Source organism: Tardiphaga sp. vice154, assembly GCF_007018645.1.
In the GTDB taxonomy this organism is placed as follows: Bacteria; Pseudomonadota; Alphaproteobacteria; order Rhizobiales; family Xanthobacteraceae; genus Tardiphaga.
The window spans coordinates 872501-928819 of sequence record NZ_CP041399.1 but is presented as its reverse complement, the minus strand read 5'-3'; the positions used below and the strand labels follow the sequence as shown (position 1 = coordinate 928819).

Sequence of the window (56319 nt, the reverse complement as noted above, 5' to 3'; positions counted from 1 at the left end):
CCTGCGCAAAACGCGGCCCGACCGATCGGGCAGGTAATCGCATTGAACCCACCGAATTCCGACCCCATGCTCAATCAATTGTTGGCAGCCCTGCCGCGTGACCACTTCGCATTGCTGGCAACCCATTTGACGACGGTTACGTTATCCCAGAATCTGGTGCTGGCGGAGACCGGCGACGAAGTCGATCAGATCTATTTTCCTCATAACGGCATGCTGTCGCTGCTCGCGGTGATGCGCGACGGCAAGGCGATCGAGACCGCGACGGTCGGTCGTGAAGGCGTGGTCGGCGGGATGGCCGGCCTCGGACTCTACATCTCGTTGGTCCGGGTGATGGTCCAATTGCCGATGACCGCCAGCAAGATTTCCTCGACGCATTTCCGCAAGGCCGTGGCCGCCAGCGAGCCGCTGCGCAATCTGTGCATTCATTTCAATGAGGTGCTGCTGACCCAGGCGCGGATCACCGCCGCCTGCAACGCGCTGCATCCGGTCGAGGCGCGCTTCGCGCGGTGGCTGCTGCAGTCCGCCGAGCGCGCCGAAAGCGCAACCGTCGGCCTGACGCAGGAATTGATGGCGGAAATGCTCGGCGTGCGCCGCACCTCGGTGACCGAGGTCGCCGGCAAGCTGCAGGCCGCCGGCATCATCAGCTACTCGCGCGGCGTCATCAAGATCATCGACCGCGCCGCGCTCGAAAACGCCTCCTGCGAATGCTATGCGACGCTGATCGACCACACCCGCAAGATCTCCTCCTAGCCGGCGCTGCGCGGCACTGATTCACTGCGCAGATGTTCGTAGAGCTGCTGCGCCGGACGCGACAGCGCCTTGAAGCTGCGGACGCAGATCGCCATCCGCCGGCTTGCCCACGGATCCCTTATCCGCACCAGCCGGATCGGCATCGACCGCGCACAGCGCCTGGCCGCGACCTCCGGAATGATGGCAACCCCGACCCCCGCCGCTACCATCTGGCACATCGCATCGAAGTCGCGCAGTTGCGCCCGGAAGCGCAGCCGCGCGCCGAGCCGCGCGGCATACTTGCCGATATGGCTCTGCAGCGCCGTCGAGTTGGTCAGCCCGATAAAGTCCTGCTGGACCACCTCCTGGAAATCGATATGGCGTCGGCTGGCGAAGGCGCTGCGCGGCGGGACCACCAGCATGAAGCGGTCCTCGCAAAACGAAAACCGCTCGAGATGGTCCGGTAGCGTGTGGTCGGCGGCAAAGCCGATGTCGGCCGCGCCGCTGGCGATCGCCTGCGCGATGTCGGCGCTCTCGCGCTCCTCGACCGCCAGGCTGATGTTCGGATGCGCGCGCAAAAACGACGCCAGCGCCTTCGGCAGATGTTCGGAAAGTCCGACGGTATTGGCGAGCAGCGAGACGCTGGCTTTCAGGCCGCGCGCGTAACCGCCGAGATCGCTGCGCATCGTCTCGACATCCTGCAGCACGATGCGGGCGTGGCCGAGCAGCGCTTCGCCGGCCGCGGTCAGCACGATGCCGCGCCGGCCACGCGTCAGAAGCGCCACGCCGAGCGACGCTTCCAGCGCCTTGATCCGCGCACTCGCCGACGCCAGCGCCAGATGCGCACGGGCCGCGCCATGGGTGATGCTGTTCGCCTCCGCAATGGCGACGAACAATTGAAGATCGACCAGATCGAACCGCATCCGCGCCCTCTGCCTTCGTCGCCGCCGAAGGCTTGCTGCAGAACCTCCAGATTGTGCCGCCCGGAGCGATCGGTCAATGTACGGCCATGATCGATTCCCTGCTCATTTTGATCGCTGCCGTTTTTGCGCTGGCCGGCTTCGTCAAGGGCGTGATCGGCCTCGGACTGCCGACGGTGTCGATCGGCCTGCTGGCGGTGGCCATGACGCCGGTACAGGCGCTGGCCATCGTGATCGCGCCGGCCGTCGTCACCAATATCTGGCAGACCTTCGTCGGCCCCTATCTGCGCGACATCATCCGCCGGCTATGGCCGTTGATGCTCGGTACGGCGATCGCGATCTGGGCCGGCGCCGGATTGATGATCGGCCCCTATGCGCGCTACGGCCCGATCGTTCTCGGCCTGCTGCTGGTGATCTATGCCATTATCAGCCTGGTCAAATTCCAGTTCCGGGTGTCGCCCGCCAACGAGAAATGGGTAGGCGGAATCGTCGGCGTCATCACCGGCGTGATCTCTGCTGCGACCGGCATCCAGGTGATCCCGTCGATGCCGTTCCTGCAGTCGATCGGCATGGAGAAGGACGAACTGGTGCAGGCGCTCGGCCTGTACTTCACGGTGGCCACCGTGGCGCAGGCCTTCAACCTGACCAGCGCCGGGCTGCTCAACGCCTCCACCGCGCTGCCCGGCGTGGTCGCGATGGTCGCGGCGTTTGCCGGCATGTTCCTCGGCCAGGCGGTGCGCGACCGCATGCATCCGGCCGCCTTCCGCCGCTGGTTCCTGATCGCCATGCTCCTGCTCGGCGTCTACCTCACAGTCAACGGCACCTATGCCGTACTAAAGTAACGACAGTCATGCCTCAGACGCAGGCGGTCATGTTTTATCACCTCTCCCCACCGGGGAGAGGTCGGCTTCAAGCTTTAGCTTGAAGACGGGTGAGGGGGCTGCGCGCCCTCGACAAACCTGTGTCCCCTCACCCGGCGCTGCGCGCCGACCTCTCCCCGCTGGGGAGAGGTGGATTGAGAGGCCTGCGCTTGGTGTGTGGGTCAGCGTGCCTGCAGCATCGCGACGCGGACGCCGAGCCCGATGAACATCGCGCCGAGCGCGCGGTTGAGCCAGACGAGCGCGCGGCCGGACTGCCGGATCCGGCCGGCGGCCTTCGCCGCGAACGCCGCCACACCCAGCCCCCATAATGTGCCGGTGCCGATAAAGATCAGCCCGAGCACGACGAAGGCAAGCGCCTTGCCGGGCGCGGCGGCATCGACGAATTGCGGCAGGAAGGCGAGGAAGAACAACGCCACCTTCGGGTTCAGCGCATTGGTCAACGCGCCCTGCCAGAACACCTGGCGCAACGTTGTCGCACGCGGCACGGTCACGGTGGCCGGCGATGCCGCCTGCGTCAGCAGCATCTTGATGCCCGTATAGATCAGATAGGCCGCACCGATCCATTTAATCGCGGTGAAAGCCAGTGACGACGCCGCCAGCAGCGCCGACAGTCCGATCGCCGCGGCGAACACATGCACCAGGCATCCCGCACTGATGCCGAGTGCGGCCGCCGCACCGCCGCGCCAGCCGATCTGCGCGCTGCGCCCGACGATATAGGCCGTGTCCGGCCCCGGCGTGATGTTGAGCAACACGCCGGAAAGCACGAACAGCCAGAGCGAATGAATGCCGAGCATGGATGCTCCTTAAGTAAACGCCGCCGTACCCGGCACGAAGGCGTCGAATGCCGCCCAGAACTGGCCGCGAAAACGGTCCTGCTCCTGCAGGATTTCGTGATGGGCACCGGGAATCACCAGATGCGCGCCGCCGCGCAGATGATAGGCGAATTCCTCGATCGCCGCGGTCGACACGACCGTGTCGTTGCCGGCGGCCATCATCAGGATCGGCTGCCGAATCCTCGCCGGATAGTCCGGCGCGCGAAAGCCGTGCATCGCCGCAAAGGCGGTATCGGCCCAGGCCACCGTCGGCGACGCGATGCCGAGCGTCGGATCTTCCTGGTAGAGCGCGGCGTTGCGGGCGTAGCGCAGCGCATCCGAAGTGAGCTGGTTGCCGTTGAACGGCGCGGTGCCGACCAATGATGCGCCGCCGCCCGGCACATAATTGCCGCCCTGCCCGGTCAGCCGCATCACCCGCAGCAGCGCGCGCGCCGCGAAAGAGGTGCGGCTGCCCGGCAGATCGACCATCGGCGCCGACAGCACCATGCGGTCGAACCAGCGCTTGCCGGCATGCGCCACGCGCAGCATCACCGCGCCGCCCATCGAATGCGCCAGCGCGAAATAAGGCGGCGGGCAATCCGGCAGCACGATCTGCTGCACGAAGGCCTCGACGTCGATTTCGAACTCGCTGAAGCTGCGGACGTAACCTTTACGAAAATCGCGCAGCGCCCGCGCCGAATGGCCCTGGCCGCGCCAGTCGATCATCGCCACCGCGAAGCCGCGGTCGCGCAGGTCGCGCACCGTCTCGAAGTATTTTTCGATACATTCGCCGCGTCCCGAGAACACGCAGACCGTGCCGCGGCGACCGGACGTCGCCGGCCAGCGCGCGAACCGCAAATCGACGCCGTCCGGCGTCGTGATGGTGCCGGACACGACGCTGTCGGGGACGGGATTGGCCGGGATCGAGACGAGCGTCATGAGCGGGACCAGTGGTGAAATCGACAGAATTTCAAGGGGATGGAGGGAAACAAAAATTTTGGACGGACGATCTTGAAGACCGCCTTGACCCATCCATATCACCTTCGTGCAGGCCTGATCTAGGCTGCACGAAAGCAGGCCCGGCCCGATTTGGCGGGCGGGTTATTCAACAGTCGCTCAATGGAGGACTATCATGCGCACTTACGATCTCACCCCTTTCTATCGTTCCACCGTCGGCTTCGATCGGTTGTTCTCGCTGCTCGACCAGTCCGGTCGCGCCGCCGATACCAGCGCACCGGGCTATCCGCCCTATAATATCGAGCGCACCGGCGAGAACGATTACCGCATCAGCGTCGCGGTTTCCGGCTTTGCGCCGAACGAGCTCTCCATCGTCGCCAAGGAAAACACCCTGACGATCAAGGGCGAGAAGGCCGCCAACGAGAACGCCGCGCCGCAGGCCGAGGTACTCTACCGCGGCATCGCCGCCCGCGCCTTCGAGCGCGCCTTCCAGCTCGCCGATTTCGTGCAGGTCAAGAACGCCTCGCTCGAGAACGGCCTGCTCCACGTCGATCTCGTGCGCGAGATCCCGGAAGCCAAGAAGCCGCGCAGCATTCCGATCAGCACCACGAGCGCCGTCTCGGCCCCGCAGGTGGTGGATGGTTCGGCCAGCAAGGTCGCTGCGTAAGCGGATGGCTGTCGGCTGAAGTTGCGTAACATCGAAGCGCCCCGGGAAACCGGGGCGCTTTTTATTACCGTGAGCTCATCCGAAGCCCGGAGGCATTCTTCCCTCTCCCCTTGTGGGAGAGGGTGGCCGCGCGCCAGCGCGGTCGGGTGAGGGGTAGCCGCAAGCTCCGAACCCCGCAGCTCCCCCTCATCCGTCGCGGACTTCGTCCGCGCTTCCTTCTCCCACTACGGGAGAAGGAAGAAGCGCACGGCGAGGCTGGTTCTACTCGACGCCCTGCACTGGCGGCGCGGCCGGGGTGACCTCAGCGGCGGGCGGCGTAGCCGGCTTCGCCTCGGTCGCCGGTGCAGCAACCGTGGGAGCGGCCGGCGTCTCGGTCGCGGCCGGCGGTGTGGCCGTCATCGGGATCACCCGCAACTCATCCGGCTTGGGTGCCACGACCGCCTGCTGCTCGACAGGCGCGGCCGGCGCCGCAACCGGCGGCGTCACTGCGACCGGCACCGCCGGCGTAACCGGCTTGGCCGGCGTAGCCACGGCCTTGGCAGGCGACTTCTTCGGCAGCGGCACGGCAGCCGGCGTCCGGCTGGCGACCCGGGGGACCGCCTCGCGCGGCACGGCGCCTTCGCGAGATGGTACGCCCGGCTGCGGACGGCGATATTGCGGCAGTTCCGGCATCGCCGCCGCCGGTCCGTAGGTGACGACGGTCTCCTCGCCCATCCGGTCCCGCAGGCGATAGGCCGGCATGAAGCGCAGGATGCGGCCAGTACGGGCGTCGATCACCAGCCGGCCATCCTCGCCGTCCACATTGATCGCCGACAGCGTGTAGACCAGGCCGCGCTGCTGCGGCACGCCGAGCGGCTCAAATCCCGTCTCGCGCGCGATGGCAAAAATCTCCCGTGGCGGCAGCACCGACAGCGTGTAAGGCACCGGCGCATAGCGCGACGGGCCGTAACCGGGCGGCAGGTCCGGCGGCAGCGCCGCATAGGGACCGCCGACATCGGACACCGTGACCGCGGCACCCATGCCCAGCCGGTACGGCGCCGGCACCTGTGCCTCCGCGGCGGTGGTGACCAGCACGCCCGCGGTCGCCACCCATCCTATGAACAGTTTCATCGCAAGCTCCTTTGACGCCCCCGCGCCCGAACGCTGCCCTTCCCCTGGACGCGCCCGCTTCGCCGCCGGCGCCGATACCCCGGTGCCATGCGAACGAGCCGCAAGCTGTGCGTTGAAATGGGCCGCGATACGGCCGACCTCGGGCGGTCGGGGGACCCTACGCGGGCTGGAACAGGGCGCTGCCGGACAATTCGCCATCCGGAAACGAACGCAATTCCCGATACGGAACGTTGCAAGCCCTGACTCGCGCGCGCTTGTATGATAGAAAAAAATTTGGCAAGGTCAGAGTTATGACAGCATAGCTGTCGCAATTTGAGGCAATCCCGGCACAGGGATTGCAAAATATGCGGGCAGATTGACGGCGCCCAGGACGACAGTGCGCGAGGTGGCCGCCGGGGACGATGGGCACCACCGCCTGAATTCTTGAAATCGAGGCTCGCGGCGTGCGAGCGGTGGCCCCGCAGGGTTCGCGACGGGTTCCGCGACCGCCCAAGGTGCGCCGACGAGGATGTAGAGCCCCCTCGGGGGTACAAAGCCCTTCGGGGTTGAGAGGACGAAGATGAGCGGGTCAAAGCACGAGCGCCAGACGATCGAAACCGGCATGCTGTCGGCCGACGCATTGTCGAAAGACCCGGCTATCAAAACCGAGCAATATCCGCGCGAGCTGCATACCTGGCGGCCGGAGGCCGAGGGTTTGTACGATCCGTCGCAGGAAAAAGATGCCTGCGGCGTCGGCTTCATTGCCAATATCAAGGGCGTGAAGTCGCACCAGATCGTGGCCGACGCGATCAACATCCTGTGCAATCTGGAGCACCGCGGCGCCACCGGCGCCGACCCGCGGTTCGGCGACGGCGCCGGCATCCTCGTGCAGATCCCGCACAAGTTCTTCGCCCGCAAGGCGACCGAGCTCGGCTTCACGCTGCCCGAGCCCGGCAACTACGCGATCGGCGCGCTGTTCATGCCGCGCGACACGTCCTGGCGCCAGGTCATCAAGGGCATCATTGCCGACGAGATCCGGGCCGAGGGCCTGGTGCTGCTCGGCTGGCGCGTGGTGCCGACCGACAATTCCTCGCTCGGCGAGACCGTGAAGCCGACCGAACCCGCCAACATGCAGGTTTTCATCGGCCGCGGCGACGCGCCGATCAGCTCCGAAGACGACTTCGAACGCCGGCTCTACATCCTGCGCAAGTCGATCTCGCAGGCCATCTACCAGCGCCGCGACCGGAGGCTCGCAGGCTATTACGCCTGCTCGCTGTCGTGCCGCACCGTGATCTACAAGGGTATGTTCCTCGCCGACCAGCTCGGCAGCTATTATGCCGACCTGCACGAATATGATTTCGAGAGCGCGCTGGCGCTGGTGCATCAGCGCTTTTCGACCAACACCTTCCCGACTTGGTCGCTGGCGCATCCTTACCGCATGGTCGCGCATAATGGCGAGATCAACACGCTGCGCGGCAACACCAACTGGATGGCCGCGCGCCAGGCCTCGATCCACTCCAAGCTGTACGGCAAGGACATCAGCCGGCTGTGGCCGATCTCCTATGAGGGCCAGTCCGACACCGCCTGCTTCGACAACGGCCTCGAATTCCTGGTGCAGGGCGGCTACTCGCTGCCGCACGCCGTGATGATGATGATTCCGGAAGCCTGGGCCGGCAACCCCCTGATGGATGAGCAGCGCCGCGCGTTCTACGAATATCACGCCGCGATCATGGAGCCGTGGGACGGCCCGGCCGCGCTCGCTTTCACCGACGGCCGCCAGATCGGCGCCACGCTCGACCGCAATGGCCTGCGTCCGGCGCGCTATCTCGTGACCCGCGACGACCGCATCGTGATGGCGTCCGAAATGGGCGTGCTGAAGATTCCCGAAGAGGACATCATCACCAAATGGCGGCTGCAGCCCGGCAAGATGCTGCTGGTCGATCTCGAACAGGGCCGCCTGATCCCGGACGACGAGATCAAGGCCTCGCTGGCCGCCATGCATCCCTATGCCGCCTGGCTGAAGAGCACCCAGATCGTGCTGGAAGAACTGCCTGACGCCCCCGCCAAGGGCCAGCGCTCCAACCTGCCGCTGCTCGATCGGCAGCAGGCGTTCGGCTATACCCAGGAAGACGTGTCCATCCTGATGACGCCGATGGCGGCCCTGGGCGAGGAAGCCTCGGGCTCGATGGGCAATGACGCGCCGATCTCGGCTTTGTCCGACAAGCCGAAGCCGCTATTCACCTATTTCAAGCAGAACTTCGCGCAGGTCACCAACCCGCCGATCGATCCGATCCGCGAAGAGCTGGTGATGAGCCTGGTCTCGATCATCGGACCGCGGCCCAATTTGTTCGACCTCAAGGGCGGCACCGACGGCACCAAGCGCCTCGAAGTGCGGCAGCCGATCCTCACCGACCAGGATCTGGAAAAGATCCGTTCGATCTCCGACGTCGCCGAGTCGCACTTCGTCTCGTGCACGCTCGACACCACCTTCCATGCCGGCTTCGGCGCGGCAGGCCTCGAGCATGTGCTGGATGAACTCTGCGCGCGCGCCGAAGCCGCCGTCCGCGAAGGCGTCAACATCATCATCCTGTCCGACCGCATGGCCGGCTCGGACCGTATCCCGATCCCGTCGCTCTTGGCCTGCGCCGCCGTGCATCATCATTTGATCCGCACCGGCCTGCGCACCTCGGTCGGCCTCGTCGTCGAATCCGGCGAGCCGCGCGAAGTGCATCACTTCGCCTGTCTCGCCGGCTACGGCGCCGAAGCGATCAACCCCTATCTGGCCTTCGAATCCATCATCGGGATGAAGGACAAGTTGCCGACCCCGCTCGACGACTACGAGCTGGTGAAGCGTTACATCAAGTCGATCGGCAAGGGCCTGTTGAAGGTGATGTCGAAGATGGGCATCTCGACCTACCAGTCGTATTGCGGCGCGCAGATCTTCGACGCCGTCGGTCTCAAGGCCGAGTTCGTCGCCAAGTACTTCACCGGAACCCACACCCAGATCGAGGGCGTCGGCCTGCCGGAGATCGCGGAAGAGACCGTGCGCCGCCACACCGAGGCGTTCGGCGACATCCAGATCTACAAGACCGCGCTCGATGTCGGCGGCGAATATGCCTACCGCACCCGCGGCGAGGACCACGCCTGGACCGCGGAATCGGTCTCGACGCTGCAGCATGCCGTGCGCGGCAATTCGCTGGAGCGCTACCGCGCCTTTGCAAAAATCCTTAACGAACAGTCCGAGCGTCTGCTGACGCTGCGCGGCCTGTTCAAGCTGAAGACCGCCGAGGACGAAAAGCGCAAGCCGGTGCCGCTGGAGGAGGTCGAATCCGCCGCCGACATCGTCAAGCGGTTTGCCACCGGCGCGATGAGCTATGGCTCGATCTCGCGCGAGGCGCACACCACGCTGGCGATCGCCATGAACCGGATCGGCGGCAAGTCGAACACCGGCGAAGGCGGCGAGGAGTCGGATCGCTACAAGCCGATGGCCAATGGCGACTCGATGCGTTCGGCGATCAAGCAGGTCGCCTCCGGCCGGTTCGGCGTCACCACGGAATATCTCGTCAATTCCGACATGATGCAGATCAAGATGGCGCAGGGCGCCAAGCCCGGCGAAGGCGGCCAGTTGCCCGGCCACAAGGTCGACGCGACGATTGCGGCCGTGCGGCATTCCACGCCCGGCGTCGGCCTGATCTCGCCGCCGCCGCACCACGACATCTATTCGATCGAAGACATCGCGCAGCTGATCTATGACCTCAAGAACGTCAATCCGGAGGGCATGGTCTCGGTCAAACTGGTGTCGGAAATCGGCGTCGGCACGGTCGCGGCGGGCGTTGCCAAGGCGCGCGCCGACCACGTCACCATCGCCGGCTTCGAAGGCGGCACCGGCGCCTCGCCGCTGACCTCGATCAAGCACGCGGGCTCCCCATGGGAAATCGGCCTCGCCGAAACCCACCAGACCTTGGTGCGCGAACGGCTGCGCTCGCGCATCGTCGTGCAGGTCGATGGCGGCTTCCGTACCGGCCGCGACGTCGTGATCGGCGCACTGCTCGGCGCCGACGAGTTCGGCTTCGCCACCGCGCCGCTGATTGCGGCCGGCTGCATCATGATGCGCAAGTGCCATCTCAACACCTGCCCGGTCGGCGTCGCCACGCAGGACCCGGTGCTGCGCAAGCGCTTCACCGGACAGCCCGAACACGTCATCAACTACTTCTTCTTCGTCGCCGAGGAAGTCCGCGAGATCATGGCCACGCTGGGTTACCGCACCTTCAACGAGATGGTCGGCCAGACCCAGATGATCGACCAGTCGACGCTGGTGTCGCACTGGAAGGCCAAGGGTCTCGATTTCTCGAAGCTGTTCGTCAAGCAGAAGGCGCTGCCCGGCCAGACCATCTACCATTCGGAACTGCAGGATCATCACCTCGAACACGTGCTCGACCGTGAGCTGATCGCGCAAGCACAGCCGGCGCTCGACCGCGGCGCGCCGGTGAAGATCGACATCGAGATCAACAACACCAACCGTTCGGCCGGCGCGATGCTGTCCGGCCGGGTCGCGAAGATCTATGGCAATGCCGGCCTGCCCGACGACACCATCAAGGTGTCGCTGAAGGGCACCGCCGGCCAGGCCTTCGGCGCGTGGCTGGCGCGCGGCGTCACCTTCGATCTCGAAGGCGAAGGCAACGACTATGTCGGCAAGGGCCTGTCGGGCGGCAAGATCATCGTGCGGCCGCCGGCGCATTCCGGCATCGTGCCGGAAGAGTCGATCATCGTCGGCAATACCGTGATGTACGGCGCGATCGAGGGCGAGTGCTACTTCCGCGGCATCGCCGGCGAACGCTTTGCGGTGCGCAATTCCGGCGCGGTCGCGGTCGTCGAGGGCGCCGGCGACCATTGCTGCGAATACATGACCGGCGGCATCGTCGTGGTGCTGGGCAAGACCGGGCGCAACTTCGCGGCCGGCATGTCCGGCGGCGTCGCCTATGTGCTCGATGAGGATGGTGGCTTCGACAAGCACTGCAACATGTCGATGGTTGAACTGGAACCGGTGGTCGATGCCGAGATGCTCAAGTCCGGCGCGTTCCACCAGACCGGCGATCTCGACGCCAGCGGCCAGGTCGATGTGTTTGCCAATTTGCTCGGCGAGGACATCGAGCGGCTGCACGTGCTGATCTCGCGTCACGCGAAATATGCCGGCTCGGCCAAGGCCGCCATGATCCTCGCGGACTGGAAAACCTGGCTGCCGAAATTCCGCAAGGTGATGCCGATGGAATATCGCCGCGCCCTGAAGGAATTGCAGGCCGCAGCAAACGCCATCCCGAAACTCGCGATCGGGGCGTAACACGCAACAATAAACTCGCCGTCATTGCGAGGTGCGAAGCGACGCGGCAATCCAGAGGCCGCGAACTCCGCAAGAGCTGGATTGCTTCGTCGCAAGAGCTCCTCGCAATGACGAACAGCTAGAGACCGTTTGGGGCAGTAAGTCGTCATGGGCAAGATCACAGGTTTTCTCGAGATCGATCGTCACGATCGCAAGTACGCGCCAGTTTCCGAGCGCCTCAAGGGCTATGGCGAATTCGTCATTCCGCTGGACGAGAAGGAAACGAAGGACCAGGCTGCGCGCTGCATGAATTGCGGCATTCCGTATTGCCACGGCACCGGTTCGGTGCTGCCGGGCACGCCGGGCTGCCCGGTCAACAACCAGATCCCGGACTGGAACGACCTCGTCTACAACGGCAACTGGGAAGAGGCGTCGCGCAACCTGCACTCAACCAACAATTTCCCGGAGATCACTGGCCGGATCTGTCCGGCGCCGTGCGAGGCGTCGTGCACGCTCAACATCGACGACAACCCGGTGACCATCAAGACCATCGAATGCGCCATCGCCGACAAGGCGTGGGAGAACGGCTGGCTGAAGCCGGAGATCGCGCCGCATAAGACCGGCCGCACCATTGCCGTGGTCGGCTCCGGCCCCGCAGGCCTCGCCTGCGCGCAGCAGCTGGCGCGCGCCGGCCATGACGTCCACGTCTACGAGAAGTTTGCCAAGGCCGGCGGGTTGATGCGCTACGGCATTCCCGACTTCAAGATGGAAAAGCACGTCATCGACCGCCGCGTCGCGCAGATGGAAGCGGAGGGCGTCACCTTCCACTATAATTCTCCCGTGGGCGGCGACACGCCGGGCGCGATCGACCCCGCCGAGCTGGTGAAGAAATACGACGCCGTGGCCCTGACCGGTGGCTCAGAAGCCGGCCGCGATCTGCCGATCCCCGGCCGCGCCTTGCCGGGCGTCCATTTCGCGATGGACTTCCTGCCGCAGCAGAACCGCCGCGTCGGCGAAGAGCCGCTCGGCGAGCGCGCCGAGATCCTCGCCACCGGCAAGCATGTCGTGGTGATCGGCGGCGGCGACACCGGCTCGGACTGCATCGGCACCTCGTTCCGCCAGGGCGCGCTGTCGGTCACCCAGCTCGAGATCATGCCGGCGCCGCCGGAGCATGAGGACAAGGGCATGACCTGGCCGAACTGGCCGCTGAAGATGCGGACCTCGTCGAGCCAGGCCGAAGGAGCGCGCCGCGAATTCGCCGTGCTGACGCGGAGCTTCACCGGCCACGGCAAGGTGGAGAAGCTCAACTGCGTGCAGGTCGATGACAAGTTCAAGCCGATCCCGGGCTCCGAATTCGAACTCAAGGCCGATCTGGTGCTGCTGGCGATGGGCTTCGTGCATCCCATCCACGAGGGCATGGTGAAGTCGCTCGGCGTGGAGCTTGATCCGCGCGGCAACGTCCGTGCCGCGCTCACCGACTTCCAGACCTCGATGCCCAAGGTGTTCGCCGCCGGCGACATGCGCCGCGGCCAGTCGCTGGTGGTGTGGGCGATCCGCGAAGGCCGGCTGTGCGCGCGTGCGATCGATCAGGCGCTGATGGGAACCACGACGCTGCCGAGATAGAACTCGGTTTCTTCCTTCTCCCCTTGTGGGAGAAGGTGGCGCGGGCGCAGCCCGCGTCGGATGAGGGGGCTTTGGGCTGGGAGCTTGTGGCGCCCCCCTCACCCGTCTCGAACCGTTTCGCGGTTCGATCCACCCTCTCCCACAAGGGGAGAGGGGAACAGCGCCACGCATGTGGACAAATAAATCTCTGCTTCGCGCCATCACAGAAAAGCACGAATGCTTCGGCATCCTGATGCCGTAAACAGTCCTGCACTCCCCGCGCGAAGGCCCGCCTTGCTCATTTCTTTCGTCACCGGCACCGCCGGCCGCTTCGTCATGGGCGCCGCCATGACTCTCATCGCCGTTTCACCTGCTGCAGCGATGCCGCAGGCGGTCGCCATCAGCGCCGGCTCGTTCTTCGCCGCCGCCACGCAATGCGAAACCCGCGACCTGATCTCGGCGGGACAGACCGCGGCGCTGCGCAAGGCGCTCGATCGCTATCTCTCGGCTTCCGACCGGCGGCAGATCGAAGCCGGCTACAATCGCGGCCTTAAGGATTCCACGCTTTACGTCGTCGAGCTGAAAAGCTGGGAACCCTTTACCCCGGACTCCGCCAGCTGCTACCGCGTGCAGGGCGTGCTTGACGACTACAAGAGCCATCTCGACCCGGCGTGAGGGAGGGCCCCTACCGAGGGGCGGGCGCGGCGCGTAGCCGGTGCCGCTCACCACGCCGCCAATCCGCGCTTGACGAACCGCGCCGGCCGCGTTTGATGGCGGCGGGCTGCCCGCTTGCGGCCTGAATCCGGGTGTAGACGGGCTTGGAACTCTCATCGGTTGCGGTCGAGGCGCATGTCACAGAAGCCGAACTTGCCGTGGTTGTCGCGTAGCGCCGTTGTCGTGCTCGCGGGCACCCTGTTGCTCGGCATCGTGGCGCCGGCCTCGGCGCAGTTCTTCGGATTCGGAGGGCCGCCGGAGCGCCAGCAGCCACGGGAGCGCGAACGCGGTTTCGGCTGGTTCGGCGGCAACGACACGCCGTTCTTCGCCCCGTTCCAGCAGCAGGCGCCGAAGCGGCAAGCGCCCCGGGAAGATTATTCCCGCGCTCCAGCCTCTGAACGCCGCGATTCGACCGCGGAACGCAACGTGCTGGTGCTCGGCGATTCGATGGCCGACTGGCTCGGCTATGGCCTCGACGACGCCTATTCGGAACAGCCCGACATGGGCGTGATCCGCAAGCACAAGACCGTCTCCGGCCTGCTGCGCTATCAGCCGAAGGGCGATCCGGCCGACTGGGCCGCCGCCGCCAAGGCTATTCTGGCGACCGAAAAGCCCGACGCCATCGTGGTGATGCTCGGCCTCAACGACCGCATCGCCATCCGCGAGCCGGACAAGGCCGACAAGAAGGGCAAGCTCCGCCCCGACGGCACCTCTGAACCAGCCAATCCCGGCGACGATGCCGATTCCAGCCAGGACATCGCCGACCCCGGTTCGATCGCGGCGCCCGAGCGCGGCGCGCGCAGCGCGGCCGGTGGCGTGGTGGATTTCCGCGACGACCGCTGGGGCGAGCTCTACAGCAAGAAGATCGAGGAGATGATCGCGGTCGTGAAGGCCAGGGGCGTGCCGGTGCTGTGGGTCGGGCTGCCCGCGGTGCGCGGCACCAAGGCCACCGCCGACATGCTGTACCTCAACAGCCTGTATCGCGATGCCGCCGGCAAGGCCGGGATCACCTATGTCGATGTCTGGGACGGCTTCGTCGATGAAGGCGGCCGCTTTCTGCAGCAAGGGCCGGATTTCGAGGGTCAGATCCGCCGGCTGCGCTCCTATGACGGCGTCTATTTCACCCGCGCCGGCGCGCGCAAGCTGGCGCATTATGTCGAGCGCGAGATTACCCGGCTGATGGCGGCGCGCACGGGCCCGGTGGCGCTGCCCAGCGAGCCCGCGACGCCCGATGCCAAAGCCGTTCCCGGTGCGCCGCCGCCGCGTCCGCTTGCCGGTCCGATCGTGCCGCTGGTGGCCTCGATCGTCGGCACCGACCAGTTGCTCGGCGGCCCCGGCGTGCGCCCGGTGGCGGCCGACCCGTTGGCATCGCGCACCCTGGTCAAGGGTGAACCGCTATCGGCCCCCGCCGGCCGTGCCGACGACTTCGCCTGGCCGCGCCGCGAGGTCGGCCGCGAACAGGCCCGCGGCGAACCGGTCGCCGCCATCGCTCCCGCCACCCTGAGCGCGGGGAGCCTGACCGGCCCTGAAGGCGCCCCGACCACGGCGGCGCCCGCCGCACCGAAGCCCAAGCCGAAGCCGGTGGCGACGATGGACGCCCCGGCGCCTTCCGGCATCGGCAGCTTCTTCGGCTTCGACGAGCCGCGCCGCGCGCAACCCGCCCCGCCGCAGCGACCGGCGGCAGCGCAGTCGCGCAACGGCCCGCGTCCGGCCAATGGCGGCCCTTCGGCCTCAGCCCCGGGCTTTTTCCTGCGCTAGGCCAGAGCGACAGGACGGCGACATCTGGTTGGCATCGCCTTCCGGTGGGTTTTCGACCGTAGCGAAACGAAAAACCCCCATCCTTTTCAGAATGAGGGCTTGATCGAAGGTCCGGTTTGACTGCTCTCAGCCATACTGGTCCGCGTCAGCGACCGGCCTTGTCTTCTTAGTACCAGCGGTTCGGACGGCGCGGCGCCGGGCGGGTCAGCAGCATCGCCAGAGCGAAACCGATGCCACCAGCGACCAGCAGCGCGCCGAGTGGATTGTCAGAAACCTGCTTCTTCACGGCCTGAGTGCCATCGCGATAGACATCGCTGTCGATAGCGTCCTTGGCGTAGCTCACGGCTGCGTCGGAGGCGTCGCGAACGGCGTCCTTGGCTTGGCCATAGAGATTCTGCACGGTGCCTTCGGCCTCGCGGGCGCGGCCCGACGCTTCGGTCTTGGCATCGCCGGTCAGATTGCCAACGGCGCCTTCAATCTTGCCTGCGGCATCCTTGGCGGCGCCGGCGAAACGGTCCTTGTCCATGATCTCGTTACTCCATGAGAGAATTCTCAGCCTCAGTAACCCCCAAGGTCGCGAGGGGTTCCCGGCCATGTAACGTCATCTCCCGCGCAACCTCTCCAGCACCTCAGACGACGCAAAGCCGTCCGCCGGTGCCCCGATCGAGGCCTGGTACGCCCGCAGCGCCTCACGGGTCATGCCGCCGAACTGACCGTCCGGCGTTCCCTTGTAGAAGCCGCGCTGCACCAGCAGCTGCTGCAGCTCCAGCCGCTCGGCGCGCGACAGCACGCGCTCCTGGCGCGGCCACGGCTGCACGAAGGGCGGGCCACCGCGCAGCCGGTCGGCGAAATGGCCGATCGCCAGCGCATAGGCCTCGGCCGGATTGTACTTCATGATGACGCGGAAATTCTGCTGCATCAGGAAGCCCGGCCCGCCGGCACCGGCCGGCGCCAGCAAATAGGCCTTCTCATTCGGGCGCGGGAATGGCTGGCCGTTGGGGCGCTTCAACCCGAGCGCCTCCCATTGCGCCAGCGTCATCGACTTGGCCTTGTCGGCCAGCAGATAATTGAGCCCGGCCGGCAGCACGACTTCATAGCCCCAGCTTTGCCCGCTCTGCCAGCCGTCTTTCTTCAAATTGTTGGCGGTCGAGAAGATCAGGTCGGTCGGATTATCGACCACGTCGCGGCGGCCGTCGCCGTCGCCGTCCACCGCGAAGCGCTTGAAGGCGGTCGGCATGAACTGGGTCGGGCCAAACGCGCCGGCCCACGAGCCGCGCAGCTGCTCGGGGCGAAGGTCGCCGCGGTGCAGGATCTCCAGCGCCACCAGAAACTCGTCCTTGAAGTAACCCTGGCGGCGACCGACGCAGGCCAATGTCGCCGTCGAGCGCAACACGTTGCGGTCGCCCATCTGCGTCGAGTAGTTGCTCTCGATGCCCCAGATCGAGGCGATGATGTAGCGGTCGACGCCGTAGGTCTTTTCGGCCGCGTCGAAGATGGTTTTGTACTGCGCCAGCACCTCGCGACCCTTGGCCATCCGGGTTTCGTTGACCAGGATGTCGAGATAGTCCCACAGCGCCTTGGTGAATTCCGGCTGCGAATCCATCAGGTCCATGATGCGCAGGTCTGGCGTCAGGCCTTGGGTGAAGCGCTGGAAACTCTCCTGCGAAATGCCGCGACGTGCGGCATCGGGCCACAGGCCCGCGACGCAATTGTCGAAATTGGCCGCGGCCTCGCGAATGGCCTGCGCTGTCATCAAGGGATGGCCGGAGGCGCCGTCCTCGCCGGTCCACGGTTGCACGGCGCCCGGCGCGGCCGGCTGTGGCGGCCCGGCCTGCGCCGGCGAGTTGCTCTTGAACATGTCGAAAATGCCGAACGGGCTGCCTTGCGCCTGCGCCGCTACGGGCCATGCCAGCAATAGCACGCCGCACATCGCCGCGCGACCCACACGCCTCCGGATCGGGCTTTGTTGCAACGCGGGAGTGGCAGGTCGAATCATTTTCATTTTGGAATCCAGCCATGACATTCTGGCGACAGCAGGCCCGGTCGCGGTTTCGATCGGCTTAATGCCATCGGATATTGATCCGCCGCATGGTGAGGTTAGCCCGAGCGGCGATGATACGCACCACAGATTAGCCGTTGTTCCCGGTTGCAAATGGAACTGCCGCAGGCAATCTACGTTTGCCTGCACGTCCGGTTTCCCTCCACGTCTTCCTTCAAGTCAAGCAAAGTCCCCCTGATGAAAATTCGTAAAGCCGTTTTCCCGGTCGCTGGCCTTGGCACGCGGGTTCTGCCCGCCACCAAGGCGATGCCGAAGGAAATGCTGACCATCGTCGATCGCCCGCTGATCCAGTATGTGGTCGATGAAGCGCGCGAGGCCGGCATCGAACATTTCATTTTTGTCACCGGCCGCAACAAGGGCATCATCGAAGATCACTTCGACCACATGTTCGAGCTCGACGAGAGCCTGAAGAGCCGCAACAAGTCCAAGGAAATTGCCGAGCTGGCACGCTTCCAACCCGAAGCCGGCGAGATGAGCTTCACCCGCCAGCAGGCCCCGCTCGGCCTCGGCCACGCGGTGTGGTGCGCGCGCGAGCTGGTCGGCAACGAACCCTTCGCCGTGGTGCTGCCGGACGAGCTGGTGCTCAACTCGCCGGGCTGTCTGAAGCAGATGATCGATATCGCCAATGAGCTCGGCGACAAGTCGAACCTGGTCGCCGTCGAGGAAGTCCCGACGGCGCTGACGCATCAATACGGCATCTGCGGCGTCGGCGCACGTCACGCGTCGCGAGACAATGCTTTCACCATCGACGGCATGGTCGAGAAGCCGCCGCAGGGCACCTCGCCGTCCAATTTGTCGATCACCGGACGCTACATCCTGCAGCCGGAGATCTTCAAGATCCTGGAGACCCAGGAGCGCGGCGCCGGCGGCGAGATCCAGCTCACCGACGGCATGATCAAGCTGGCGCAGAGCCAGACATTCTACGGCGTGGAATTCGAGGGCGAGCGGCACGATTGCGGCTCCAAGCCCGGCTTCCTGCGCGCCAACATCGCCTTCGGGCTGCAGCGTCCCGATCTGAGCGAAGGCCTGCGCGCCGAGATGAAGCGCTATCTGGGAGAGTAGCTCCCAATTGTCATTCCGGGGCGCGAGCGCGCAAGCGGCGAGCGAACCCGGAATCCCAAGATGTTCAGAACAATTCGAGATTCCCCGCCACTCCAATTGGAGTGGCTGAGGTCTGCGCCATCACGCTTCGCCGTCTGCCGTATCCCGAAATGACAGCTACATTTACGCGGCCATCAGCAGATGCGGTGGCACCGCGATGATCGACTGGTTGCGGCCGGCGGCTTTCGCCGCGTACAGCGCCTTGTCGGCGGCTTCGACCAACTCGCAGAATTCCATTGTCACCAGCGGCACCATGCTGGTGACGCCGACGCTGATGGTCAGCGCGCCGGGATCGGCCGGCAGCGCCGCAACACGAAGCCGGATCCGCTCGGCGACGATAAGCGCCTCGTCGGCCGAAACCCCCGGCAGTAATACCGCGAATTCCTCGCCGCCATAGCGCGCCGCACAGTCGCCGGCGCGGATCGCCGACGCCTGGATGCAGCGGGCGATCGCGACCAGGGCCTGGTCGCCGGGCTGGTGGCCAAAGGTGTCGTTGAACTGCTTGAAGTGGTCGGCGTCGATCAACAGCATGGCCAGCGGGCGCGATTGCCGGATCGCGCGTCGCCATTCCGCATCGATCGCGGTGTCGAACTTGCGGCGGTTGTGGAGACCGGTCAGCGCGTCGGTGGTGGCGAGTTCTTCCAGCCGGTCCTCGGCGCGGGCGCGCCTCCCGATCTCGCGCGCCGAGAACAGCGTCACCGCGGTGATGAACACCGCAAGCCCGAGCATGATGCTGCCGATCCGCAGCGCCTGCTGTTTCCACCGCGCGTAGATGTCGGCCCACGGCTTGGCGACGATCACCACCAGCGGCCGGCCGCTGTCGCGCCAGACATAGAGCCGATTGATCCTGTCGATCGCGCCGATCCCGGAATAGAATCCGTTGGCCCGCGCCAGCAATTTCATCACGTCCGCGGCCTTGCTGACGTCGCGCCCGTCGAAATCGGGATTCGACGGCGCGCGCAGAATGGCAACGCCGTCTCGGCGGACCACCGTGATTTGCTCGTCGGCATTCAGCCGCAGACGGCCGAACAGGTCGTCGAAATAGGAAAGCTTGATGGCCCCGGCCACCACGCCGGCAAAATTGCCGTCGCTGTCGGTAATCCGGCGGCTCAGCATGATCGCCGTGCCGCCCCGGTACGGCGCCGGCTGACTGATGAACAGCCCGCGTTCGCCATCCGTGCGATGCACCTTGAAGAACTCTTCGGCCGCGCTGTTCTGCCGGGCCGGCTGCAGCGCCGCGGAATCGATCGAGAGATTGCCCTGCGCATCGAACACCTGGAGGGCGCCGAGATAGGAAGCCGACGCGGCATGGTCGAACAGGATCAGCTGGCGCATTTCGCGGCTGACCTGGCCGATCTCCGGCATCGTCAGGCCGGCCAGCACGGCCCGCAGTGACAGGTCGTAGACCTCGACGGTGCGGCCGATGTCGGCATCCAGGGTGGTGGCGAGGTTCTCGTTGCTTCGCCGCGCCAGCGTCTCCTCGCCGCGCCGCATGTCGAGCATCACGCTGCCGCAAACGATCGAAAAGCCGAGGATCGCGACCAGCGAGGACAGAATCAACAACTTGGCCGAAGACGGCCAGCTCCTGATACCCGTTCCTGCCCTGATCGCTCGCACGGCGTTCTCCTGTGCCATCTGGATCGCACGCCAAAGCTTGCCGAGCACTTAAATCCCGGCCCGAGTTCCGCCACGCCGTTAATGGTCCGTTTCCAAAACCGGCGGCAACAGAACAATGGGGTGCCTGGATATGGGAAGACGGTTGCGTGACGCCGGGCGGTCTCGCGCTGGCCTCCTGCCGCGCATCCTTGTATGACGGTCGCACACCCCGCCGAGGATCTGCCGTGCCCGATTACGACCTGCTGCGCGACCATTTGAGCAAACAGACGCTGGACGAATTCGTGCTCAGCATGGAGGCGATCGAGGAGATCCTCGACGACGCCCTGCCGCGCGCCTCGTTTCGCGCCTCGTGGTGGGAAACCGAGCGCGCCCCGGACGAAAAAATGCCGCAACGCGAAGCCTGCATCGCCGCAGGCTACATCGCCACCCGCCTGCCGGACGGATCCGGCGTACGGTTCCGCAAGAAGTCAGCGAAGTTCATGCGGAAGTGGGTGTGAGAAAACGCGCTTCTATCTCTGCAGCCTGACGCCCAGCATCACTACGGTCGCGGCGGTGCTGGCGCCCTGGATGTTGGAGTCGAGGATGTCGCGCCGTGCCTGCAGCTTGAGCTGCACCTCGCGGTTCAGCTTGAATACCAGATCGCCCTGCAGCGAGTATAATTTGTCGTTGCGCGGATTGTCCTGATATTCCTGCGTGCCATAGGTGAAGCGGCCGATGGCGGTGAGCCAGCGGCGGAAATCATGATCGACCTGCGCGGTGTAGTTGCGCGTGAGCACGCCGGATACGCCGGGCACCGTGGTTTCATCGATCGAGGTCGTCGCGAACATCCGCACGGTGGTGAGCGGCGTCGCGGTCCAGACCAATGACGCCGCGGTCAGCAGGCCGGTCAGGTTGTTAAGCCGCGGGTCCGAATAGCTGCGCGCGGTGTAGCCGATCGAGACCTCGCCGGTGATCAGGCGGGTGAATTCGAAGGTGGTGCCGGCCTTGATGTAGCCGCCGTTGGAATCGCGCAGAAAGCCGAAGCGGTCCGGCGTCACGTCATGGACGCGGGTGTCGCCCTGCAGCTCGACGAATGGTTTCAGGCCCGGCAGCACCTCGAAGCCGACGCGGCCGAGCCCGCCATAGCGGATAAAGTCGCGGTCGTTGTTGCTGGTCGAGGTGCCGTCGGTGAGTTGGGAGTCCTGATACTTGGTGCGGTCGATCAAGGCGTCGAGCCTGACCTGCAGGCGGTTGAAGTCCTGCTCGATACCGAGCGTGCCGCCGAGCGTGGTGAACAGCGGAAACTTGGAAAGGCCCGCCTGGATGTTCGGGCTGCCGGGATTGTCGGCGCCGACGCGCAGCCGGACCTGGCTGTTGATGCGGGTGTCGCGTGTCACGTCGATGCGGCCGTCGATCTTGCCGGTGAAGTCGATGCGGTCGACATTGACCGGCGACGGCGAAATCTGCTGCGGGGCCGAGGGAAACGTCCGGTCGTAGCCGTCGAACGAGCCGCGCAGGTCGACGATCACGGAATGCCGGCTCCAGTCCGACGCCGCCAGCACTTCGGGCGCGATCCGGTAAAACGCCGAGCCTTTCGGCGGGATCAGGCGCGCCGGGTTGTCGTTGTAGCCGCCATAGATCTCGACCGCGGACTTCACCAGGAAGCTGCCGACATAGACGCCGGTCGGGCCGAACGGATCGGTGTCGATGCGTAGCCGCTTGCGCGGCGGCTGTCCGGGAACGAGGCCTCCGACCGAGGCCGAGATTCTCGGCCGGTTATTGCGCGGGTCGAGCGAACGGGTGAGCGCCGGCGCCGCGTCCTGCGGCGGCAGGCTGCCGGGACCGGGCGGCGGCTTCGGCCGGCGTTGCCCGGGATAATATTTCACCAGCTTGCGGCGGCGGTTCACCGAATCGAAGCCGGTGTTGGAGAGCCCCGCGCCAAAGGCGGCAGCATTGCCGTAGGTCACCGGCTGGCCGATGCGCGACGGCGCGATCGGGCTGGTTGCGAGGGTGCGCTCGCTGGCCGGTGTCTCCGGGCTGGGGCGCAGCGGCAAGTTCTGCGGCGCCACGAAGCTGCCTTGCACCGGGGTCAGCAAATCGGAGGTCAGGGCCTGGCCGAGCACCGGCAGCGGCGCCATCGCCAGCCATAGACCGGCCGTCAGCGCGCAAGCCGTTTTCGCGCGGTTCCGGCGGTCCAGGGCGGGACCCATGTTCACGATCCGCAAACTCCAGCAACATCAAGATTTTGGCGGCACAGGCAGGTAGCCCGCGACCGCCGCATGGTTAAGGGAGTTAAAACGGATATGGTTAATAGGCGGTTGAGATTGCCGGCCTGCTTGTTTCGCCAGCGCGCGCCGGTCGTGCTAGAATATCGCAGAAATCGACGACCGGGACACCAGACTGATGGCACTCTCCACCCAGGCAACCGCCCCCATGACCGACCAGGCGATCCCGGCCCAAGCTGACCAGGCCATCGCCTCGGCGCTGCGCACGCTGGAGGCAGAGGCCGGCGGCGTCGCCGCGCTGGCGGCGGCCCTGCAGTCGGACAAGCTCGGCGCCGCCTTCATCGCTGCGGCCGAGTTGATCCGCCACGCCCGCGGCCGGCTGATCATTACCGGCCTCGGCAAATCCGGCCATATCGGCCGCAAGATCGCCGCGACCTTCGCCTCGACGGGGACGCCGGCCTTCTTCGTTCACGCCGCCGAAGCCAGCCATGGCGACCTCGGCATGATCACCGCCGACGACGTCATCATGGCGCTGTCATGGTCCGGCGAGCAGCCGGAAATGAAGAACCTCGTCACCTACGCCAAACGCTTCAAGATCGGCATCATCGCGATGACCTCGGACCCGGGCTCGACGCTGGCGCAGGCCGCCGATGTCGCGCTGAACCTGCCGAAAGCGCGCGAGGCCTGCCCGCATAATCTGGCGCCGACCACCTCGTCGCTGATGATGCTGGCGATGGGCGACGCGCTCTCGATCGCGCTGCTGGAAGGCCGCGGCTTTACCTCGGTGGACTTTTCGGTACTGCACCCCGGCGGCAAGCTCGGCGCGATGCTGAAATATACCCGCGACCTGATGCATGCGGGCCCGGCCGTGCCGCTGAAGCCGCTCGGCACCAAGATGTCGGACGCGCTGGTGGAGATGTCCTCGAAGGGCTTTGGCTGCGTCGGCATCATCGACAGCAACGGCCACGTCGTCGGAATCGTCACCGACGGCGATTTGCGCCGCCACATGCGGGCCGACCTGATGACCGTGTCGGTCGACGAGGTGATGACGAAGAATCCCAAGACCATCAGCCGCGACCTGCTCGCGCTGGAAGCGCTGGAGATGCTGAACTCGGCGAAGATCACCGCGCTGCTGGTGACCGACGCCAGGAAGCCGATCGGCATCGTGCACCTGCACGACCTGCTGCGCGCGGGCGTGGCTTAGTCACACATGGTCATTCCGGGGCGCGAGGGCATGGCCCGAGCGAACCCGGAAGGACAGTTCTAGAGCACTGCCACCGTCAGGCGGACGCCTTCGGCCTTGACGATCTGGACCCGCGCACCGACCGGCGCATCGGGACCAAAGATGCGCCAGAACGTATCGTCGACCCGCAACCGGCCCTCGCCGTCGACGATCGGCTTGTCCAGCGTGAACTCGCGGCCGATCAGCGCCTCGCCGCGCTTGTTGAGCCTGTTGGAGCCCAGCTTCGGCTGCGACGCGCCCCGCCAAAGCGGCACCGCGGCCACCGCCGCCAGCGCGAACATCAGGATCTGCGCCTGCCAGGAAAGCTCCGTCGCAAACGACAATCCGCCGACGATCATCGCCGCCAGCCCGAGCCAGAACAGGAACACGCCGGGAGCCAACAGCTCCAGCCCCATCAGGACCGCGCTGAGGATCAGCCAGGACCACGGCCCCAGAGAGGAAAACGTCTCGATCATCATGGCAGTCCTTGCATCGGGTCAGCGGGTCTTAGGCTGGCAATCAAGCCGCGGCAACAAGGACCAGCCACGTCGACCGGCCGCTTGACGCGCCGGCTTTCAGGCGATGGGACCTCAGCGCTGTGGCGTCGTGGGCACCGGGCCGACATTCGGCACCGAGCCGCGCTTGGCGGCCTGCGCCGCGGTCGCGCTGTCGCCGAACGTCGCCTTGGCAATTTCGCCGATCCCGGCCAATGACCCCAGCACGCCCATCGCCTCGATCGGCAGCATGATGATCTTCTGGTTCGGCGAGTCGGCGATCTGGCCGAACGCCTTGATGTATTTGTCGGCGATGAAATAGTTCAGCGCCGCGACGTCGCCGCTGGCGATCGCGTTGGAGACCATCTCGGTCGCCTTGGCCTCGGCTTCGGCGGCGCGCTCGCGCGCCTGTGCGTCGAAGAAGGCGGCCTCGCGGCGGCCTTCGGCCTGCAGGATCTGGCCCTGTTTGGCCCCTTCGGCACGAAGGATCTCCGACTGCCGCTGGCCTTCCGCCTGCAGGATGTCCGCGCGCTTGACGCGCTCGGCCTTCATCTGCCGGCCCATCGCCTCGACCAGATCGGCCGGCGGCACGATGTCCTTGATCTCGATACGGTTGACCTTGAGGCCCCATGGCGACACCGCGGCATCGACCACGCGCAACAGCCGCTCGTTGATCTCGTCGCGATGCGACAGCACCTGGTCGAGATCCATCGCGCCCATCACCGAACGGATGTTGGTCATGGTCAGCACCACGATCGCCTGCGTCAGGTCGGAGACCTCGTAGCTCGCCTTGGCGGCATCGAACACCTGGTAGAATGCGACGCCATCGACGGTGACGGTGGCGTTGTCCTTGGTGATGACTTCCTGCTCCGGGATGTTGATCACCTGCTCCATCACATTGACCTTGCGGCCGACGCGATCGAAATACGGGATGATCAGATTGAGCCCCGGCGACAGCGTGCGGGTGAACTTGCCGAACCGCTCGATGGTCCAGTCATAGCCCTGCGGCACGGTCTTCACGCCGGCGAACAGCGTGAGAATGATCAGCACGACCACGGCAATGGCGAAAATATCGAAACCGGTCATTGAAATCTCCAGGGGGCGAAAATGCGTCTGGATCCGAGCATAGCAGCGTCAGCCGGGAAAAGCGCTTGCCGCAAATGTCACCGTCATCCTGAGGTGCCGAGCGAAGCGAGGCCTCGAAGGATGCGCCGCAAGCGCTGAACACGCATCCTTCGAGGCTCGCCTAAGTCGGCGAGCACCTCAGGATGACGGCGGAGCGTGCGGCCGCAGCCGCCGTAAGCAGCCCGCTTAAATCCAGCCCTTGAGCTCGCGCAGTACCAGTTCGCGGATCACGTCCATGCCGGGCTCGCTGTCGTTGAGACAGGGGACCGCAGAAAAATGCTCGCCGCCATTGCCTTCGAAGATCTCGCAGTTCTCCTGCGAGATCTCTTCCAGCGTCTCCAGGCAATCCGCCGAAAAGCCCGGCATCACCACGACGAGGCGCTTGAGGCCGTCCTTGGCGAGGCGCTCGATGGTCTTGTCGGTATAGGGCTTCAGCCACTGGTCGAAGCCGAAGCGCGACTGGAAGGTCAGCATCAGCCGCGGCGCATTCGGCCCCAGGCGACGCCGCAGCGCCTCGGTCGTGGCGATGCATTGCGTCTGGTAGGGGTCGCCCTTGTCGATGTATTTCTGCGGCATGCCGTGGAACGACGCCACGATCAGTTCGGGCACGAAATCCAGAGTCGCGATGTGGCTCTCGATCGAGACCGCCAGCGCGTTGATGTAGTCCGGCTCGTCGAAATACGGCGGCGTCACCCGCAGCGTCGGCTGCGCGCGCATCTCGGCCAGCACGTTGAACACCTCGTCGCACACCGTGGCGGAGGTCGCCGCGGAATATTGCGGATACAGCGGCACCACCAGGATGCGGTCGCAGCCCTGCGCCGTCAGCGCCGCGATGCGCGAGCGGATCGACGGATTGCCGTAGCGCATCGCCCAGTCCACCGTGATTCGCGTGTGTCCGGCCAGGGCCGCGGCAAGCTTGTCGGACTGGTTGCGGGTGATGGTCTTGAGCGGCGACTCGTTGAGATCGGTATTCCAGATCTTCAGGTAGTCCTTGGCCTTGCGTTGCGGCCGGGTGGTCAGGATTATGCCGTTCAGCACCAGCTTCCAGATCAGCCCCTGATCCTCGATCACACGTCGATCCGACAGGAACTCGCGCAGATAGACGCGGACGCCACGGGCATCGGCCGTATCGGGCGTGCCGAGATTGACCAGCAGCACGCCGACGCGGTCCGGCGACTTGTCGATGGAAACCGCGGGCCGCTCGATTGCAACAACATTCGTCATGATATCAAAGGCTTCGCGCGTTGGCCGAACCTTGTCAAGACAGGCGCCGGCGGAGGGTTCAGAAACACGTGACGCGTTCGGTAGCCACATAGCCCAGCAACAGGCCGATGCCAAACAGGAACACCAGCCCTGCGGCACCGAATTCGAGCCCGCGCATCATCAGGGCACCGCGGCCCTCCCGGCCCGCGGCGAGGCGCCGCGCCAGGCCCTTGGCCGTCACGGCGATGACGGCAATGCTGGCCACGGTGATGGCGGTCCCCAGGCCCATGACGAAGGCGGCGGCGATGCCGGCCCAGAACATGCCCTGCGCCAGCGCGAACACCAGTACCAGAATCGCGCCGGAACAGGGCCGCATGCCGACCGCGACAATCGCCGACAGCCCGCGCGTCCAGCCGCCGGGGCCGGCAAGCTGGTCCGGCGTCGGACCATGCGAATGGCCGCAATGCTCGTCGTGGACGTGGGCATGGCCATGCGCGGCCGGCTCGGCATGTGCCGTATGGGCAGGTGCGTGGTCGTGACCATGGTGGTGATCATGGCCGTGATGATCGTGATGGGACGCACCGGCATGAGCGATGGCGAGTTCCGGCGTGAGCGCGGCCAGCGACGGACGCCAGGCCCGCAACAGGCCACGCCCCTTGCTCCACACCAGCCGGGCGCCGAATGCCGCGATCAGCACATAGCTGGCGATCTCGATGATGCGCTCGGTGCCGCACATCGTCTTGGCGGTGACGTTGAGCAGCCAGGCCCCGATGCCGACGATCAGCACCGCCACCAGTGCCTGCATCAGCGCGGAGACGAACGACAGCGCGATGCCGCGCAAGGCGGTTTCCTCGTTGGCGATCAAATAGGACGAGATCACCGCCTTGCCGTGGCCGGGACCGGCGGCGTGGAAGATGCCGTAGGCGAACGAGATGAAGAGCAGCGTCCACACCGCGCTGCCGTCGGTCTTCGCGGCCCGGATCGTGGCGGACATCTCGCGGTAGAATTCGGATTGCTTGGTCAAGAGCCAGCCGATGATGCCGCCAACCTGCGAATCCGGCGCGGCTTTCGGAGCGCCGAACGGATTCTGGGCAAGGGCGGTGTGCAGGGAGGCGTCGGTAAGCACGGCGACGACAAGAGCAGCGCATGTAAAAATCAAGACGATGTGCCGCGTCATAGCTGCGCTTTCCTCCCCCTCCAGCGGAGGGTAAGCAAGGTCCAGCCCGTGACTCAGCAAGAGTTTCCCTCGCCTCCACAAGCTCATGGGCAGTCCACCGTGATCTTGTTGGCGAACATGGCGCCGAAATTGCCGCCGGCGGCGCCGTCCATGAAATTCTCCTCGCCGAGCTTCTTCGCGGCGGGGGCGGCGTCGCTCGGGCGTTCGATCACGACAGCGCAGTTTGCCGGCGCGCCGACCAGCCGGATCGGATCTTTCTTCTCCAGGCCGAAATCGACGAAGAAGGACGGGTCGTAGATTTCCAGCGCCAGTTGCCTCGCCTTGAACGGCGTCTTGAACGGCATGGTGAAATGCAGCACCAGCGCGCCGTCCTTCTGCTCGAGGTAGTAATCGACCGGATCGAGAAAGCGCTGCTTCTTGCTGCCCTCGGTCTTGGCGAAGGTGAAGAAGCCGAACTCCTTCAGCGATTCCACATTGGTCTGGGCCAGCGGCGCCAGTTCCTCGCGGGTGAAGACGCCCTTGGTCTTGGACTCGATGCCCTGCAGCGCATAGGTCGAGAACATGTCGTCGAACTTCCAGGCATGGCGCACACCGGTGATGCTGCCGTCGGCAGCGTAGATCAACTCGCTGGAAGCCGTGACCCAGACGTGGGGATGCGCGGCAGCGGGGGTGAGGGAGCCGGCGAAGGCCACCAGTAATGCAAGCAGCCCGAGCACGCGAAGCCTGAGCGTCGCGGCAAAACCTTTCCACGAGTCATCCCCGCGCACGCGGGGGTCCATCCACGCTGTCATCATGTTCGTCCGTTTGGTCAGTGGCATCGCGTCAACAATCCCGACGGAGGATATGGGTCCCCGCTTTCGCGGGGACGACATGGTGAGAGGGCGCAGCGGCACAGGCGCGTCTTCGTTCAAACAGCAAGTGCGCTGCCGTTAGCCGCCTCACGCCGCCTCCGGCTCCAGCAGCCCGCGCCGACGCAACAGCGCGTCCGGCGCCGGCGGGCGGCCGCGGAACGCGATATAGGCCTGTTCGGGATCGACGGAGCCGCCGGACGAATAGATATCGTCGAGCAGACGTTTCGATACCGCGGGGTCGAAAATGTTGCCGGCCTCCTCGAACGCGCCGAAGGCGTCGGCGTCCATTACTTCGGACCACATGTAGCTGTAATAGCCCGAGGCATAGTGATCGCCGGAGAAGATGTGGCCGAACTGGGTCGGCCGGTGCCGCAGCGCGATTTCCGCGGGCATGCCGATCTTCTCCAGCTCCTTCTTCTCGAACGCCGCGACATCCGTGCTGGCCGAGGCCGGCTGGGTGTGGAATTCGAGATCGATCAGCGCCGACGACACGAATTCCACCGTGGCAAAGCTCTGGCCGAATTTTCGCGCGGCAATGAAGCGCTGCAGGAGATCGTCCGGCAACGGCTCGCCGGTCTGGTAGTGCGTTGCGAACTGCCTGAGCACCTGCGGCTGCTCCTGCCAGTGCTCGTAGAGCTGCGACGGCAGTTCGACGAAGTCGGTGAACACCGAGGTGCCGGACAGCGAGGGATAGGTCACGTTCGACATCATGCCGTGCAGGCCATGACCGAATTCATGGAACAGCGTGCGGGCGTCGTCCGGCGACAGCAGCGAGGGCTGGCCGTCGGTGCCCTTGGAGAAGTTGCAGACATTCAGGATCAACGGCGCGATGTCGCCGTCGAGCTTCTGCTGGTCGCGTAGCGAGGTCATCCAGGCGCCGGAGCGCTTCGAGGGCCGGGCATAGTAGTCGCCGTAGAACAGCGCCTTGTGCTTTCCATCGGCGTCCTTGACCTCCCAGACGCGCACGTCGGGATGCCACACCGGGACATCGCGGCGCTCCTCGAAGGTGACGCCGAACAATTTGGTCGCGGTGTCGAACGAGGCGGCGATCATGTTGTCGAGCGCGAGATAGGGCTTGATCGCGGCGTCGTCGAAATTGGCGCGGCGCTGCCGCAGCTTCTCGGCGTAGAAGCGCCAGTCCCACGCGGCGAGCTGGAAATTGCCGCCCTCCTCGGCGATCAATTCCTGCAGCGCGTCGCGGTCGGCGAGCGCGCGCTCCCGCGCCGGCTTCCAGACCCGCTCCAGCAGGCCACGCACGGCCTCCGGCGTCTTCGCCATCGAATCCTCGAGACGATAGGCAGCGAAGGTCGGGAAGCCGAGCAGCCTGGCGGATTCTTCGCGCAGCTTGAGGATTTCGACGATGGTCGCGTTGTTGTCGTTGGCGTTGCCGTTGTTGCCGCGCTCGATGAAGGCCTTGTAGGCTTTTTCGCGCAGGTCGCGCCGGGTCGAACTCTTCAGGAACGGCTCCATCGAGGAACGCGAGGTGGTGATGATGGCCTTCCCCGCCATGCCCCTGTCTTCGGCCGCGGCCTTCGCGGCGGCGACAAAGCTTGCCGGCAGGCCGGCGGTGTCGTTCTCGCCTAGCTCCATGCACCATCCCTGTTCGTCGGCAAGCAGATGGTGACTGAACGAGGTGCCGAGCGACGCCAGGCGTTCGTTGATCTCCGCCATCCGCGCCTTGGCCACCTCGTCGAGGCCGGCGCCGGAGCGGTGGAAGCGGTTGTAGCTGCGCTCCAGCAGGCGCATCTGCTCGGACGTCAGACCCAGTTCGGCGCGGTTGTCGTGCAGCGCGGCGATGCGGCCAAACAGCACGGCATTCATCATGATCGGGTTCCAGTGCCGCGCCATCCGCAGCGACACTTCGGTATCGATCGCCAGCAGCGCCGGGTTGGAATGCGCCGAGACCAGATCGTAGAACACCGAAGCGACGCGCCCGAGCAGCTTGCCGGCGCGCTCCAGCGCGATGATGGTGTTGGCGAAGTCCGGCGCCGAATTGTCGTTGACGATGGCCGAGATCTCCGCTGCGTGGTCGAAAAACGCCTGCTCGAACGCCGGCATGAAGTGCTCGGGCGTGATCTCGGCGAAAGGCGGGGTCTCGAACGGGGTCGTCCACGGGCGCAGCAGCGGATTGTCGAGCGCGTGAGGGGTGGCCACGGAGTTCAAGCTGTCTGACATCATAAATCCTGATTTGCCGCGCTTTTTACGTGCGGCATCTATACCATGCCGTGAGGCTTTTTTGGGCCCTTTAGCGCTTGCCGCAGCGGGCTTTTTCGGAGAGATTGCGGCCCGCAAAAGGACTTTCAACATGACCACCTCCCCTGCCCCCCGCCGGATCTACTGGCCCAGCGTCATCACCGTGATTTCGGCCGCGATCCTGATCGGTGCCGAGGTGTTCGGCGCGGCGTTCGCGGGTGGCTGGGCGCTGTCGATCCTGTTTGGGCTGTCGACCACCGGCGAGCACATCCTGCAGGTGGCGCTGTTCCTCGGGGGCGTCGTCATCATGGCGGCTTTCATGCGCAACGCAGCACGCATCGAGCCGTTCACAAGGCGGGGATGAGTAGCTCGCTTCCTTCCTTCTCCCCTTGTGGGAGAAGGTGGCGCGGACGAAGTCCGCGTCGGATGAGGGGGCGCAGCAGAGCACTACCCCTCACACTCCTGCGTCAAAACGCTCCTACTTCCTTTCATCTGACTTAACGTTCGTTCATGTTCGCCGCCTGGCTGCGTCATGTTTGCAACGCTGCGCCGCCTCATCGAGCAAAATGGTCGCGGCCCTCAAGAAAATTCTTGCGCCCCCCACCCAAACACCCTAATTGCAATCTTGCCCAATTTCGCACGTGCCTGTGGTCGTGTGTCAGTCGGTAGGTATCCGGACAAGAGGCCGGACAGCCGCCAAGGGACAAGGAAGCCGAGGGTCACCGGGTCGCAAGATCGGGAGGCCAGCATCTCTCTCCAGGGATGCCGATGAAGGTGACCTTGATCCTTGCAACCGTGACTGGCAGCCGGAGGCGAACCGGCGCACCTCGTTCTCAACGGGGGACGCGACTTAAAGCAACGACGGATCGGGCTTTTTTGGTCTCTGCTGGCTTTCCATCAGCCAGCGCGAATACCGAAGAGGCTTGTCCTTCATTGCCAGGTGTGCGGTAGGGTAACACCCGACCAATCCACGGCAGCACTTACGGTCTGTACTTTCGGCTTTGCCGCGCCTCCATCGCGCGTAGTTGCCCGAAAGCGCTGAACCGTCATCATTTTTTGGACGCGACCCGTCGCTGGGCCGTCCGGGAGAGTGCTATGACCGAACGTATCCAGGAATTCCTCCGCGCCCGCCGTACCGAAGGCAGCGATATCGAGCCCTGCCTGGTCGTCGATCTCGATGTCGTGCGCGAGAACTTTCACAGCTTCGCCAAGGCGCTGCCGGACAGCCGGGTGTTCTACGCGGTGAAGGCCAATCCGGCGCCGGAAGTGCTGTCGCTGCTGGCATCATTGGGCTCGTGCTTCGACTGCGCCTCGGTGCAGGAGATCCAGATGGCGCTCGACGCCGGCGCGACCCCTGAGCGCATCTCGTTCGGCAACACCATCAAGAAGGAACGCGACATCGCGCGCGCCCATGCGCTGGGCATCGCGCTGTTCTCGGTCGACTGCGCGCCCGAGGTCGAGAAGATCGCGCGCGCCGCGCCCGGCGCCCGCGTGTTCTGCCGCATTCTCTACGATTGCGCCGGCGCCGAGTGGCCGCTGTCGCGCAAATTCGGCTGCGATCCGGAAATGGCCGTCGACGTGCTCGAACTCGCCAAGCGTCTTGGCCTCGAGCCCTATGGCATCTCGTTCCATGTCGGCTCGCAGCAGCGCAAGGTGAAGGCGTGGGACCGCGCGCTGGCGATGGCGTCGAGCGTGTTCCGCGACTGTGCGGAGCGTGGCATCAACCTCTCCATGGTCAACATGGGCGGCGGATTCCCGACCAAGTACCTGAAGGAAGTCCCGGCGGTCGTGCAGTACGGCCGTTCGATCTTCCGTGCGCTGCGCAAGCACTTCGGCAACGCGATCCCGGAGACCATCATCGAGCCGGGTCGCGGCATGGTCGGCAATGCCGGCATCATCGAAACCGAAGTCGTTCTGATCTCGAAGAAGAGCGACGAGGACGAGGTGCGTTGGGTCTATCTCGACATCGGCAAGTTCGGCGGTCTCGCCGAGACGATGGACGAGTCGATCCGCTACGCCATCAAGTCGCGCCACGATGGCGCCGAGATGACGCCCTGCGTGCTCGCCGGCCCGACCTGCGATTCCGCCGACGTGATGTACGAGAAGCTGCCCTACCCGCTGCCGGTGACGCTGGAGATCGGCGACAAGCTGCTGATCGAAGGTACCGGCGCCTACACGTCGACCTATTCGGCCGTGGCGTTCAACGGCTTCCCGCCCTTGCGCACCTTCCACATCTGAGCGCTCTTCCTTCCCTCTCCCGCCCTGCGGGGGAGGGTGAAGCGAGCACGCCCGGCTTGATTTGCCGGCCAATACACGGCATTGCGGGGCCTGTTCATTTCGAGGGCCCCGCAATGACCCGCCGCCTGATTTCCACCGGATCGCCTTTCGAGAAAGCCGGCGGCTACAGCCGCGCAGTGGTCGACGGCGACTTCGCGTTCGTTTCCGGCACCACCGGCTACGATTACACCACCATGGTGATGCCGGCCGATGTCACGGCGCAGACACAGAACTGCTTCAAGACCATTGGCGCCGCGCTGACGGAAGCCGGTTTCGAAATGGCCGACATCGTGCGCGCGACCTATTACATCACCGACCGCGCCGACGCGGACGCGGTGTTCGCGGTCACCGGCGCGCATTTCGGCGAGATCCGGCCGGCATCCGCCATCCTCGTCGTGGCCGGCCTGTTGAAGCCGGAAATGAAAGTCGAAATCGAAGTGACGGCGAAGCGGCGCTCGACCTGAACCTTTCCACCCCCACGAACGGCGCGGCTTGTGTCCGCCGTCTCGTCCATTGACTGTCTGGAGCTACCTGAATGACCACCCCCTGGCCGATCTACGCAAAAATCACCGGACCTATCGTGATGGTCGGCTTCGGCTCGATCGGCAAAGGCACGCTGCCTTTGATCGAACGCCACCTCGACTATGACAAGTCGCGCGTTACCGTGATCGATCCCAAGGACGAGGGCCGCAAGGCGCATTGCGAGAAGCAGAACGTGCGCTTCATCCAGCAGGGCGTCACCAAAGAGAACTATCGCGAGCTGCTGACGCCGCTGCTGACCGAAGGCGGCGGCCAGGGCTTCTGCGTCAACCTGTCGGTCGATACCGGCTCGAAGGACATCATGGAGCTCTGCAACGAGCTCGGCGCGCTCTACATCGACACCGTCAACGAGCCCTGGCTCGGTTTCTATTTCGACGCATCAAAAGGCCCGGAAGCGCGCTCCAACTACGCTTTGCGTGAAGCCACGCTGGCCGCCAAGAACGCGCGCGCCCCGGGTTCGACGACGGCCGTGTCGTGCTGCGGCGCCAATCCCGGCATGGTGTCGTTCTTCGCCAAGCAGGCGCTCTTGAACGTCGCCGCCGACCTGCAGCTCAATGCGCCCGAGCCAAAGACCAAGGCGGAGTGGGCCGACCTGATGCGCCAGTGCGGCGTCAAGGGCATCCACATCGCCGAGCGCGACACCCAGCGCTCGAAGAAGCCGAAAGAGCCGGACGTGTTCGTCAACACCTGGTCGGTCGAAGGCTTCCTGTCGGAAGGCGTGCAGCCGTCCGAACTGGGCTGGGGCACCCATGAAAAATGGATGCCGGAGAACGCGCACACGCATCAGACCGGCTGCGGTGCGGCGATCTATCTGATGCAGCCCGGCGCCGATACGCGCGTGCGCACCTGGTGCCCGACGCGCGGACCGCAATACGGCTTCCTCGTCACCCACAACGAGTCGATCTCGATCTCGGATTATTTCACGGTGCGTGATGCGTCGGGCAAGGCCGTGTACCGGCCGACCTGCCACTATGCCTATCACCCCGCGGATGACGCGGTGCTGTCGCTGCATGAGCTGTTCGGCCGCGCCGCCAAGATGCAGGAGAAGCACCACATCCTCGACGAGAACGAGATCGTCGACGGCATCGACGAACTCGGCGTGCTGCTCTACGGCCACGGCAAGAACGCCTACTGGTTCGGCTCGCAGCTCTCCATCGAGGAGACCCGCGAGTTGGCACCTTACCAGAACGCCACCGGCCTGCAGGTGACCTCCGCCGTGCTCGGCGGCATGGTGTGGGCGCTGGAGCACCCGAAAGAAGGCATCGTCGAAGCCGACGAGATGGATTTCCATCGCCTGCTGGAGATCCAGGGTCCCTATCTCGGCCCGGTGAAGGGCTACTACACCGACTGGACCCCGCTGGAAGGCCGCCCCGGCCTGTTCCCGGAAGACATCGACACCAGCGATCCCTGGCAGTTCAAGAACGTCCTGGTGCGCTGACACCAAGCCGTCATTTGGGGATGCAGCGGTCGGCGAAGCCGGCCGTTGCCTCCCGGAACTTCATGATGTTGACCGTCGCATGTCGAGATACCCCGCCGCTCCGATGAGAGCGGCTGGAGTTCGCTTGAGCTGGTGCGCTCGCGCCCGGGAATGACAACTTCGGTCCAGAAACCGCGTAACGTTTATTTGGTCGAAATCGGCGGCGCCATTTTTTCGGCCGGTGACGGCGGCAGAGCCGGCGTGGCACCCGCCTTTTGCGCGTCGGCATCCGGTTGCGCCGGCTGCGGCGGGATTTCCTGCGGGCGGGCGCCGGTGGTCGCAGGCTCTGCCGGCTCCGATGGCTTGCTGGCGGCGCCGGGGGTCGATTGCAGCGGCTGGGTGGCCTGCGCCATTTGCGCGTGCTCCGGGGCGAGCTGCGCCAGCGAGGCGGCGGAAATGCCTAGCCCGGCCACGACCATGGCGCCGGCCAGCCACAGGTCGTTGCGGTATGCGCGTTTTCGACGGGTTGCGATCATGATTGCCACCTCATTTATGTCGGTGGTCAACGGATGCGGAACTTCATGGTTCCGTTGTCATCACGACGCGGCCAGCAACGCGGCGCCGCTCAGTCCTTGGTGCTGACTTCCCAGGTCGCATGGCCCACGCCGGAGCGGCGCTGCAGGTCGGCGACGACGACGTCGAGTTCGCGGGGGTCGATCGCGGTCGAGACCAGCATGGCGGTGATTTCCTGCTGATCGTCGCCGAGATCAACGACGTCGATATTGGCCACCGGATAATTCGCCGCCTCCAGCCGCTCCACCAGATATTCGCGCAGCCCGGCCAAAGCCTGGTCGGATACGGTCAGCTTGAAATAATACGTCGCCTCGGATGATTTCTCGTCGAGCGGCGCGCGGTTGATGGCGTTGACCAGCGGCCGCAGCAGCGTGTTGCCGGCCAGCACGAAAACCGTCAGCGCCAGCGCCTGCGCGATCATGTCGGCGCCGGCGCAGCTGCCGACCGCGGCCGAGCACCACAGCGTCGCCGCGGTGTTGAGGCCGCGCACATTGGTGCCTTCCTTCATGATGACGCCGGCGCCGAGAAAGCCGATGCCGGAGACGACATAGGCAATGACGCGCACGGCGCCGTCGGATCCGGCGAGCTGCATCGCAAGATCGACAAAGGCCGCCGCGCCGACCGCCACCAGCACATTGGTCCGCAACCCCGCGGTGCGCTGCCGGTACTGCCGCTCGGCCCCGATCAGCGTGCCGAGAACGAACGCAGTCGTCAGGCTAAGCAGCGTGTCGAGGAAATCGAGGGTCTGGAACGTGGCGAGGAAGCGCATGGCGTGTCATGGCGGCAAGAGGTGACAGAAAAATGACGGGCCCGCGATGCGCGATCGGATGCTCGCAGTTCAGATTTCCAGCAACCCGGCATCTCCGGTCTGGTCGGCGAAGGCCAGCAGCGTGCCCTTCGCGTTCCAGGCCAGCGCGGTGACCGGCTCGCCCTTGTTGGCACGGACCAGGATCTCGGCGCCGTCGGTCATCCGCACCATCAGGATGGTGCCGTCGCTATAGCCGCAGGCGAGAATATCCTGCTTGGGATGGCAGGCGACCATCGTCACCTTGGCCTTGAGCGGCGCCAGCATGCCGGGCTCCTTGCCCATCGGGCCGTCCTTGCTGGCGAACGGCCAGACGATCACGCTGTCGGCGCCGGAGGTCGCGAGCCCCTTGCCGCCCGCGCTCCACGACACCGAGCGCACCCGCGCGGGGTAGCCGGTCATTCGCATGTGCTTGCTGTCGGCCAGCCGCCAGCCGTGCAGCGCCGGCTCATGCATCGCGGTGACCAGAAACTTGTTGTCCGGGCTGAAGGTGACCGCCAGATGCGACCCCGCCCATTCCAGCACTTCGGGCTTTGCCGCCATGTTGGGAAACCACAGCGTCACGCCGTTGTAATGCGCGATGCCGAGCCGCAGCCCCTTCGGCGCAAACGCCACGCCGCCGACGGTGGAGGGCACGTCGAGCGACTTCACCTCGCCCTTGGCGCTGCGGACGAAGGCGGTCTTGCCGGCCGACCACGCCACCGCGCCGTCGGGATGCAAAGCGACATTGTCAATCCAGCGCCGCTTGGCGTCGGTCGCGAGCAGCGTGACGTCGCCGTTGCGGTTCAGTTCGACGAGCTTGCCGTCGTCGCCGCCGATCAGCAGGCGCTGGTCGTCGGCGGCGGTGCACAGGATGCCACCATTATGCACAGCGACGGCGCGCTGGCCGAGCTCATCGACCAGCCAGACATTCTCTTCCGCACCGACGAACGCCGCCTTGTCGCCGAGAAAATGCACGGCGACGACTGCGCCGTCGATCGTGACCGGGCGCACGCGGTCGGTGACCGAGACGATGGATGCCTGCTCCTGCAGCGGATCGAAGTCGGACATCAGGCCGGGATCACGTTGGCGAAGCCGTCGCGGATCGCCTGCTCGGGCAGGTCGCGCCCGATGAAGACGAGGCGGCTTTCGCGCTTCTCGCCGTCCTTCCATGGTCGCTGGTGGTCGCCTTCCAGCATCATGTGGACGCCCTGGAAGACGTATCGCTCGGCATCGTTGACGAAGGAAACGATGCCTTTGGAGCGCAACATCTTACCGCCCTCCGCCGCCACCAGGCCCTGCAGCCAGGGCAGGAAGGTGGTCGGGTCGAGCGCCTTGTCGGTACGCAGCGACAGCGATTGCATGTCCTCGTCGTGATAGTGCTTCACGCCGCCATGATCGTGGCCGTGGTGATGGTCGTGGCCATGATGATCATGGTCATGCGCGTCGCCGGCTTCGAGAAACTCCGGCTCGATTTCGAGGATGCGGTCGAGATCGAAGGCGCCCTGCTCCAGCACGTCGGACAGCTTGACCTGCGCGCGCTCGGTGCGATGCAGCTTGGCGTAGGGGTTGATGGCGCGGATGCGGGCCTCGACTTCGGCGAGCTCGGGCTTCGACACCAGATCGATCTTGTTGAGCACGATGACGTCGGCGAAGGCGATCTGGTTCTTGGCCTCCGGCGCGTCCTTGAGCCGCTCACTCAGCCATTTGGCATCGGCCACCGTCACCACCGCGTCGAGGCGGGTGTGCAGTTGCACGTCCTCGTCGACGAAGAAGGTCTGCGCGACGGGGGCGGGATCGGCGAGGCCGGTGGTCTCCAGGATGATGGCGTCGAACTTGCCCTTGCGCTTCATCAGACCGTCGAGGATGCGCACCAGGTCGCCGCGCACGGTGCAGCAGACGCAGCCGTTGTTCATCTCGAACACTTCTTCGTCGGCGCCGATGATCAGATCATTGTCGATGCCGATCTCGCCGAACTCGTTGACGATGACGGCGTATTTCTTGCCGTGGTTTTCCGACAGGATGCGGTTCAAGAGCGTGGTCTTGCCGGCGCCGAGATAGCCGGTCAGCACGGTCACGGGAATTTTGGCGGCGGTCGTTTCAGACATGATTTCTCCGGGTATCGGCAGCGCGCCGGCGGCAGGGATGCCCCGCGCTCCTAGTTCAGCGCGCTCGTCAGCGCCTTTATATTGTGCCTGACCATATCAATGTAAGTGGGCGCGTCGCCGTTTTCCGCGGTCAGGCTGTCGGAATACAGCGTTCCGCCGATCTTCGCGCCGGTGTCGGCGGCGATCCGGCGCATCAAGCGGGGGTCGCTGATGTTTTCGAGGAACACCGCGGGGATTTTGGCGGTTTTGATCTGGGTGATGATCTTCGCCAGATCCTGCGCGCTGGGCTCGGAATCGGTCGAAACGCCCTGTGGCGCCACGAACGCGATGCCGTACTCGTCAGAGAGATAGCCGAATGCGTCATGGCTGGAGATGACCTGTCGGCGGGCAACGGGAATCGCCGCCACGGCCGACCGGACCTCGGCATCGAGTGTATCGAGTTTCGCCAGATAGGCCGTTGTGTTGGCCCGGTACGCCGCGGCGCCCGAAGGATCGACGGCGACCAGCGCCTCGCGGATATTGCTGACATAACCCTTCACATTGATCACGGACTGCCAGGCATGCGGATCGGCCTTGTTGTTGATGTCGCGCTCGGCGATGCCGTCGGAGGCCGTAACGATCACCGCCTGCCCGCCGGCGGATTTCACCAGTCGCGGCAGCCAGCCTTCAAAACCCAGCCCGTTGACGACAACGAGTTTGGCATCGGTGATCTTCCTGGCGTCCTGCGGCGACGGCGTATAGACGTGCGTGTCGCCGTTGGGACCGACCAAGATAGCGACGTTGACGCGGTCGCCACCGACGTTTTTGACGAGATCGCCGAGGATCGAGAAACTGGCGACGACATCGATTTTTTGCTGCGCGAACGAAGCGGTAACCGACGCGAGAAAAAGCGCCAGAGTCGCAATCGTCGATATACCGAGACGCCGCATGATGGCTCCTACGCTTCCAGATGCCGGCCGGGGAACAGTTGTCGCACGAGTCCGCTGACGCTGCCGAACAGCACCGAGAATACATAGAGCGCCGCGGCGACCAGAATCACTGCCGGGCCGGACGGCACCTTGGTCTGGAACGACAGCACCAGGCCGAGATAGCCCGACAGCATCGCGCTCGCCACCGCGATCAGCATCATGCCGGTGATGTCGCGCGACCAGAACCGCGCGATGCCCGCCGGCAGCACCATCAGCCCGACGGCCAGCAGCGTGCCGAGCGCGTGGAAGCCGTTGACCAGGTTGATGACGACGAGCGCGAGAAAGGCCAGATGCGCCGGCGCCCCGGCGCGACTCACCGTGCGCAGAAACACCGGGTCGACGCATTCGATGACCAGCGGGCGATAGATCACCGCCATCACCACCAGCGTGATGGTGGCGTTGAACGCAATCACCAGCAGCGTCTGGTCGTCCATCGCGAGAATATTGCCGAACAGCACATGCAGCAGATCAATATTGGTGCCGTTCATCGAGACGATGGTGACGCCCAGCGCCAGCGACACCAGATAGAACGCCGCCAGCGAGGCGTCCTCCTTGATCTCCGTCACGCGCGAGACGAGGCCCGCCAGCAGCGCCACCGAGAAGCCGGCAATCAGCCCGCCAAAGGTCATTGCAAACAGATTGAGGCCGGAGACCAGAAAGCCCATCGCGGCGCCCGGCAGGATCGCATGCGCCATGGCATCGCCGACGAGGCTCATCCTTCGCAGCATCAGGAATACGCCGACCGGCGCGCCGCCGAGCGCCAGCGCCACCACGCCGGCCAGCGCGCGGCGCATGAATTCGAAATCGACGAAGGGCGCGATCAGCGTGTCATAGATCATCACGCGGCCCGCGGCCGGGCTGCATCGACCACGCAGGCGGAGGCGCCGTCATCGAATGCCTCGCACATGCGGCGCGCTTCGAGCTGGTTCTCCGCCGTCAACACCTGGGCGGTCGGCCCCCACGCCACTGCGCCGCGCGCCAGCAGCAGCGTCTCCGGAAAATTGTCGCGCACCAGATCCATGTCGTGCAGCGCCGCCAGCACGGTGCGCCGTTCGGCGTGCCAATGCCTGACAAGCCCGATCAGGTCGGCCGAGGTCTTGGCGTCGATCGCATTGAATGGCTCGTCGAGCACGATGACGCGGGCATCCTGCAGCAGCACGCGGGCGAACAGCATGCGCTGCGTCTGGCCGCCGGACAAAGTCCCGATGGTGCGGTTCTCGAAGCCGGTGAGACCGACCGCGCCGAGCGCCTGGCCGATCTGCTGCTGCGCTTTTTTGCCGAGGCCACCGAACAGGCCGGTCGAGCGCCACAGGCCGGTGCCGACGAAGTCGAATACCGAGATCGGAAAGCTGCGGTCGATATCGACGCTCTGCGGCAGATAGGCGATCTCGCGCGGGTTGAGCTGGCCCAGCCCGATGCTGCCGGCCAGCGGCTTGAGAATGCCGACAATGCCGCGAAACAGCGTCGATTTGCCGGCGCCGTTCGGCCCGACGACCGCCAGCAGTGCACCCGCCGCGATTTCACCGGTCAGATGGTGCACCGCCGGGTGGCGGTCATAGCCCAACGTGACATCGGAAAAGGTCAGTTCCGCGGCCATCAGCGCATCGCCATCAAAACGATTGCCCACATCAGCGCGCTGACCGCCAGCGCCAGGCCGAGGCGGGCCGGCAGCGCCAGGCGCAGGATCGACCATGGCGCCGGCTGCGCCGGATGCGGCGTCAGGGGATCATGCTGGTGCGAATGCGCGTGGGTATGGGAATGCGAATGGGCCATCGATACGCCTGGACAGACAGAACCGGCGACCAAAGCCGCCCTGCCCATTTGTTATATTATAACATCCCCCGTCGCAACATTCGTTCAAGCGAAATGCCGGATTAGGGCAAGACCGGCGAACAGGCCGGCAATTGCCAACACCACCGAGCCCAGTACGTAGAGCAGCGCCATCATCGTCTCGCCGCGCTCGTACAGCAGCGCGGCATCCAGCGAAAACGCCGAGAAGGTGGTGTAGCCGCCGAGGATACCGGTCATCAGGAACAGCCGCCACGGCTGCGACGCCTCGCCCTTGAAGGCGAGGTAGCCGGCGATCAGCCCCATGATGGTCGAGCCGGTGATGTTGATCAGGAAGGTACCCCAGGGAAACGCGGTGCCGAGGGCGCGGCCGGCGGCCATATTGACGGTGTGGCGCAAGGTCGAGCCGAGCCCGCCGCCGACAAAAACCAGAACGTAATTCAGCATGGTCTCACCAACCAATTTCCGCTTGCTCATCTAGCGCGTGGGGGCTCCTCCCCTCCCCCTTGCGGGGAGGGGTCGGGGGTGGGGGTGCCGCGGGCGACGGCGCTTGTGGCACCCCCATCCCGGCCTCCACTTCCGACGATGCTATCGCACCGTCGTCGTTCGGCCGACCCTCCCCGCAAGGGGGAGGGAGGCCATCGGCGTCGTCGCATAACACTCGCAAAGCGAAAGGGCGGCAGCTTTCGCTACCGCCCCGATGTTCGCTGCGAAACCGGGCTTACGCGCCGGTCTTGCCGTACAATTCGTCGACATAGTCCCAATTGACCAGCGAATCCACGAACGCCTTCAAATAGTCCGGGCGGCGGTTGCGGTAGTCGATGTAGTAGGAGTGCTCCCAGACGTCGACGCCGAGGATCGGGGTCGCGCCGTGGACCAGCGGGCTTTCGCCGTTCGCGGTCTTGGAGATTTCCAGCTTGCCGTTCTTGACCGAGAGCCAAGCCCAGCCGGAGCCGAACTGGCCGACGCCTGCGGCGGCGAAGTCGGTCTTGAACTTCTCGAGACCGCCGAGATCCTCGGTGATCTTCTTCTCGAGACGGCCGGGCAGCTTATCGCCGCCGCCGTTCGGCTTCATCCAGCTCCAGAAATGCAGATGATTGTAGTGCTGGCCAGCATTGTTGAAGAGCGGGGCATTCTTGCCGAACGAACCCTTGACGATCTCTTCGAGGGGCTTGCCTTCGAATTCGGTGCCCTTGAGCAGGTTGTTGCCATTGGTCACGTAAGCCTGATGGTGCTTGTCGTGATGGAATTCCAGCGTTTCCTTCGACATATAAGGCGCGAGCGCGTCATAGGCGTAGGGCAGTTCGGGAAGCGTGAAGGTCATTGGGAATCGTCCACAAAATTGATGGGATACGAAGGCTAACGGGAACCATTATAGATGGTTCCATTATACTTGGACATGGGCCCTGCGCGCGCGTTATGCCGCGCTGGGCATCGCATCCAGCGTCTCGCGGCGCACCGGAGGGCGCACGTTCATCAGCATCTGGAAGCAGCCGGCGATCAGGCCGACCACCACCGCGGCCTGCCACGCCCGGTCATAGCTGCCGAGCTGCGCATAGATCACGCCGCCGCCCCAGGCGCCGATGAAGGAGCCGGCCTGATGGCTGAGAAAGGCGATGCCGGTCAGGGTCGCCATGAAGCGCAACCCGAATAGCTGCGCGACCAGCCCGTTGACCAGCGGCACCACGCCGAGCCAGAGCGATCCCATCACCGCGGCGAACACCATGGTCGAAGCCGCCGAGGCCGGAAAATAGAAATAAGCCGCCAGCGCCAGCGAGCGGATGATGTAGATGCCGCCCAGCAGAATTTGCTTAGGATATTTTCCGCCGAGCCAGCCACATACATAGGAGCCGATCACGTTGAAGGCTCCGACCAGCGCCAGCGCGGTGGCGCCGAGCGAAGGATCGAGGCCGCAAATCGCCAGATAGTTCGGCAGATGCGTGGTGATGAAGACGAGTTGCAGGCCGCAGACGAAGAACGACAGCGCCATCACCACGAAGCCGGAATGGCCGAGCGCCGATTGCACCGCGGCGCCCAGCGTCTGCGCGGCTTCACTGGATTTTGCCACCTCGATCTTGTCGGATCGCCCGGCAAACAGGGCGGCCGGCAGCATCACCGCGACCAGGCCGAGAAATCCGATCAGCGCCATCTGCCAGCCCGCGGTGGTGATCAGCGTCTGCGCCAGCGGCGAGGCGATCACCAGGCCGAGCGAGCCCGCCGCCGACACCGCGCCCATCGTCACGCTGCGCTTGGCGGCCGACACGCTGCGCGACGACACCGTCATGGCAATGCTCGAGGCCGTGCAGGACAGCGCCAGACCGATGCACAGGCCGGCACCGAGCGTGAACACCAGCGCCGTGGTCGCCGCCATCATCAGCAGCAGGCCCGCGGCATAGATGAAGACGCCGGTCAGCATGACGTAGCGGCTGCCGTAGCGATCGGCGAAGGCACCGACGAAAGGCTGCGACACGCCCCAGATCACGTTCTGCAGGGCGGTGGCCAGCGAGAAATCGGCCGTGGTGATGGCGGTGTCGTGCAGAATCGCGGGCTGGAACAGACCGAAACTCTGCCGCATACCCATCGCGAGGCTGAGCAACACGGCGGCGCCGGCCAGAATCGACCAGCGCTGATAGGTGCTGAGTTGGGCCTCTGTCATGACGTTCCTCGTCGATAGAATATTTTTCTTATATTGCCATCGGAAGCGGGACCTGACCATCCCGCTGGGAACCTATATGCAATGCGAAACAGGCAGAGGTGAGTTGCGCATGGGCGTCGAGATCGAGATTCTGACCGGCCATTCGTCATGGCCAAGCGTGCAGCCGTTATTCGAGGCGGTGTGGCCGCCGGAGGTCGTCGAAAAACTGTCGTGGCGCCACATCGCGCTGGCTCCGGCCGACCTTCGGGTCCTGGTGGAGTCCGACGAGCAACTGGTCTGCCACGTCGGCATCACCCGCCGCGAGGGTACCTGGGACGGCCGCAAGGTGCGTATCGGCGGCATCGGAGGCGTCGCGACGCATCCCGATTTCCGGCGCCGCGGCTTTGCCAGCGTCGCGCTCAATGCCGCCTTGGCGACTTTGAAAGACGAACGCGCCACCGATTTCGCGATGTTGTTCTGCGAACCGCAGCTCAGCGGTTTCTTCACCAGCCGGGGCTGGAAACCGTTTACCGGCGAGGTGTTCGCGGAACAGACCAGCGGGCGCGCGCGCTTCGACACGCTGCTACCGTTCGTGTTCTATCTCAAGCGGGCGCCGCATACGGGCGAGATCGACCTCGGCGGCCTGCCGTGGTGAGACGCCAGGTCAAATTCAATCTCCTCGCTCAAAACGACGTGAGCTTCAGGGCCTCCTGATCTGGCATTGCAGAACTCCAATATGTTGCTATTCAGGCGTCCGCATTATGGAGAAACATATGGCCTTTCGTTCCGCCCTCTCGCTCGCGCTGCTCGGCGCGCTGCTTGCTGTCCCTGCGGCCACAGCTCAGGCTGTCAATGAAGCCACCGGCCTTTGGCAGACCCAGGCCGGCGACGCGCGCGTGCGCGTCAGCAAATGCGGCGGCGCCATCTGCGCGACGGTGGCCTCGTTGCGCGACAAGCTTGACCCCCAGACAGGAAAGCCGGCGATCGACGACAAGAACCCCGATCCCGCCAAGGCGACGCGCTCGATCATCGGCATCCATCTGTTCATCGACATGCGCCCCACAGCGCCGGGCCGCTGGTCGGGCCAGATCTACAATGCCGACGACGGCAAGACCTACACCAGCAACATTTCGCTGGCCGGTTCCGACACCCTCAGGGTCGAAGGCTGCGTCGGCGCCTTCTGCGGCGGCGAAAACTGGAGCCGGGTGGGAAAGTAAGCCACACCGCAACTTCGTAGGGTGGGCAAAGGCGCCCTTGCGCCGTGCCCACCACGCCGCGGCGGCGGGCACGCTTCGCCGCGCTCCGCGCAACGCAGCTTTGCCCACCCTACGTTCTACGACGACATCATCGCCTTCAGCGCCATTGCCGCGGAGGCGTAGCCGCCGCGGGCACCGTCGATGAAGTGAACGTGGTCACTGCGCAGCGCCGAGGGCGTGAAGCAGGTCATCATCGCCGCGTCCTGGCGGTGCAGGCCGTAGCGGACGGTGCCGGCGGAAGCCGCCGCGACCAGCCGCTGCTCCAGCGCTTTCTCCAGATCCGGCGTGCAATCCAGGATCATCCGCAACCCGTCGTCATATTTGCGGAAGTCGGAATTCTCCACCAGTTGCTCGACATAGGTCTTTGGCACGAAGCCGCCTACGCTGATGCCATAACGCATCACGATATAGGCCAGCAGCGTGCGACCGAGCACGGTGACGCGATTCATCAGCCACGAGCCGCGCTGCGTGCGGATCTCGAAATCGAGCCCGGCAGGCGGCCATTTAATCATGGGGCCGCCGGCCGGCACCGGCCGCCCGGCGTCGGGGCTGCGCTCCACCAGCGCAATGACGTCTTCGATCACTGCCCGGAACGCGCTTTCGGCGATGCCCACGCGCGGCACCACCAGCACCGACAGAATAAGTCCGCGTGCCGCCGGAATTTCCTCGAAGCGGCACGACAGCCCGGATAGGTCCGGCACCGCGCCCACAGCAGCCATAGGCACCGCGAACTCGCCGCGCTTCATCGCCACCTCGGCCCAGCCGAGCCCGCCACCGGTGAACATCGCGTAGGAGACGTTCGGCGAGGGCCCGAAGCGCGCCACCCGGACATCGAGCCCCTGCGCGCGCACCGCCGTCACCGGCACCACGGCCACCCGCATCATCAGATCGAGATCGTCCTGCACCCAGCGCGCCGTCGCCGCCAGCGCCTCGTGGGCGCGCCCGACATCGCCGGGCGCCACCGCGAAGCTGGCCCCGTCGCCGCCGAACACGAACGGGAATTCGCGGCCGTCCAGCGCGTTGGTGACGGCCGCGATCACCGCCGCACCCGCCATGTTGACGGCCTTGTAGCGCTGCTGCTCGATGGCGCGGGTGGATTGCACGATATCGGCCAGACCGATGATCCAGTCGTCCGGCAACGGTAAATACAGCGCCGGGTCCATCAGGTCTGCAAAGCCGCGGAATACCGGAATGCGGCCGTAGAAATCCTCGCCGCTGCTCATGGATGCGCCGTCCCGATCGGGCGCGCCGGAATGGCGCCCCGCGCATCCTAGCCACAGCGCGGGGCTGGCGTCATCCCTGGACCTCGGCCGATGCGCGAGGGCATACTCAACGCGCACCGAACCGGATAAGGTTGCGCATGGATGCCTCCGTTAAGCCGACCAAACCGTTCGAGATGCCGTCGCAGCGTGCGCGCGGGCGGCGCCGGGCTGCGCGAACCTTCGCTTTGTTCGTCGCAGCCAGTGCGCTGCTGCTGATCGGGCTGGCCGGAACCGCGGCCTATCTGATCACGCGGCCGGAGACCCTGCGGATCGCGGTTGGCCCCGCCGGCAGCGACGACGTCCGCTTCATGCAGAGCGTCGTGCAGACCTTCGCGCGCGACCGCGACCATGTTCGGCTGACGCTGACGCCGACCGACGGTCCCACGGCCAGCCTGGCCCTGTTGCGCGACCACAAGGCCGACCTGGCCGTGGCCCGCGGCGACCTTCCGATGCCCGCCGACACCCAGGCTGTCGCGATCCTGCGCAAGAATTTCGTGGTGCTGTGGTCCGTGCCCCGCGCGGAAGACGGCAAGTCGAAGAAACCCGTAAACGTCATCAAGAAACTGGAGAATTTGCCGGGACATCGCGTCGCGATCATCGGCAAGTCGCCGGCCAATCCCGCGCTGTTGAAACTGGTGCTGGCCGAGGCAGGCATTGCCTCCGACAAAATCGAGCTGGTGCAATATGGTATCGGCGAAATCGACCAGATGGCGCGCGAGCGCAAGAACGACGTCTTTATGGCGGTCGGCACGCTCAGCAGCAGAATTACGACCGAAGCCATCGCTGTCACCGCCAAGCTACGCGGCGAGCCGCACTTCCTCGGTATCGACGTGTCGGACTCGATCGCGCAGAAGCATCCGACCTTTGAATCCGCGGAAATTCCCGGCAGCACGTTCAGTTCCTCGCCGGCACGGCCGGACGACAAGATCGACACCATCGCCGTCGGCCATCTCATCGTCGCCCCGAAATCGCTCAACGAGTCCACTGTCACGGCGCTGACCCGCCAGTTGTTCGTGGCGCGCCCCAATCTGCTGCGTGAACTGCCCGGCGTGGCGACGCTGGAAAAGCCCGATACGGACAAGGACGCCGCGATCCCAGCGCACCGCGGCGCCGCGGCCTATATCGACGGCACCGATCGCACCTTCCTGGAACGCTACAGCGACTTCTTGTGGGCGGGGCTGTTGCTGCTGTCGGGCCTCGGCTCCGCCGGTGCCTGGCTGCGCAGCTATTTGAAGCGGCACGAGCGCAACAATTACCTCGCCTCGCGCGACCGGGTGCTGGAAATGATCGGCGCCGCACGCCAGGCTGTCAGCGCCGAGCAATTGCGGACGATGCAGAACGAAGTCGATGAGGTATTGCGCGAAACGCTGGACTGCTTCGAGGACGGCGCAATCGAGGAAGCCGCCCTGCTGGCGTTCGGGCTGGTGCTCGAACAGTTCCACTTCGCCGTCAGCGACCGCCGCGACGTGCTGGCGGGTGCGGACGCCGCGTAACGCGGATGACCGTCCGCGTACCGCGCAACGAAAAGCCGCCCCGATGGGCGGCTGTTTCGATATTCGTCGATTGGAAGAGATGTTTGGTTGCGGGGATAGGATTTGAACCTATGACCTTCAGGTTATGAGCCTGACGAGCTACCGGGCTGCTCCACCCCGCGCCAAAACGTGAGCGGCTTGTATGCGGCGCTGTTCGCAAACGCAACACCTTTCGTAACATGATGATCTCATTCAGGATTCTTGTTACTCCGCGGGCCGGACAACAATTGCGTGCCGCAGCTCTGGAAAAGCAGATTTTGAGACTGCTCCAGAAAACCTAGCGCAGCGATTGCGCGAAGAACGATGGCTCGCCCTTCAAGGCACCTCGAAATTCCAGCCATGTCAGCGAAGTCCATCCGGCAGCAAAAGCCAGCACCAGGACAAGCGCCACGCGACCTGGGGCGAAGCGCTCGATCGCAAGGGCAAACAAAGGCAGCACCTGAATCATATGGGTTGCAAGGAAGTGTGAAACCCGAAGGTCGCCAGCCATCCGCGACCAGCCTGTGAGCATCATGCGGGCGTCCGGCGCGGGGACACCCCCGACATAGGGGCTCAGCCGTCCACCGATGGTGAAGGCTGTCATCAAGGTCAGGACTGTTCCACCGACAAGCCCGACAATGATGGCAGCCTTCAGAGGCGGTGAGGCCAAGGCCTGGCCATCGGCGAGGACAGCGAGACCGATCGCGCCCGCAGCGCTGACAATGATGACCGCCATGAACGCCATCACCGAGTACATGAAGCTGTTGAATGGCGTTGTCAGATTGAAATGTGACTGTTGCGCCCGGGCTGCTTGCAGAATTATCCAGCCCATTTCAACGGTGCAGGCTGCCAGAAAGGCCATCGCGACAATCAGCATTCCGTTCCCTTGCCGGAATGACGGACTTAAACAGCGTATCACCAGAGCGAGGCTGGCGGCGTGGATCGCCAGCGAAATCTCGAATTTGAACGGCTTCAGCCAGACTGAATCATACCCATTGATAGTTCGCGTATCCAACGCCATCAGGACAGCGGTCACGATGAACCCGACGGTCATTGCCGCAGCAACGCCCCAATAGATCATTTCCGGCCAGCTACCGGGCAAGCGCAGCAAGGTGATGGTGTTTCCAAAGGGCCGCGCAGCGTTGCTCATAGCAAGATCCAAAACGATGTGACGATGCGCAATGCCCGCCGACGCGAAACAACAGGTTCGCGCTTCCTCCGAGCCTCACTCGCCGCGCTTTCCACACGGCTGCACAGGCTCAGCAGAAAGGCTCATCACCACGAATAGACTCAAAGCCAAAAGTTGACGCCATCAACTTACGCAACTAAGTTGATGGCGTCAACTTCTTGCAGTAGGCTTCGGATGGCGACTGAACACAGCTCAGGAGCGATGTGGCGCGATAGGTTTGGTCCGTGGGCGCTCGTGACCGGCGCTTCTGATGGTATTGGCCAGGAAATGGCGCGGGAACTCGCGCGACGCGGGCTTAATCTTGTCCTGGTTGCGCGGCGGGAAGATCGTTTGACGTCCCTCGCCGTCGAGCTGGAAGGCAAGCACAAGATAGACTGTCGCGTTATCGCGACCGATCTCGGCGAGCGCGCAGCCGTAGAAGCCTTGCTTGTCGAAACGGAGCCGTTCGACATCGGCCTGCTCGCGGCTTGCGCCGGCTTTGGAACGGCAGGCCTGTTTGTCGACCTTCCGCTCGCGAGCGAAATCGACATGCTGGAGGTCAATTGCAGCGCCGTCCTCTCCATGACCCACACGATGGCGCGACGCTTTGTGCGGCGCGGGCAAGGCGGCATCATCCTCATGAGCTCCATTGTTGCTTTCCAGGGCGTCCCGTACGCCGCCACCTATGCCGCGACCAAGGCGTTCGTTCAGACCCTTGCGGAGAGCATCCGCCCGGAGCTTGCCCTTGCGGGCGTCGATGTCATCGCCTCCGCCCCTGCACCCGTTGCGACTGGCTTCGCGGCGCGATCCGGCCTGGCCATGGGCAAGGCGGAGGAACCTGGCGTCGTCGCGCGTCAGACCATCGCGTCTCTGGGGCGCAAGACGACCGTCAGGCCGGGCTTGCTGGCGAAGTTCCTGATAGGCTCGCTCGCAACCCTGCCGCGATTTGCAAGAACGCGGATCATGAGCGGCATCATGCAGGGCATGGTCAGGAAGCACGCAGCACTGCAGAAATGACTTCAGACGACATGAACAAGAATGAACGCCGCGCCATTGGCAAACCCGCCATTCCGCGCGGCCATGTGAGGGACGCTTGTCTTGCGGAAGCCCTTCGCATCATCGAGGAACTCGGCGTCGAAGCCCTGAGCTTCCGCGAAGTATCGAGACGCCTCGGCGTGTCATATCAGGCCCCCTACAAGCACTTCGAAAGCAAAGACTCGATCATTGCGGAACTATTGACGCGCTGCTTTGACGAGTTCGCTTCGCACCTCGAGGCTGGCCCGTTAAGCGGAAACGCCGCGCAGGACATGTACGCGCTTGGCGAAAATTACTTCGACTATGCTCGACGCTTTCCAACCAAGTATCGGTTGATGTTTGAAACGCCGATGCCCGAGCCCGAAAAGCATCCGGCGATGATGGCCCAGGCGCGCCGGGCCTTCACACTGCTAAAGGTGCGACTGGCAGCAATGACCGTCTTGCCCATCGCACCGACCGGACAGTCCAGCGCCAATCTCGATGCGCTGTTTGTGTGGTCGGTGGTGCATGGCCTCGCCAGCATTTTGAATGCGGATACGATCAAGACGTTGAACTTCAGCGAATGGGAGTTGCATCAGGCCGCAGCCCATTGTCTTGCCCGCATCGGTGTTGGACTTGGAGGCAACGCTGCGCTGGCCGGAAACCCGCCTGGATGAGCACGCGACCGAATGGACCCATAAACGGACAATGCGCGGAGACAAGCAAAAGCCCCGCTGGCGAGTGCCAGACGGGGCTTTGCTAGTCTTTGGAAAGTTTGGTTGCGGGGATAGGATTTGAACCTATGACCTTCAGGTTATGAGCCTGACGAGCTACCGGGCTGCTCCACCCCGCGCCAAAGCTTCGGGAAACCGGAGAACGAAACAGTCTCGATCAACGCGGCTGCGTCGAGCGATCCCAGTCCGGAGGCTTCCTGAGAAGACAACCGAGGCCAAAGCCTGCGGTGCGAGGGGTATGTACCAATGCATCGCGGGTTTGGAAAGGGGCTTCGGAGATGTTTTCTCGGTTTTATGACGATCCTGCGGATTATTATTGAAAATCAAGCGAGAACAGTGGCTTACAAGGCCTCTATCAGGTCAGAAGAAACCCGCCATCGACGGTCAGGGTGCTGCCGGTCATATAGCGCGAGGCCTGGGAGGCCAGCAGCAGGATGGCGCCGTCGAGATCGGATTCGTGGCCGACGCGGCGCTGCGGGATGCGCTTCGCGAGCTTCTCGCCGGGCGGTGTGGCCCAGAAATCATGGTTGATGTCGGTGTCGATATAGCCCGGCGCCAGCGCATTGACGCGGATCTGGCTGCCCGCCAGTTCCAGCGCCAGCGCGCGGGTCGCCTGCACGATCCCGGCCTTGGAAATCGCATAGGGCGCGACGTGCTTCATCACGCTGAAGCCGAGCACCGAGGCGACGTTGACGATATTGCCGGGCTGCTTTCGCGCGATCATGCGGCGGGCGATCTCAGTGGCGGTGAAATAGGCGCCCTTCAAATTGGCGCCGATCACCGCGTCCCAGTCGGCCTCGGTCTGCTCGAGCGCGTGCTTTTCCACGGCGATACCGGCATTGTTGATCAGCACGCTGACCGGGCCGAGCGCGGCTTCCGCGGCGTCGATGGCAGCACTGATCGATGCCGTGTCGGTGACATCCATCTGGACGGCCACGGCGCGTCCGCCCTTGCCGACGATCTCGTCCTGCAGGCTGTTCAGCTTCGCGGTCTGCCGCGCGGCTAGCACCACGGCGGCGCCGCGCGCGGCCAGCACGCGGGCGAACTGCCTCCCCAGCCCCTGCGAAGCCCCGGTGATGAGGATGACTTCCTGGCTGACGTCGAAAATGTCGGACATGTAAACTCCCTGATGCTTTGCCCTACTGATACAGCGCAGGATCTGGATCGCAAACCGGCGGCGCGGCATGGCGATGGCTGCGGCGCGCCAAGCGTTTGCGGGTCTACTCAGGATGCGCCGGACCGGCTATAAGGCCGGCCTCGCCATCGCCAAACCTTCAGGAGTGACATCGTGGATCTGGGAATCAAGGGCCGCCGCGCACTGGTATGTGCATCCAGCAAGGGCCTCGGCCGCGCTTGCGCCATCGCGCTGGCGGCGGAGGGCGTGCACGTCACGCTGACGGCACGGGGCGCCGAGGCGCTGGCGGAGACTGCTGCTTATATCCGCCAGACCTATCCGGACGTCGAGGTCACCGAAGTGGTCGGCGACATCACCACGCCCGAGGGCCGCGAGCAGGCGCTCAAGGCCGCCGGCCAGATCGACATCCTCGTCAACAATGCCGGCGGCCCGCCGCCCGGCGATTTCCGCAACTGGACCCGCGACGACTGGCTGAAGGCGATCGACGCCAACATGCTGACGCCGATCGAACTGATCAAGGCGACGGTGGACGGCATGATGGCCCGGAAATTCGGCCGCATCGTCAACATCACCTCGGCCGCCGTGAAGGCGCCGATCGACGTGCTCGGCCTGTCAAACGGCGCGCGCTCGGGCCTCACCGGCTTCGTCGCCGGCCTGTCGCGCAAGACCGTGCGCGAGAACGTCACCATCAACGGGCTTCTGCCCGGCCCGTTCAAGACCGACCGCCTCAAGGGCGTCGCCGCCGGCCAGGTCAAGGCGACCGGCCTGACCGTCGATGAGATCCTTGCCAAGCGCGCCAATGAGAATCCGTCGGGCCGGTTCGGCGAGCCGGAAGAATTCGGCGTTGCCTGCGCCTTCCTGTGCGGCGACAAGGCCGGCTTCATCACCGGCCAGAACATCGTGCTCGACGGCGGCGCCTTCCCCGGCACGATGTAAAAACGGGATATCGAGACCGGCGACGAGGTCGCCGGTCTCCTCCCCTCACGTCACGGGCGTGGTGCGCTCGTCGGTCCAGTCGATGCCGAAGGCGTCCATGCCCTCGGCGAGAAAATCCCCGAGCAGCGGCTCGCCCAAGAGATAGCGCGCGGTGTGGCCGTTGCGGCCGTCGGCGGCTTCCTTGCGCAAATCGTCCCACTCCTCGATCGTGCCGTCGCCGCGCCCCAGCCGCATCAGCGCTACCAGATCGATCTGCTCGTCCACCGTGAGCGCGGCAACGAAGCCGTAAATCTCCTTCTGGACGGGGTCGCCGCCATTGTCCTCGAGCACGTCGATCATTCCATCGTCCGTGCCGTTCGAGCCGGAATCCGGATCGGACGCGATGTCCTTGACGTCGAATTGCCGGGCCTTCTCGATCAGAAACGCGACCTGATCGGATGAAATCGTGAGTTCGGGCATCGCAGACTCCTGTTGTCTCGGACCACCAACGCAAATCCTGGTCAGATGATCCATTGCGCGACTTCGGTGAAACCCGCATATTTTGCATGAAATCAACGCGGGATATCGCATGCAGTGGCAGGTCGGTCGGGTCAAGGTCACCCGGATCATGGAGCTGGAGAGCGTTGGCGGCACCCGCTTTATTCTACCACAGGTCGAATCGGACGACGTCACGAGACACCCCTGGATGATCCCGCATTTTGCCGATGTCGGGGGTGGGCTGAAGATGGCAGTGCATTCCCTCGTGCTGGAGGCGCCAGGCGCGCGCATCATCGTCGACACCGGGCTCGGCAACCACAAGCAGGGCCGCTCGGTCCCGGTCTGGAACGATCTCGACACGCCCTATCTCGACAACCTGACCGCGGCCGGCTTTGCGCCGGACACCATCGACATGGTTCTGTGCACGCATCTGCATGTCGATCATGTCGGCTGGAATACCCGGCTGGTCGACGGCCGCTGGGTGCCGACATTCCCCAATGCGAAATACATCTTCGGCGACGTCGAATACAAATATTGGAAGGCACACAGCGACAGCCCCCATCAGGCCGCCGTATTCGCCGACTCGGTTCAGCCGATCGTCGATGCCGGCCTCGCCGATCTGGTCGCGAGCGACCTGCAACTCTCCGACGAGATCACGCTGCTGCCGACGCCCGGCCACAGCCCCGGCCATTTCAGCGTGCTGATCCAGTCCGACGGGCAACAGGCCCTGCTGCTTGGCGACGTCGCTCATACGCCGCTACAGATGCAGCATCTCGATTGGTCGACGCGGTTCGACACCGATGCTGCACAGTCTGCTGCAACGCGGCACGACCTGTTCTCACGCTTTGCCGATACCGAGACGCTGGTGATCGGCGGCCATTTCAGCGCGGGACACATCCGACGCGACGGTGACGCGTTCAGGTTCACCGCGCTGCAGGACTAGCCCGCACGGGCAGCGGTTGAATTCGTCCACGCCCTGTTCCATGACAACAGGACAGAAAATCCAAGGGAGAGAACCATGAAGCTGGTGAGATACGGCGAGTTCGGCCACGAGAAGCCCGGGTTGATCGACAAGGAGGGAAAGCTCCGCGACCTCTCTGGGCAGATCAAGGATCTGGCGGACGACGCGTTCTCTCCCGCCAGCCTCGCCAGGCTCGCCGCGCTCGATCCGGCGTCGCTGCCGGCCGTCGAAGGCTCGCCGCGACTGGGATCGCCGGTGGGCGGCAAACCGAAATTTCTCGCCATCGGCCTGAACTATATCGACCACGCCAAGGAAGCCGGCATGCCGATCCCGTCGGAGCCGATCGTCTTCATGAAGGCGCTCAACAGCCTGTGCGGGCCGAACGACGACGTCGAAAAGCCGCGCGGCTCGACCAAGCTGGACTGGGAAGTCGAGCTCGCCATCATCATCGGCACCCGCGCCAAATACATCACCGAAGCCGACGCGCTGAAACATGTCGCCGGCTATGCGGTGTGCAACGACGTCTCCGAGCGCTTCTTCCAGATCGAGCGCGGCGGCCAGTGGACCAAGGGCAAGTCGCACGACACGTTCGGTCCGCTCGGCCCCTGGCTGGTGACACCGGACGAGGTCGGCGACGTGCACGCGCTCTCGATGTATCTCGACGTCAATGGCGAACGTTGCCAGACCGGCTCGACGACGACGATGATCTTCAACGTGCCGAAGATCGTGTCCTATCTGTCAGAGATCATGACGCTGGAGCCCGGCGACATCATCACCACGGGCACCCCGCCAGGCGTTGGCCTCGGCATGAAGCCGCCGAAATTCCTGAACGTCGGCGACGTCATGACGCTCGGCATCGAGAAGCTCGGCGACCAGAAGCAGAAGGTCGTGGCGGTTTAGTCGCGCCCCGCACTCTCCACGTCATTGCGAGGAGCGTAGCGACGCAGCAATCCAGAGCCACACACTCGGCAAGAACTGGATTGCTTCGTCGCCAAGTGGCTCCTCGCAATAACGGTTGAGAGGACATCGCGATTATTGCTCCCGATATTCATCACGAGGACAACCCATGAAACTCACTTTCTCCCCCAATTCGCCGTTCGCCCGGAAAGTCCGTATCGCGGCGATCGAACTCGGGATGATCGACAAGATCGAATTCGTGCCCGCGAGCGTCGCGCCGACGCAGCCGAACGAAAGCTATGCCCATGACGTCAGCCCGCTGCGAAAGCTGCCGGCGCTGATCCTCGACGACGGCCAGGTCATCATCGATTCTTACGTCATCGTCGAATATCTCGATGAGCTTGCCGGCGGAAAGCTCATCCCCGCCTCCGGCGCGAAGCGCTGGCAGGTAAAGACCGAGCACGCGATCCTGCAGGGCATGACGGACGCGATGCTGCTGTGTCGCTACGAGGTCGGCGTGCGGCCGAAGGAGCTGTTGTGGCAAGCCTGGGTTGACGACCAGTGGGACCGCGCCTGGCAGGGCCTGACGCGGTTCGAAAATCATCCGGATATTCTGACACGGCCGCTCGATATCGCGCAGATCGCGCTGGTCTGCGTGCTGGGCTACGCCGATTTCCGCTTTGCCGATTGCGGATGGCGCAAGGCCTTCCCGAAGCTCGACGCCTTCCACGAGAAAATGCTGCAGCGTCCCTCGGTCAGCCAGTCGTTGCCGCCGAAGGGCTAGTCGAACAGCGACGGTGTGTAGTTCACCGCCGCGCCCTCGATGGCCAGCATCTTCAGCTTGGTGACGACGCCGCCATTGGCCGAGAAGCCGCCGGGCTTGCCCCCGGCGGCGAGCACACGGTGGCACGGCACCACGATCGGACACGGGTTCTGGCCGAGCGCGGTGCCGACCTGGCGTGACAGCTCGACGCCCCCAAGCTGTTTGGCGATGTCGCCATAGGTGACCGTCGAACCCGGCGGAATTCTCCGGGCGATTGCATAAACGCTGCGATTGAATTCGGGGCAATCGGCTAGGTCGAGATCGATTGCTGACAAATCAGCCCGTTCCCCGTTCAGCAGCGTGACGATGCCCTCGATGGCGCGCTGGATCTCGACCGGCGGCGCGGTCTCGACGAGCTCTGTG

53 protein-coding genes and 2 tRNA genes (1 of these 55 running past the window's edge) are annotated in these 56319 nt (G+C 64.8%); 23 read left to right on the top strand and 32 right to left on the bottom strand.

The window, feature by feature from the left end:
• Positions 1–66 precede the first annotated feature (66 nt).
• Entirely contained in the window at positions 67–750 is a 684-nt protein-coding gene (locus FIU28_RS04375; protein ID WP_143581804.1) for a Crp/Fnr family transcriptional regulator, read from the top strand.
• Here the strand turns inward: FIU28_RS04375 and FIU28_RS04370 are convergent.
• Positions 747–1652, bottom strand: coding sequence for a LysR substrate-binding domain-containing protein (locus FIU28_RS04370; protein WP_143571846.1), 906 nt, complete (start codon positions 1650–1652; stop codon positions 747–749). The genes FIU28_RS04375 and FIU28_RS04370 overlap by 4 nt on opposite strands.
• A gap of 86 nt (positions 1653–1738) precedes the next feature.
• Between FIU28_RS04370 and FIU28_RS04365 the strand changes: the two genes are divergently transcribed.
• On the top strand, positions 1739–2491 hold the full coding sequence (locus FIU28_RS04365; RefSeq protein WP_143571845.1) for a sulfite exporter TauE/SafE family protein: 753 nt from the start codon (positions 1739–1741) through the stop codon (positions 2489–2491).
• A 200-nt stretch (positions 2492–2691) separates the two neighbouring features.
• Here FIU28_RS04365 and FIU28_RS04360 read toward each other — a convergent pair whose 3' ends face one another.
• Both FIU28_RS04360 and FIU28_RS04355 read right to left on the bottom strand, forming a co-directional pair.
• Complete coding sequence (locus FIU28_RS04360; protein ID WP_143571844.1) at positions 2692–3324, bottom strand: LysE family translocator; 633 nt, start codon at positions 3322–3324, stop codon at positions 2692–2694.
• 9 nt (positions 3325–3333) lie between these two features.
• Positions 3334–4281: an alpha/beta fold hydrolase gene (locus tag FIU28_RS04355; RefSeq protein ID WP_143571843.1), complete on the bottom strand. Its 948-nt coding sequence runs from the start codon at positions 4279–4281 to the stop codon at positions 3334–3336.
• A gap of 193 nt (positions 4282–4474) precedes the next feature.
• Here FIU28_RS04355 and FIU28_RS04350 point away from each other — a divergent pair, with 193 nt between their 5' ends.
• Complete coding sequence (locus tag FIU28_RS04350) at positions 4475–4966, top strand: Hsp20 family protein (protein ID WP_143571842.1); 492 nt, start codon at positions 4475–4477, stop codon at positions 4964–4966.
• 261 nt (positions 4967–5227) lie between these two features.
• Here FIU28_RS04350 and FIU28_RS04345 read toward each other — a convergent pair whose 3' ends face one another.
• Positions 5228–6076 (bottom strand): hypothetical protein, encoded by an 849-nt coding sequence (locus FIU28_RS04345; protein ID WP_143571841.1) that lies wholly within the window; start codon positions 6074–6076, stop codon positions 5228–5230.
• A 559-nt stretch (positions 6077–6635) separates the two neighbouring features.
• On the opposite strand from FIU28_RS04345, the gene gltB reads away from it, so the two are divergent.
• From gltB to FIU28_RS04325, 4 genes are all read left to right on the top strand, one after another.
• Positions 6636–11393 carry a glutamate synthase large subunit gene (gltB, locus tag FIU28_RS04340; RefSeq protein ID WP_143571840.1) on the top strand — a complete coding sequence of 1586 codons (4758 nt, stop codon included), beginning with the start codon at positions 6636–6638 and terminating at the stop codon, positions 11391–11393.
• A 147-nt stretch (positions 11394–11540) separates the two neighbouring features.
• Positions 11541–12995: a glutamate synthase subunit beta gene (locus FIU28_RS04335; RefSeq protein WP_143571839.1), complete on the top strand. Its 1455-nt coding sequence runs from the start codon at positions 11541–11543 to the stop codon at positions 12993–12995.
• Positions 12996–13268: 273 nt separating this feature from the next.
• A complete protein-coding gene (locus FIU28_RS04330; protein ID WP_246660864.1) occupies positions 13269–13649 on the top strand; it encodes a hypothetical protein in 381 nt (126 codons plus the stop codon).
• A gap of 174 nt (positions 13650–13823) precedes the next feature.
• Positions 13824–15446, top strand: coding sequence for an SGNH/GDSL hydrolase family protein (locus FIU28_RS04325; RefSeq protein ID WP_143571838.1), 1623 nt, complete (start codon positions 13824–13826; stop codon positions 15444–15446).
• Between the two features lie 166 nt (positions 15447–15612).
• Here the strand turns inward: FIU28_RS04325 and FIU28_RS04320 are convergent, their stop codons facing one another.
• Together FIU28_RS04320 and FIU28_RS04315 are read right to left on the bottom strand one after the other, a co-directional pair.
• Positions 15613–15972, bottom strand: a complete 360-nt coding sequence (locus FIU28_RS04320; RefSeq protein WP_143571837.1) for a CsbD family protein — start codon at positions 15970–15972, stop codon at positions 15613–15615.
• Positions 15973–16047: 75 nt separating this feature from the next.
• Positions 16048–17376, bottom strand: coding sequence for a lytic murein transglycosylase (locus tag FIU28_RS04315; protein ID WP_143576023.1), 1329 nt, complete (start codon positions 17374–17376; stop codon positions 16048–16050).
• A gap of 306 nt (positions 17377–17682) precedes the next feature.
• Here FIU28_RS04315 and FIU28_RS04310 point away from each other — a divergent pair, with 306 nt between their 5' ends.
• Entirely contained in the window at positions 17683–18567 is an 885-nt protein-coding gene (locus FIU28_RS04310) for a UTP--glucose-1-phosphate uridylyltransferase (RefSeq protein ID WP_143571836.1), read from the top strand.
• 162 nt (positions 18568–18729) lie between these two features.
• On the opposite strand, the gene FIU28_RS04305 is transcribed toward FIU28_RS04310, so the two are convergent.
• Positions 18730–20223: a sensor domain-containing diguanylate cyclase gene (locus FIU28_RS04305; protein WP_246660863.1), complete on the bottom strand. Its 1494-nt coding sequence runs from the start codon at positions 20221–20223 to the stop codon at positions 18730–18732.
• 224 nt (positions 20224–20447) lie between these two features.
• On the opposite strand from FIU28_RS04305, the gene FIU28_RS04300 reads away from it, so the two are divergent.
• Positions 20448–20720 carry a hypothetical protein gene (locus FIU28_RS04300; RefSeq protein WP_143571835.1) on the top strand — a complete coding sequence of 91 codons (273 nt, stop codon included), beginning with the start codon at positions 20448–20450 and terminating at the stop codon, positions 20718–20720.
• Between the two features lie 12 nt (positions 20721–20732).
• On the opposite strand, the gene FIU28_RS04295 is transcribed toward FIU28_RS04300, so the two are convergent.
• Positions 20733–22412: an outer membrane beta-barrel protein gene (locus FIU28_RS04295; protein WP_246660862.1), complete on the bottom strand. Its 1680-nt coding sequence runs from the start codon at positions 22410–22412 to the stop codon at positions 20733–20735.
• Positions 22413–22605: 193 nt separating this feature from the next.
• Here FIU28_RS04295 and FIU28_RS04290 point away from each other — a divergent pair, with 193 nt between their 5' ends.
• Positions 22606–23631 carry a KpsF/GutQ family sugar-phosphate isomerase gene (locus tag FIU28_RS04290; RefSeq protein ID WP_143571833.1) on the top strand — a complete coding sequence of 342 codons (1026 nt, stop codon included), beginning with the start codon at positions 22606–22608 and terminating at the stop codon, positions 23629–23631.
• 59 nt (positions 23632–23690) lie between these two features.
• Here FIU28_RS04290 and FIU28_RS04285 read toward each other — a convergent pair whose 3' ends face one another.
• The 6 genes from FIU28_RS04285 to FIU28_RS04260 form a co-directional block, all read right to left on the bottom strand.
• Positions 23691–24125 (bottom strand): NfeD family protein, encoded by a 435-nt coding sequence (locus FIU28_RS04285; RefSeq protein WP_143576021.1) that lies wholly within the window; start codon positions 24123–24125, stop codon positions 23691–23693.
• 114 nt (positions 24126–24239) lie between these two features.
• On the bottom strand, positions 24240–25229 hold the full coding sequence (locus FIU28_RS04280) for an SPFH domain-containing protein (protein ID WP_143571832.1): 990 nt from the start codon (positions 25227–25229) through the stop codon (positions 24240–24242).
• Between the two features lie 225 nt (positions 25230–25454).
• Positions 25455–26492, bottom strand: coding sequence for a ferrochelatase (gene hemH / locus FIU28_RS04275; RefSeq protein ID WP_143571831.1), 1038 nt, complete (start codon positions 26490–26492; stop codon positions 25455–25457).
• A 58-nt stretch (positions 26493–26550) separates the two neighbouring features.
• Positions 26551–27648 carry a nickel/cobalt transporter gene (locus FIU28_RS04270; RefSeq protein WP_246660861.1) on the bottom strand — a complete coding sequence of 366 codons (1098 nt, stop codon included), beginning with the start codon at positions 27646–27648 and terminating at the stop codon, positions 26551–26553.
• Between the two features lie 83 nt (positions 27649–27731).
• Complete coding sequence (locus FIU28_RS04265; RefSeq protein WP_441351292.1) at positions 27732–28427, bottom strand: DUF1007 family protein; 696 nt, start codon at positions 28425–28427, stop codon at positions 27732–27734.
• Between the two features lie 159 nt (positions 28428–28586).
• The gene (locus tag FIU28_RS04260; RefSeq protein ID WP_143571828.1) at positions 28587–30674 is read right to left on the bottom strand and encodes a M3 family metallopeptidase; all 2088 of its coding nucleotides are present in this window, start codon (positions 30672–30674) and stop codon (positions 28587–28589) included.
• A 130-nt stretch (positions 30675–30804) separates the two neighbouring features.
• On the opposite strand from FIU28_RS04260, the gene FIU28_RS04255 reads away from it, so the two are divergent.
• The 4 genes from FIU28_RS04255 (at position 30805) to FIU28_RS04235 (ending at position 34947) form a co-directional block, all read left to right on the top strand.
• A complete protein-coding gene (locus tag FIU28_RS04255; RefSeq protein WP_143571827.1) occupies positions 30805–31056 on the top strand; it encodes a hypothetical protein in 252 nt (83 codons plus the stop codon).
• A gap of 731 nt (positions 31057–31787) precedes the next feature.
• A complete protein-coding gene (locus FIU28_RS04245) occupies positions 31788–32930 on the top strand; it encodes a type III PLP-dependent enzyme (RefSeq protein WP_143571826.1) in 1143 nt (380 codons plus the stop codon).
• 113 nt (positions 32931–33043) lie between these two features.
• A complete protein-coding gene (locus FIU28_RS04240) occupies positions 33044–33433 on the top strand; it encodes a RidA family protein (protein ID WP_143571825.1) in 390 nt (129 codons plus the stop codon).
• 71 nt (positions 33434–33504) lie between these two features.
• Complete coding sequence (locus tag FIU28_RS04235) at positions 33505–34947, top strand: homospermidine synthase (protein ID WP_143571824.1); 1443 nt, start codon at positions 33505–33507, stop codon at positions 34945–34947.
• A 182-nt stretch (positions 34948–35129) separates the two neighbouring features.
• Here FIU28_RS04235 and FIU28_RS04230 read toward each other — a convergent pair whose 3' ends face one another.
• The 11 genes from FIU28_RS04230 to FIU28_RS04185 all read right to left on the bottom strand — a co-directional run bounded on the left by FIU28_RS04230 (position 35130) and on the right by FIU28_RS04185 (position 43803).
• Positions 35130–35462: a hypothetical protein gene (locus FIU28_RS04230; RefSeq protein ID WP_143571823.1), complete on the bottom strand. Its 333-nt coding sequence runs from the start codon at positions 35460–35462 to the stop codon at positions 35130–35132.
• Between the two features lie 89 nt (positions 35463–35551).
• Positions 35552–36268, bottom strand: coding sequence for an MgtC/SapB family protein (locus tag FIU28_RS04225; RefSeq protein WP_143571822.1), 717 nt, complete (start codon positions 36266–36268; stop codon positions 35552–35554).
• A 69-nt stretch (positions 36269–36337) separates the two neighbouring features.
• The gene (locus FIU28_RS04220; protein ID WP_168202857.1) at positions 36338–37354 is read right to left on the bottom strand and encodes a WD40 repeat domain-containing protein; all 1017 of its coding nucleotides are present in this window, start codon (positions 37352–37354) and stop codon (positions 36338–36340) included.
• Entirely contained in the window at positions 37354–38391 is a 1038-nt protein-coding gene (locus FIU28_RS04215) for a CobW family GTP-binding protein (protein WP_143571821.1), read from the bottom strand. Before FIU28_RS04215 ends, FIU28_RS04220 begins: the two co-directional genes overlap by 1 nt.
• A gap of 50 nt (positions 38392–38441) precedes the next feature.
• A complete protein-coding gene (locus FIU28_RS04210; RefSeq protein WP_143571820.1) occupies positions 38442–39320 on the bottom strand; it encodes a metal ABC transporter substrate-binding protein in 879 nt (292 codons plus the stop codon).
• A gap of 8 nt (positions 39321–39328) precedes the next feature.
• Entirely contained in the window at positions 39329–40198 is an 870-nt protein-coding gene (locus FIU28_RS04205; protein WP_143576019.1) for a metal ABC transporter permease, read from the bottom strand.
• Positions 40198–40956 (bottom strand): metal ABC transporter ATP-binding protein, encoded by a 759-nt coding sequence (locus FIU28_RS04200; protein ID WP_143571819.1) that lies wholly within the window; start codon positions 40954–40956, stop codon positions 40198–40200. The genes FIU28_RS04205 and FIU28_RS04200 overlap by 1 nt, the downstream gene beginning before the upstream one ends.
• Positions 40956–41132 carry a hypothetical protein gene (locus FIU28_RS26275; protein WP_210245464.1) on the bottom strand — a complete coding sequence of 59 codons (177 nt, stop codon included), beginning with the start codon at positions 41130–41132 and terminating at the stop codon, positions 40956–40958. Before FIU28_RS26275 ends, FIU28_RS04200 begins: the two co-directional genes overlap by 1 nt.
• Before the next feature lie 84 nt (positions 41133–41216).
• On the bottom strand, positions 41217–41624 hold the full coding sequence (gene crcB, locus FIU28_RS04195) for a fluoride efflux transporter CrcB (RefSeq protein WP_246660859.1): 408 nt from the start codon (positions 41622–41624) through the stop codon (positions 41217–41219).
• A gap of 244 nt (positions 41625–41868) precedes the next feature.
• Positions 41869–42471, bottom strand: coding sequence for a superoxide dismutase (locus FIU28_RS04190; RefSeq protein WP_143571818.1), 603 nt, complete (start codon positions 42469–42471; stop codon positions 41869–41871).
• A 93-nt stretch (positions 42472–42564) separates the two neighbouring features.
• Positions 42565–43803 (bottom strand): MFS transporter, encoded by a 1239-nt coding sequence (locus FIU28_RS04185; RefSeq protein WP_143571817.1) that lies wholly within the window; start codon positions 43801–43803, stop codon positions 42565–42567.
• Positions 43804–43912: 109 nt separating this feature from the next.
• On the opposite strand from FIU28_RS04185, the gene FIU28_RS04180 reads away from it, so the two are divergent.
• Positions 43913–44437 (top strand): GNAT family N-acetyltransferase, encoded by a 525-nt coding sequence (locus FIU28_RS04180; protein WP_143571816.1) that lies wholly within the window; start codon positions 43913–43915, stop codon positions 44435–44437.
• Between the two features lie 118 nt (positions 44438–44555).
• Positions 44556–44999: a DUF2147 domain-containing protein gene (locus tag FIU28_RS04175; protein ID WP_143571815.1), complete on the top strand. Its 444-nt coding sequence runs from the start codon at positions 44556–44558 to the stop codon at positions 44997–44999.
• Between the two features lie 116 nt (positions 45000–45115).
• Here the strand turns inward: FIU28_RS04175 and FIU28_RS04170 are convergent, their stop codons facing one another.
• The gene (locus FIU28_RS04170) at positions 45116–46261 is read right to left on the bottom strand and encodes a DUF3095 domain-containing protein (RefSeq protein WP_143571814.1); all 1146 of its coding nucleotides are present in this window, start codon (positions 46259–46261) and stop codon (positions 45116–45118) included.
• 137 nt (positions 46262–46398) lie between these two features.
• Here FIU28_RS04170 and FIU28_RS04165 point away from each other — a divergent pair, with 137 nt between their 5' ends.
• Positions 46399–47793 carry a TAXI family TRAP transporter solute-binding subunit gene (locus tag FIU28_RS04165; protein ID WP_246660858.1) on the top strand — a complete coding sequence of 465 codons (1395 nt, stop codon included), beginning with the start codon at positions 46399–46401 and terminating at the stop codon, positions 47791–47793.
• A gap of 84 nt (positions 47794–47877) precedes the next feature.
• Here FIU28_RS04165 and FIU28_RS04160 read toward each other — a convergent pair.
• A tRNA-Met gene (locus FIU28_RS04160) sits at positions 47878–47954 on the bottom strand.
• 155 nt (positions 47955–48109) lie between these two features.
• Positions 48110–48961, bottom strand: a complete 852-nt coding sequence (locus FIU28_RS04155; protein ID WP_143571813.1) for a hypothetical protein — start codon at positions 48959–48961, stop codon at positions 48110–48112.
• Positions 48962–49174: 213 nt separating this feature from the next.
• On the opposite strand from FIU28_RS04155, the gene FIU28_RS04150 reads away from it, so the two are divergent.
• On the top strand, positions 49175–49996 hold the full coding sequence (locus FIU28_RS04150; protein ID WP_210245607.1) for an SDR family NAD(P)-dependent oxidoreductase: 822 nt from the start codon (positions 49175–49177) through the stop codon (positions 49994–49996).
• A gap of 11 nt (positions 49997–50007) precedes the next feature.
• Positions 50008–50670, top strand: a complete 663-nt coding sequence (locus tag FIU28_RS04145) for a TetR/AcrR family transcriptional regulator (RefSeq protein ID WP_168202855.1) — start codon at positions 50008–50010, stop codon at positions 50668–50670.
• Between the two features lie 99 nt (positions 50671–50769).
• On the opposite strand, the gene FIU28_RS04140 is transcribed toward FIU28_RS04145, so the two are convergent.
• Both FIU28_RS04140 and FIU28_RS04135 read right to left on the bottom strand, forming a co-directional pair.
• Positions 50770–50846: transfer RNA gene (locus FIU28_RS04140), tRNA-Met, on the bottom strand.
• 236 nt (positions 50847–51082) lie between these two features.
• Complete coding sequence (locus FIU28_RS04135; protein ID WP_143571810.1) at positions 51083–51844, bottom strand: SDR family oxidoreductase; 762 nt, start codon at positions 51842–51844, stop codon at positions 51083–51085.
• Positions 51845–52015: 171 nt separating this feature from the next.
• Here FIU28_RS04135 and FIU28_RS04130 point away from each other — a divergent pair, with 171 nt between their 5' ends.
• Positions 52016–52798: an SDR family oxidoreductase gene (locus FIU28_RS04130; RefSeq protein ID WP_143571809.1), complete on the top strand. Its 783-nt coding sequence runs from the start codon at positions 52016–52018 to the stop codon at positions 52796–52798.
• A gap of 45 nt (positions 52799–52843) precedes the next feature.
• On the opposite strand, the gene FIU28_RS04125 is transcribed toward FIU28_RS04130, so the two are convergent.
• Entirely contained in the window at positions 52844–53257 is a 414-nt protein-coding gene (locus FIU28_RS04125) for a DUF3775 domain-containing protein (protein ID WP_143571808.1), read from the bottom strand.
• A gap of 109 nt (positions 53258–53366) precedes the next feature.
• On the opposite strand from FIU28_RS04125, the gene FIU28_RS04120 reads away from it, so the two are divergent.
• The 3 genes from FIU28_RS04120 to FIU28_RS04110 all read left to right on the top strand — a co-directional run bounded on the left by FIU28_RS04120 (position 53367) and on the right by FIU28_RS04110 (position 55917).
• Positions 53367–54218 carry an MBL fold metallo-hydrolase gene (locus tag FIU28_RS04120; RefSeq protein WP_143571807.1) on the top strand — a complete coding sequence of 284 codons (852 nt, stop codon included), beginning with the start codon at positions 53367–53369 and terminating at the stop codon, positions 54216–54218.
• A gap of 75 nt (positions 54219–54293) precedes the next feature.
• Complete coding sequence (locus tag FIU28_RS04115; RefSeq protein ID WP_143571806.1) at positions 54294–55136, top strand: fumarylacetoacetate hydrolase family protein; 843 nt, start codon at positions 54294–54296, stop codon at positions 55134–55136.
• A gap of 166 nt (positions 55137–55302) precedes the next feature.
• Positions 55303–55917 carry a glutathione S-transferase family protein gene (locus FIU28_RS04110; RefSeq protein ID WP_143571805.1) on the top strand — a complete coding sequence of 205 codons (615 nt, stop codon included), beginning with the start codon at positions 55303–55305 and terminating at the stop codon, positions 55915–55917.
• Here FIU28_RS04110 and FIU28_RS04105 read toward each other — a convergent pair.
• Positions 55914–56319: the 3' portion of a methylated-DNA--[protein]-cysteine S-methyltransferase gene (locus tag FIU28_RS04105; protein ID WP_143571804.1), read on the bottom strand. 137 nt of this gene lie beyond the right edge of the window; the window shows 406 of its 543 coding nt (coding positions 138–543); its start codon lies off the right edge, out of view; the stop codon is at positions 55914–55916. The two genes, FIU28_RS04110 and FIU28_RS04105, sit on opposite strands and share 4 nt — an antisense overlap.

Coding starts and splice junctions, on each gene's coding strand:
- FIU28_RS04375 (WP_143581804.1), top strand. CDS start 67: ATGCTCAATCAATTGTTGGCAGCCCTGCCGCGTGACCACTTCGCATTG.
- FIU28_RS04370 (WP_143571846.1), bottom strand. CDS start 1,652: ATGCGGTTCGATCTGGTCGATCTTCAATTGTTCGTCGCCATTGCGGAG.
- FIU28_RS04365 (WP_143571845.1), top strand. CDS start 1,739: ATGATCGATTCCCTGCTCATTTTGATCGCTGCCGTTTTTGCGCTGGCC.
- FIU28_RS04360 (WP_143571844.1), bottom strand. CDS start 3,324: ATGCTCGGCATTCATTCGCTCTGGCTGTTCGTGCTTTCCGGCGTGTTG.
- FIU28_RS04355 (WP_143571843.1), bottom strand. CDS start 4,281: ATGACGCTCGTCTCGATCCCGGCCAATCCCGTCCCCGACAGCGTCGTG.
- FIU28_RS04350 (WP_143571842.1), top strand. CDS start 4,475: ATGCGCACTTACGATCTCACCCCTTTCTATCGTTCCACCGTCGGCTTC.
- FIU28_RS04345 (WP_143571841.1), bottom strand. CDS start 6,076: ATGAAACTGTTCATAGGATGGGTGGCGACCGCGGGCGTGCTGGTCACC.
- gltB (WP_143571840.1), top strand. CDS start 6,636: ATGAGCGGGTCAAAGCACGAGCGCCAGACGATCGAAACCGGCATGCTG.
- FIU28_RS04335 (WP_143571839.1), top strand. CDS start 11,541: ATGGGCAAGATCACAGGTTTTCTCGAGATCGATCGTCACGATCGCAAG.
- FIU28_RS04325 (WP_143571838.1), top strand. CDS start 13,824: ATGTCACAGAAGCCGAACTTGCCGTGGTTGTCGCGTAGCGCCGTTGTC.
- FIU28_RS04320 (WP_143571837.1), bottom strand. CDS start 15,972: ATGGACAAGGACCGTTTCGCCGGCGCCGCCAAGGATGCCGCAGGCAAG.
- FIU28_RS04315 (WP_143576023.1), bottom strand. CDS start 17,376: ATGTGCGGCGTGCTATTGCTGGCATGGCCCGTAGCGGCGCAGGCGCAA.
- FIU28_RS04310 (WP_143571836.1), top strand. CDS start 17,683: ATGAAAATTCGTAAAGCCGTTTTCCCGGTCGCTGGCCTTGGCACGCGG.
- FIU28_RS04295 (WP_246660862.1), bottom strand. CDS start 22,412: ATGGGTCCCGCCCTGGACCGCCGGAACCGCGCGAAAACGGCTTGCGCG.
- FIU28_RS04290 (WP_143571833.1), top strand. CDS start 22,606: ATGGCACTCTCCACCCAGGCAACCGCCCCCATGACCGACCAGGCGATC.
- FIU28_RS04285 (WP_143576021.1), bottom strand. CDS start 24,125: ATGATCGAGACGTTTTCCTCTCTGGGGCCGTGGTCCTGGCTGATCCTC.
- FIU28_RS04280 (WP_143571832.1), bottom strand. CDS start 25,229: ATGACCGGTTTCGATATTTTCGCCATTGCCGTGGTCGTGCTGATCATT.
- hemH (WP_143571831.1), bottom strand. CDS start 26,492: ATGACGAATGTTGTTGCAATCGAGCGGCCCGCGGTTTCCATCGACAAG.
- FIU28_RS04270 (WP_246660861.1), bottom strand. CDS start 27,648: ATGACGCGGCACATCGTCTTGATTTTTACATGCGCTGCTCTTGTCGTC.
- FIU28_RS04265 (WP_441351292.1), bottom strand. CDS start 28,427: ATGGACCCCCGCGTGCGCGGGGATGACTCGTGGAAAGGTTTTGCCGCG.
- FIU28_RS04260 (WP_143571828.1), bottom strand. CDS start 30,674: ATGTCAGACAGCTTGAACTCCGTGGCCACCCCTCACGCGCTCGACAAT.
- FIU28_RS04255 (WP_143571827.1), top strand. CDS start 30,805: ATGACCACCTCCCCTGCCCCCCGCCGGATCTACTGGCCCAGCGTCATC.
- FIU28_RS04245 (WP_143571826.1), top strand. CDS start 31,788: ATGACCGAACGTATCCAGGAATTCCTCCGCGCCCGCCGTACCGAAGGC.
- FIU28_RS04240 (WP_143571825.1), top strand. CDS start 33,044: ATGACCCGCCGCCTGATTTCCACCGGATCGCCTTTCGAGAAAGCCGGC.
- FIU28_RS04235 (WP_143571824.1), top strand. CDS start 33,505: ATGACCACCCCCTGGCCGATCTACGCAAAAATCACCGGACCTATCGTG.
- FIU28_RS04230 (WP_143571823.1), bottom strand. CDS start 35,462: ATGATCGCAACCCGTCGAAAACGCGCATACCGCAACGACCTGTGGCTG.
- FIU28_RS04225 (WP_143571822.1), bottom strand. CDS start 36,268: ATGCGCTTCCTCGCCACGTTCCAGACCCTCGATTTCCTCGACACGCTG.
- FIU28_RS04220 (WP_168202857.1), bottom strand. CDS start 37,354: ATGTCCGACTTCGATCCGCTGCAGGAGCAGGCATCCATCGTCTCGGTC.
- FIU28_RS04215 (WP_143571821.1), bottom strand. CDS start 38,391: ATGTCTGAAACGACCGCCGCCAAAATTCCCGTGACCGTGCTGACCGGC.
- FIU28_RS04210 (WP_143571820.1), bottom strand. CDS start 39,320: ATGCGGCGTCTCGGTATATCGACGATTGCGACTCTGGCGCTTTTTCTC.
- FIU28_RS04205 (WP_143576019.1), bottom strand. CDS start 40,198: ATGATCTATGACACGCTGATCGCGCCCTTCGTCGATTTCGAATTCATG.
- FIU28_RS04200 (WP_143571819.1), bottom strand. CDS start 40,956: ATGGCCGCGGAACTGACCTTTTCCGATGTCACGTTGGGCTATGACCGC.
- FIU28_RS26275 (WP_210245464.1), bottom strand. CDS start 41,132: ATGGCCCATTCGCATTCCCATACCCACGCGCATTCGCACCAGCATGAT.
- crcB (WP_246660859.1), bottom strand. CDS start 41,624: ATGAGCAAGCGGAAATTGGTTGGTGAGACCATGCTGAATTACGTTCTG.
- FIU28_RS04190 (WP_143571818.1), bottom strand. CDS start 42,471: ATGACCTTCACGCTTCCCGAACTGCCCTACGCCTATGACGCGCTCGCG.
- FIU28_RS04185 (WP_143571817.1), bottom strand. CDS start 43,803: ATGACAGAGGCCCAACTCAGCACCTATCAGCGCTGGTCGATTCTGGCC.
- FIU28_RS04180 (WP_143571816.1), top strand. CDS start 43,913: ATGGGCGTCGAGATCGAGATTCTGACCGGCCATTCGTCATGGCCAAGC.
- FIU28_RS04175 (WP_143571815.1), top strand. CDS start 44,556: ATGGCCTTTCGTTCCGCCCTCTCGCTCGCGCTGCTCGGCGCGCTGCTT.
- FIU28_RS04170 (WP_143571814.1), bottom strand. CDS start 46,261: ATGAGCAGCGGCGAGGATTTCTACGGCCGCATTCCGGTATTCCGCGGC.
- FIU28_RS04165 (WP_246660858.1), top strand. CDS start 46,399: ATGGATGCCTCCGTTAAGCCGACCAAACCGTTCGAGATGCCGTCGCAG.
- FIU28_RS04155 (WP_143571813.1), bottom strand. CDS start 48,961: ATGAGCAACGCTGCGCGGCCCTTTGGAAACACCATCACCTTGCTGCGC.
- FIU28_RS04150 (WP_210245607.1), top strand. CDS start 49,175: ATGGCGACTGAACACAGCTCAGGAGCGATGTGGCGCGATAGGTTTGGT.
- FIU28_RS04145 (WP_168202855.1), top strand. CDS start 50,008: ATGAACAAGAATGAACGCCGCGCCATTGGCAAACCCGCCATTCCGCGC.
- FIU28_RS04135 (WP_143571810.1), bottom strand. CDS start 51,844: ATGTCCGACATTTTCGACGTCAGCCAGGAAGTCATCCTCATCACCGGG.
- FIU28_RS04125 (WP_143571808.1), bottom strand. CDS start 53,257: ATGCCCGAACTCACGATTTCATCCGATCAGGTCGCGTTTCTGATCGAG.
- FIU28_RS04120 (WP_143571807.1), top strand. CDS start 53,367: ATGCAGTGGCAGGTCGGTCGGGTCAAGGTCACCCGGATCATGGAGCTG.
- FIU28_RS04115 (WP_143571806.1), top strand. CDS start 54,294: ATGAAGCTGGTGAGATACGGCGAGTTCGGCCACGAGAAGCCCGGGTTG.
- FIU28_RS04110 (WP_143571805.1), top strand. CDS start 55,303: ATGAAACTCACTTTCTCCCCCAATTCGCCGTTCGCCCGGAAAGTCCGT.